At 41.0% G+C, this 57,671-nt stretch carries 49 protein-coding genes and 3 pseudogenes (1 of these 52 only partly in view); 3 read left to right on the top strand and 49 right to left on the bottom strand.

Annotated elements, in window-relative coordinates; translation table 11 throughout:
- Positions 1–201: 201 nt before the first annotated feature.
- From CVD28_RS28860 to CVD28_RS17065, 4 genes are all read right to left on the bottom strand, one after another.
- Positions 202–330, bottom strand: coding sequence for a hypothetical protein (locus CVD28_RS28860; protein ID WP_257985898.1), 129 nt, complete (start codon positions 328–330; stop codon positions 202–204).
- Between the two features lie 844 nt (positions 331–1,174).
- Positions 1,175–2,410 carry an MFS transporter gene (locus CVD28_RS17075; protein ID WP_101594080.1) on the bottom strand — a complete coding sequence of 412 codons (1,236 nt, stop codon included), beginning with the start codon at positions 2,408–2,410 and terminating at the stop codon, positions 1,175–1,177.
- Between the two features lie 19 nt (positions 2,411–2,429).
- Positions 2,430–3,320 carry a polysaccharide deacetylase family protein gene (locus CVD28_RS17070; protein ID WP_101594077.1) on the bottom strand — a complete coding sequence of 297 codons (891 nt, stop codon included), beginning with the start codon at positions 3,318–3,320 and terminating at the stop codon, positions 2,430–2,432.
- A 42-nt stretch (positions 3,321–3,362) separates the two neighbouring features.
- On the bottom strand, positions 3,363–4,028 hold the full coding sequence (locus tag CVD28_RS17065; protein ID WP_257985897.1) for an isochorismatase family protein: 666 nt from the start codon (positions 4,026–4,028) through the stop codon (positions 3,363–3,365).
- A 255-nt stretch (positions 4,029–4,283) separates the two neighbouring features.
- Between CVD28_RS17065 and CVD28_RS17060 the strand changes: the two genes are divergently transcribed.
- Positions 4,284–5,051, top strand: a complete 768-nt coding sequence (locus CVD28_RS17060) for an isochorismatase family protein (protein WP_257985896.1) — start codon at positions 4,284–4,286, stop codon at positions 5,049–5,051.
- 433 nt (positions 5,052–5,484) lie between these two features.
- Here the strand turns inward: CVD28_RS17060 and CVD28_RS17055 are convergent.
- The 7 genes and pseudogenes from CVD28_RS17055 to yneA form a co-directional block, all read right to left on the bottom strand.
- A pseudogene (locus CVD28_RS17055) lies at positions 5,485–6,293 on the bottom strand (tyrosine-type recombinase/integrase).
- Between the two features lie 262 nt (positions 6,294–6,555).
- Complete coding sequence (locus CVD28_RS17050) at positions 6,556–6,768, bottom strand: YneF family protein (RefSeq protein ID WP_101594075.1); 213 nt, start codon at positions 6,766–6,768, stop codon at positions 6,556–6,558.
- Between the two features lie 84 nt (positions 6,769–6,852).
- Positions 6,853–7,293, bottom strand: a complete 441-nt coding sequence (sirA, locus tag CVD28_RS17045; protein WP_101594074.1) for a sporulation inhibitor of replication protein SirA — start codon at positions 7,291–7,293, stop codon at positions 6,853–6,855.
- Between the two features lie 265 nt (positions 7,294–7,558).
- Complete coding sequence (gene tkt / locus CVD28_RS17040) at positions 7,559–9,565, bottom strand: transketolase (protein ID WP_101594073.1); 2,007 nt, start codon at positions 9,563–9,565, stop codon at positions 7,559–7,561.
- Between the two features lie 219 nt (positions 9,566–9,784).
- On the bottom strand, positions 9,785–10,021 hold the full coding sequence (locus tag CVD28_RS17035) for a DUF896 domain-containing protein (RefSeq protein ID WP_101594066.1): 237 nt from the start codon (positions 10,019–10,021) through the stop codon (positions 9,785–9,787).
- A gap of 65 nt (positions 10,022–10,086) precedes the next feature.
- A complete protein-coding gene (locus CVD28_RS17030) occupies positions 10,087–10,740 on the bottom strand; it encodes a YneB family resolvase-like protein (RefSeq protein ID WP_101594063.1) in 654 nt (217 codons plus the stop codon).
- Positions 10,741–10,754: 14 nt separating this feature from the next.
- A complete protein-coding gene (gene yneA / locus CVD28_RS17025) occupies positions 10,755–11,066 on the bottom strand; it encodes a cell division suppressor protein YneA (RefSeq protein WP_101594060.1) in 312 nt (103 codons plus the stop codon).
- Positions 11,067–11,230: 164 nt separating this feature from the next.
- On the opposite strand from yneA, the gene lexA reads away from it, so the two are divergent.
- The gene (lexA, locus tag CVD28_RS17020) at positions 11,231–11,854 is read left to right on the top strand and encodes a transcriptional repressor LexA (protein WP_101594057.1); all 624 of its coding nucleotides are present in this window, start codon (positions 11,231–11,233) and stop codon (positions 11,852–11,854) included.
- A gap of 376 nt (positions 11,855–12,230) precedes the next feature.
- Here lexA and CVD28_RS28850 read toward each other — a convergent pair whose 3' ends face one another.
- The 17 genes and pseudogenes from CVD28_RS28850 to miaA all read right to left on the bottom strand — a co-directional run bounded on the left by CVD28_RS28850 (position 12,231) and on the right by miaA (position 29,735).
- Positions 12,231–12,362 carry a hypothetical protein gene (locus CVD28_RS28850; protein ID WP_257985894.1) on the bottom strand — a complete coding sequence of 44 codons (132 nt, stop codon included), beginning with the start codon at positions 12,360–12,362 and terminating at the stop codon, positions 12,231–12,233.
- A 279-nt stretch (positions 12,363–12,641) separates the two neighbouring features.
- Positions 12,642–13,274, bottom strand: coding sequence for an arylformamidase (gene kynB / locus CVD28_RS17015; RefSeq protein ID WP_101594055.1), 633 nt, complete (start codon positions 13,272–13,274; stop codon positions 12,642–12,644).
- A gap of 81 nt (positions 13,275–13,355) precedes the next feature.
- Positions 13,356–14,222, bottom strand: a complete 867-nt coding sequence (kynA, locus tag CVD28_RS17010; RefSeq protein ID WP_374702542.1) for a tryptophan 2,3-dioxygenase — start codon at positions 14,220–14,222, stop codon at positions 13,356–13,358.
- Positions 14,197–15,616, bottom strand: a pseudogene (locus tag CVD28_RS17005) (amino acid permease). The gene kynA and the pseudogene CVD28_RS17005 overlap by 26 nt, the downstream one beginning before the upstream one ends.
- Positions 15,617–15,637: 21 nt before the next feature.
- A complete protein-coding gene (gene kynU / locus CVD28_RS17000) occupies positions 15,638–16,879 on the bottom strand; it encodes a kynureninase (protein ID WP_374702541.1) in 1,242 nt (413 codons plus the stop codon).
- Positions 16,880–17,255: 376 nt separating this feature from the next.
- Entirely contained in the window at positions 17,256–18,476 is a 1,221-nt protein-coding gene (locus tag CVD28_RS16995) for a TerD family protein (RefSeq protein ID WP_101594049.1), read from the bottom strand.
- A 368-nt stretch (positions 18,477–18,844) separates the two neighbouring features.
- Entirely contained in the window at positions 18,845–19,519 is a 675-nt protein-coding gene (locus CVD28_RS16990) for a serine/threonine protein kinase (RefSeq protein ID WP_101594047.1), read from the bottom strand.
- A 67-nt stretch (positions 19,520–19,586) separates the two neighbouring features.
- Positions 19,587–19,928 (bottom strand): phage holin family protein, encoded by a 342-nt coding sequence (locus CVD28_RS16985; protein ID WP_101594045.1) that lies wholly within the window; start codon positions 19,926–19,928, stop codon positions 19,587–19,589.
- Between the two features lie 184 nt (positions 19,929–20,112).
- Entirely contained in the window at positions 20,113–20,856 is a 744-nt protein-coding gene (locus CVD28_RS16980) for a DUF421 domain-containing protein (RefSeq protein WP_180954194.1), read from the bottom strand.
- A 131-nt stretch (positions 20,857–20,987) separates the two neighbouring features.
- Positions 20,988–21,587, bottom strand: a complete 600-nt coding sequence (locus tag CVD28_RS16975; protein WP_101594041.1) for a tail fiber protein — start codon at positions 21,585–21,587, stop codon at positions 20,988–20,990.
- 772 nt (positions 21,588–22,359) lie between these two features.
- Positions 22,360–23,694, bottom strand: coding sequence for a type I glutamate--ammonia ligase (gene glnA / locus CVD28_RS16970; protein ID WP_101594038.1), 1,335 nt, complete (start codon positions 23,692–23,694; stop codon positions 22,360–22,362).
- 40 nt (positions 23,695–23,734) lie between these two features.
- The gene (locus tag CVD28_RS16965; protein WP_101594035.1) at positions 23,735–24,145 is read right to left on the bottom strand and encodes a MerR family transcriptional regulator; all 411 of its coding nucleotides are present in this window, start codon (positions 24,143–24,145) and stop codon (positions 23,735–23,737) included.
- A gap of 124 nt (positions 24,146–24,269) precedes the next feature.
- Positions 24,270–25,541, bottom strand: a complete 1,272-nt coding sequence (locus CVD28_RS16960; protein WP_101594034.1) for a methionine gamma-lyase family protein — start codon at positions 25,539–25,541, stop codon at positions 24,270–24,272.
- A gap of 16 nt (positions 25,542–25,557) precedes the next feature.
- Positions 25,558–26,814 carry a GTPase HflX gene (hflX, locus tag CVD28_RS16955; protein WP_101594032.1) on the bottom strand — a complete coding sequence of 419 codons (1,257 nt, stop codon included), beginning with the start codon at positions 26,812–26,814 and terminating at the stop codon, positions 25,558–25,560.
- 235 nt (positions 26,815–27,049) lie between these two features.
- Positions 27,050–27,985 (bottom strand): stage V sporulation protein K, encoded by a 936-nt coding sequence (spoVK, locus tag CVD28_RS16950; RefSeq protein WP_374702539.1) that lies wholly within the window; start codon positions 27,983–27,985, stop codon positions 27,050–27,052.
- A gap of 528 nt (positions 27,986–28,513) precedes the next feature.
- Positions 28,514–28,747 (bottom strand): RNA chaperone Hfq, encoded by a 234-nt coding sequence (hfq, locus tag CVD28_RS16945; RefSeq protein ID WP_101594028.1) that lies wholly within the window; start codon positions 28,745–28,747, stop codon positions 28,514–28,516.
- Between the two features lie 31 nt (positions 28,748–28,778).
- Positions 28,779–29,735 carry a tRNA (adenosine(37)-N6)-dimethylallyltransferase MiaA gene (gene miaA / locus CVD28_RS16940; RefSeq protein ID WP_101594026.1) on the bottom strand — a complete coding sequence of 319 codons (957 nt, stop codon included), beginning with the start codon at positions 29,733–29,735 and terminating at the stop codon, positions 28,779–28,781.
- 724 nt (positions 29,736–30,459) lie between these two features.
- Between miaA and CVD28_RS16935 the strand changes: the two are divergent.
- A pseudogene (locus tag CVD28_RS16935) lies at positions 30,460–30,688 on the top strand (transposase); the annotation flags it as partial.
- 226 nt (positions 30,689–30,914) lie between these two features.
- Here the strand turns inward: CVD28_RS16935 and mutL are convergent.
- From mutL to yfmH, 21 genes are all read right to left on the bottom strand, one after another.
- On the bottom strand, positions 30,915–32,864 hold the full coding sequence (gene mutL / locus CVD28_RS16930; RefSeq protein WP_101594023.1) for a DNA mismatch repair endonuclease MutL: 1,950 nt from the start codon (positions 32,862–32,864) through the stop codon (positions 30,915–30,917).
- A gap of 29 nt (positions 32,865–32,893) precedes the next feature.
- A complete protein-coding gene (mutS, locus tag CVD28_RS16925) occupies positions 32,894–35,506 on the bottom strand; it encodes a DNA mismatch repair protein MutS (RefSeq protein WP_101594021.1) in 2,613 nt (870 codons plus the stop codon).
- Positions 35,507–35,689: 183 nt separating this feature from the next.
- Complete coding sequence (locus CVD28_RS16920) at positions 35,690–36,226, bottom strand: outer spore coat protein CotE (protein WP_101594018.1); 537 nt, start codon at positions 36,224–36,226, stop codon at positions 35,690–35,692.
- 220 nt (positions 36,227–36,446) lie between these two features.
- On the bottom strand, positions 36,447–36,929 hold the full coding sequence (locus CVD28_RS16915) for a spore coat protein (protein WP_101594016.1): 483 nt from the start codon (positions 36,927–36,929) through the stop codon (positions 36,447–36,449).
- Between the two features lie 331 nt (positions 36,930–37,260).
- A complete protein-coding gene (locus tag CVD28_RS16910; RefSeq protein ID WP_101594013.1) occupies positions 37,261–37,695 on the bottom strand; it encodes a RicAFT regulatory complex protein RicA family protein in 435 nt (144 codons plus the stop codon).
- Between the two features lies 1 nt (position 37,696).
- The gene (gene miaB / locus CVD28_RS16905) at positions 37,697–39,241 is read right to left on the bottom strand and encodes a tRNA (N6-isopentenyl adenosine(37)-C2)-methylthiotransferase MiaB (RefSeq protein ID WP_101594011.1); all 1,545 of its coding nucleotides are present in this window, start codon (positions 39,239–39,241) and stop codon (positions 37,697–37,699) included.
- A 1,064-nt stretch (positions 39,242–40,305) separates the two neighbouring features.
- Positions 40,306–41,481 carry a glycine C-acetyltransferase gene (locus tag CVD28_RS16900; protein WP_101594008.1) on the bottom strand — a complete coding sequence of 392 codons (1,176 nt, stop codon included), beginning with the start codon at positions 41,479–41,481 and terminating at the stop codon, positions 40,306–40,308.
- A gap of 127 nt (positions 41,482–41,608) precedes the next feature.
- Positions 41,609–42,649 carry an L-threonine 3-dehydrogenase gene (gene tdh / locus CVD28_RS16895; RefSeq protein WP_180954199.1) on the bottom strand — a complete coding sequence of 347 codons (1,041 nt, stop codon included), beginning with the start codon at positions 42,647–42,649 and terminating at the stop codon, positions 41,609–41,611.
- A gap of 685 nt (positions 42,650–43,334) precedes the next feature.
- Positions 43,335–44,201 carry a 2-oxoacid:ferredoxin oxidoreductase subunit beta gene (locus CVD28_RS16890; RefSeq protein ID WP_101594003.1) on the bottom strand — a complete coding sequence of 289 codons (867 nt, stop codon included), beginning with the start codon at positions 44,199–44,201 and terminating at the stop codon, positions 43,335–43,337.
- On the bottom strand, positions 44,188–45,939 hold the full coding sequence (locus tag CVD28_RS16885; RefSeq protein WP_101594000.1) for a 2-oxoacid:acceptor oxidoreductase subunit alpha: 1,752 nt from the start codon (positions 45,937–45,939) through the stop codon (positions 44,188–44,190). Before CVD28_RS16885 ends, CVD28_RS16890 begins: the two co-directional genes overlap by 14 nt.
- A gap of 334 nt (positions 45,940–46,273) precedes the next feature.
- A complete protein-coding gene (spoVS, locus tag CVD28_RS16880) occupies positions 46,274–46,534 on the bottom strand; it encodes a stage V sporulation protein SpoVS (protein WP_101593997.1) in 261 nt (86 codons plus the stop codon).
- A 391-nt stretch (positions 46,535–46,925) separates the two neighbouring features.
- Complete coding sequence (locus CVD28_RS16875) at positions 46,926–47,723, bottom strand: TIGR00282 family metallophosphoesterase (protein ID WP_101593995.1); 798 nt, start codon at positions 47,721–47,723, stop codon at positions 46,926–46,928.
- Between the two features lie 200 nt (positions 47,724–47,923).
- Positions 47,924–49,483: a ribonuclease Y gene (gene rny, locus CVD28_RS16870; protein WP_101593992.1), complete on the bottom strand. Its 1,560-nt coding sequence runs from the start codon at positions 49,481–49,483 to the stop codon at positions 47,924–47,926.
- A 491-nt stretch (positions 49,484–49,974) separates the two neighbouring features.
- Entirely contained in the window at positions 49,975–51,018 is a 1,044-nt protein-coding gene (gene recA / locus CVD28_RS16865; protein WP_101593990.1) for a recombinase RecA, read from the bottom strand.
- 491 nt (positions 51,019–51,509) lie between these two features.
- Positions 51,510–52,754 carry a competence/damage-inducible protein A gene (locus CVD28_RS16860; RefSeq protein WP_101593988.1) on the bottom strand — a complete coding sequence of 415 codons (1,245 nt, stop codon included), beginning with the start codon at positions 52,752–52,754 and terminating at the stop codon, positions 51,510–51,512.
- Positions 52,755–52,774: 20 nt separating this feature from the next.
- Entirely contained in the window at positions 52,775–53,353 is a 579-nt protein-coding gene (gene pgsA, locus CVD28_RS16855; protein WP_101593987.1) for a CDP-diacylglycerol--glycerol-3-phosphate 3-phosphatidyltransferase, read from the bottom strand.
- 109 nt (positions 53,354–53,462) lie between these two features.
- On the bottom strand, positions 53,463–54,371 hold the full coding sequence (locus tag CVD28_RS16850) for a helix-turn-helix domain-containing protein (RefSeq protein ID WP_308315095.1): 909 nt from the start codon (positions 54,369–54,371) through the stop codon (positions 53,463–53,465).
- A gap of 9 nt (positions 54,372–54,380) precedes the next feature.
- Positions 54,381–55,172 carry a DUF3388 domain-containing protein gene (locus CVD28_RS16845; protein ID WP_101593982.1) on the bottom strand — a complete coding sequence of 264 codons (792 nt, stop codon included), beginning with the start codon at positions 55,170–55,172 and terminating at the stop codon, positions 54,381–54,383.
- Between the two features lie 269 nt (positions 55,173–55,441).
- Complete coding sequence (locus CVD28_RS16840; protein WP_101593980.1) at positions 55,442–55,699, bottom strand: DUF3243 domain-containing protein; 258 nt, start codon at positions 55,697–55,699, stop codon at positions 55,442–55,444.
- 90 nt (positions 55,700–55,789) lie between these two features.
- The gene (ymfI, locus tag CVD28_RS16835) at positions 55,790–56,515 is read right to left on the bottom strand and encodes an elongation factor P 5-aminopentanone reductase (RefSeq protein ID WP_101593976.1); all 726 of its coding nucleotides are present in this window, start codon (positions 56,513–56,515) and stop codon (positions 55,790–55,792) included.
- A 101-nt stretch (positions 56,516–56,616) separates the two neighbouring features.
- Positions 56,617–57,671, bottom strand: the 3' portion of a protein-coding gene (gene yfmH / locus CVD28_RS16830) for an EF-P 5-aminopentanol modification-associated protein YfmH (RefSeq protein ID WP_101593975.1). The gene runs 235 nt beyond the window's last position; only the last 1,055 of its 1,290 coding nucleotides appear in the window; the start codon falls outside the window, past its right edge; it ends in the stop codon at positions 56,617–56,619.

The raw sequence follows: 57,671 nt of genomic DNA, 5'->3' as shown, positions 1-57,671 counted from the left end.
AAAAATCATCCATAAAAGCTTTTGCTGTAGGGTAAATTCTAAAATTACTTTTGCAGCCAAATTTCCTCGTGATTAATAAAACATTTTTCATAATGAAATCTGCTTCCTCTTTAGTACCCCAAATCACGCCCAAGCTATTGATGATGCAATTTCTGCGTGGACAAAGAAGCCCTTCACTCCTATAAAATGAACTATTATGGTTCACCCAGCAAAATCCCCATTTGGCATTTTACTATTAAAACCTGAACGGAAATCCAATTGCAAAAACTGAATAGTTTCTGCAGGCGATTCAGGCAAATAAATCATTTGATGATAATTGTTCTGAAGCATTTCTCTATCCTGCTTGGTTGCGAATTGATTGGTTGTTAACAGAAAAGAAAAGTCCTACAGCCAGTCTCCAACCTCTATTTTATTAATTATCCCTTTTATCGTATGGTCTCCTTTTTCTTTTATGACCTCATAAAAATACAACCATTGTCGAAGAATTGAATATCAAATTCATGTTCCTTTATCAGGATGTACCTCTTTTCTAAGATCTTTCTTGCCGTCAATAAGTGAACTGCATTTGGCACCCAATACAGGTGTGCCAGCTATTTTTCCTTGCCTGAGGAACTAACGTCTGTAAAAGAGTATCAATATTGTTAATTCAGCTCACGTCCATTGAATTATGTTATTAAGCAAACATGCAATTTGATTATAGGGAAATATTCAGTGCCGGTCTACCTCTACGCTGACAGTAAGAATAGAATAGGAATAACTTGCAAGTTTAAACTTCCAACAAAAAACCACCTTTCAATGAGTGAGGACCCAATTGAAAAGTGGTTTCGGATTAGTTTATAGAAGACATTGATTTTAATGATGTTGTTTACTATTAAATGTAGTTTTATATCTCCCCTTGTTAAGAATCATTCACTTTATTACTCTCAAAAAAATGAATGACTCCTTGTCCCTTTTTTCTTCAACATCCCTAGTACGAAAGAAAACATAGGTTCATATACCATCAGTTTTTTTTGTTTTCCTGCCCCCAGTTTTCAAACAATTACAAAAGGATACAGCAAGTCAAACTGTATCCTACAATTCCCCTCACCGACAAGATGAGAAAAAAATGCATATTTTTCTTAGAAGTACATGCCTCTTCTTGAGCTAAAAAGGGCATTTTCCCAAGAAATCTGCTTTAATGATGGGTAATTGTATTTTGTGATGTGTCTGCATGAACTGAAATTGTTTCTTTAATTCCAAATGCAATGAAGGCACATACAATTACAGCAATACCTGAAAGGATGCCGATGAATGACAGGCCAAAACCATAATTGAACGCAATAGTGGCTATTATTGCTGGGAAGAAACCACCACCAATAATCTCACCGACCGCAAGCGGAACACCGATCGCAGCTCCTTTCACATGCTCCGGTACAGATTCAGCAGGAATAAGAGCGGTGAATATCGGATAAACTCCCTGACCGAATCCCCCGGCAAGTAACATCAATATAAATAACGCCCAGAAATTTGTTGGAGAGAAAAAGAACAATAAAGTAAATACTCCGCATAAAATCATGCCGGTTATCAATACTTTCTTTCGGCCTACCCGATCAGAAAGCGACGACAAAATCGGCATTCCTAAAAAGGCTCCAATTCCCCAAGCCGACATAATACCATTGGCGACTCCCAAGCTTAGACCCCTTTCTTGGGTCAAATAAGTTGCACCAAAAACGATAAACAGAATCGTCCAAGACATAAAAAATATCATAATAATAGTTGTAAGAATGACGTTCCTTGATTTAAATGGTTCTGTCCAGTTGACTTTCACACTCGTACTTGCAGCATGCTCTATTGTGACTTTCGGGGATTCGTTAACAAATTTCCAATGTACGATGGCTAAAATGATTCCCGGAATGAGTGTGAGATAGAAAACCATTCTCCAGTCGTGGAAAAAACCTATTACCGCTGTTACATACAACGGTCCAAGTAATCCACCCATTAAAGGGAAAGCAGATTGATGAATACCAATTACCATACCCCTTTTTTCTTTATCAGCTACATCAGTCAATAACGCTGTCGCCGAAGGGTAATAAGCGCCTTCCGCTGCTCCCATCAATGCCCGAACGCCAAGCATGGCACCGAAAGATTTTACAAAACCAGTTCCCCATGAAAGCAGCGTAAAGATAAATGTTGCAGGTACAATCACCCTTTTTCTGCCAATCTGGTCGGAGACCCCCCCACCGATATAAGCAAAAAATCCCCAGCTAATGGAAAGTACAGCAAAAATCCAGGAAATTTGAGCCTGATTCAAATGCAATTCAGGAGCTATGGCTGGCATTGCATAGCCGATAATCAGCCTATCCAGCGCCACAAAACCCCAAATTAGCCAATGAATTGTTAGCACTTTGGTCAAATAAGTATTTCTCCCCAAATTCAGCCCCCCTCAACAATTAGGATTTAATTAAACTCTCCATCGTTAAGTAATTTCGTTTATAGTGATCTGAAATCTCCGCTCCCGTGGTTATCCAAACATCTTTATGACTGGTAATATGATTTAGAGCCTTTTCAAGATATTTACTTCGATGCGGATGGCTAATAAGGAATGGATGGAGGGAAATAGCCATGACCCGAGGACTGTTTCCTCCTTCTTCATATAAGACATCAAATGTATCCACCATCATCTGATAGAATTCTTCACCTGTCCTGCCCAAGTCCAAAAATGCAGGGATATCATTAATCTCGATAGAGTACGGAACAGAGATCAAAGAATTTTTCCTCACCTTTAAAGGATATGGCTGCTCATCATTAACCCAATTGGCTACATATTCAATGCCCTCTTCCGCCAAGAGATCCGGTGTATTAAAGGTTTCGGTCAATGCAGGGCTAAGCCATCCCTTCGGTCTTACGCCAGTCGACCTTTCAATGGTGCTGATTACATCCTTGATGACGATCCTCTCTTCTTCTTCAGTCATATTAGCCATAAAACGCGAATTTGTTTGTCCATGACCCATCCATTCCCAACCTAACTTATTTCCTTCCTCAATGATTCTAGGATAATGTTCACAAACCTCAGAATTTAATGCTACAGTCCCTCGCACTCCGTATTTCTCCATAATTTCCATCAATCTCCATATCCCGACGCGTACTCCGTAGTCACGCCAAGAATAATTAAGGATATCTGGTACCAGGCCTACCGTCACAGGAACAATCGACGTGGAAGGACGGTCGATATGAAAGTGTTCAATATTTGGAATGACCCATAGGGCGACTCTTGCATTATTTGGCAACTTAAATGGTTTCCGATCAATAATTGGTGAGTAGTCAAAACGTGTATTGTTCATATTTTTTCTCCTCCAATTTGTTAATGATTGAGAGAATCTCAATTAGATTGGATTATCTAATTCTTCCAGATAAGATATTACATCCTGTGTCCCTGTCACATCGGCATACTTGGCTTGTAAATCTAACAAACTCTGCTCATGGGCACTTTGTAACCTATCGCCAACAGCGTCACTCACCACAATCGGCCGGTATCCACTCGAGATAGCATCTACTGCAGTTGCACGTACGCAGCCGCTAGTGGTGCACCCGGTAATGATTAATGTATCTACCTGTTGTGAAACCAAGCGAGGAATCAAATCGGTTCCAAAAAATGCAGAAGCATACTTTTTAACTAAAAGCATCTCATTATTTTGGTACTCCAGGGCAGGATTTACTTGTACCTCTGGCGTGTGGTTGCGTAGAGTAATTACCCCCTTTTGCTTCCTGGCCCATACCCCTGCATCCTTTAAATCTCCATCATCATATGCAACAGTTGTAAAGATAATTGGAATTTGTTTTCGGCGGGCAACATCCAGAATCTGTTTAATCTCGACTATTTGCTTGTCTAGATTGGCGGCCAATAACATTTCCGGATTTTTGTAATCCGTAAAAGCATTTACCATATCGATTACAAGGATTGCAGGGCGTACTCCAAACCCAATCGTTAAACCAAACCCCCTTTCTTTTAAAAATTGTTCTTCCTCCATATTAAAGCCATTTTGAGACAACTCACGTCCCCCTTTCCATAAAAACTTATCCAAACTTAATCAAACTATTACAATTGTGATTATACAGGCACGGACTAAATACAGTCAATTATAAATATTCTGAAAATTTTCAACAAAATTCGACTTAAAGTTAGCCCGTAATTCTTGTCATAAATATTCTCATTTATTTTGTTACTTATTTTGTTATACTTGGAATAACTGCATACTCAATTGGTTCTACTTTGTTTAATTATCTTGTGCAGGGGGAGATTATTATTGTTTATATCTATAAATGAAGCATCAAAACTTTTAGGTATATCTCCGACTACAATACGACGTTTAGAAGAGAATGGACAAGTGAAAGGTTATGGAATCCGAGTCCATTACACACCTGGCGGGCAAAGGCGTTATTCCGTTGCGGAGATTGAACAATATTTTATCAGCCGGGGTTTTTTTGGAAAAATTGGATTTGGTAAAAGCCCTGTTTTATTAGTAGTTGATTGTATTAATGCGTTTACAAGCAAAGAGTCACCAATGCATGGCGATTGGAACAAAGAAGTAGAAAATATTAATGATCTTGTGTATGCAGCCCATAAAACAGACTGTCCGGTAATCTTCTCACATTCGTATTATGAGGACGGGGACCCAGGGCTAACAATATGGGCCAAGAAAATAGAAGGAATGAAAGCCCTTACTCCTGATTCAAGCTGGGTTCAACTAGATAATAGAATTAAGCAGAAAAAAAACGATATTCATATCTACTCTAAATATGTTTCAATATACTATCAGTCAACTCTGTTAAACGAATTGAGAAAGCATAATTGCGATACTTTAATTATTTGTGGCTTTTCAACAAGTGGTGCTATTCGGGCTGTATCAGCGGAAACCATTCAGTACGGGATACGACCTATCGTCCCAATGGAAGCTGTAGGTGACCGAGATGAACATGTACACAGGAACAATCTATCAGACCTAGATAGAAAGTTTGCCGACGTGCTTTCAGTTGCTGAGGTAATTCAGTATTTATTCGGCCGAACGAAGTAACTATTTTCACAATGTTTGTCCGCGATACCTCTTCCCAGACAGAAAAATATTGAAGCAGCTAAATAATTGGGCATTTATATTAAAATTGTCGTACATACTAAGTTGGTTACTTTACACCCAGTGCCTATGAACATCAACTTGTGAAACGGTCAATAAGAGTGGAAAAAGTAATGATTTGCTATTAGAAACTGACTTATCCATTCCATCTATAGAATCGAATGATTGGTACTGTTGTATATGAGTATTTCAATTTCTCCATTATTCTCTGTCCCGAGAGAGACGCTTGCCCTAAAAAATTGCATGACAAATAGAATTGTCACAAGCTAAATTTTATTTATCAGATAAAGTTTTAGCGAGGCGTACCAATTGCCGTGGGTGCGTCTTTTTTTATTTTAATACTGATTTTGATGAATTATTTTTTATCTTCCTATATTCATTCATGGGCTTGATGATATGATTGATCGTTACTCAAAGATTGTAAGTACCTCTGTGTGACGGATATGTCAGCGTGTCCGAGAAGCCTCGAAAGGCTATACACATCAATCCCTGCAGTAAGGCATGGGACCGAAAAGAAGTGGCGAAAACTGTGAGGGCTAACCCTTTTCCCCGTGATTTTTGCCCTTTTCCCAGCTTCTTTTATAACATTGTCTAATCCGACATGTGATATTCCGTTTCCTGTATAGGTTAAAAAATAATTTTTTTGAGTGATTTTTCTTTGAAATACTGCTTTTTGATTCGCTCATACTTGATTAAGATCCGTTTCAATGCCGGACTAATAAAAACAATCCGTTCTTTATTACCTTTTCCATTTACTAAAATCGTAGTATCCTTCACATTTACGGACTGTAACCCTCTGATTTCCATTGCTCTTAGACCACAGTCAGCTAACATTGTGATAATTGCCTTATTTCTTGTCTCGATATAGTTTTTATAGGTGAATACTTCAATCATTTCATGTACTTCCTCACCCGTGAGTCCTTCCAAAACCTTCTTTGGAACTTTGGGTATATCGACTTTCTTAATAATACTCTCTTTAAGATAACCCACCCTTTCACACCAATTGAAGAATGCAGCAACCATTTTCCACATTGAGACAATACTTTGTGGTTGTAATCCAGATTTCTGCTTTTCTCTTATGTAAGCTTTCAAATCGTAAGCTGTAACACTTTCTAATTCGGTGATTGCTAATTTTTCTTGCAGGAATTGCTTAATCTGCTTGTATTCTTGTCGTTTGTTAATCATGGTCTTATTGGTAAAGCCACGAGCTAAGCAATGGTATAAATACTCTTCAAAAACGTCTTCTAAGTCCATAAAAAAATGCCACCTCCCTGAATTTTTTATCAGAAAAGATAGCATTTTTTAAGAAAAAGAAAAATTAAGCAAAATTCATTGAAATTACTGAGAAAAATTCACTCTAAGTAATTTTCAAACCAGTAACTTTGCTTTCAACAAATGAGTGAAATCTATATAAAAGCCTATTATATCAAGCTTTCAAGGGCTTGCCTTATTTTTGGGCCTTTTGCATCTGGCTCATCATTTGGTTGATTTTCTTCTGAGATGGTTTCATACCCATTTGCATCATCATCATTTTCAGCATTTGTTCATTAATTGGCGGATTTTTCTTCAAGTAGCTCATCATATAGCGGCGAGCAATGAAAAACCCTAGCGCAATTCCGACAACTAGAGCCAGAATACTAGCTAGAATGATTTCCCACATATTACTTCCTCCTTCGTGTTGTCTATCATACAGTGTACTAGACCAATGTTTATTATACAATATACACCGCATGATTTCCTCTGTTTACACAAATTTTCTTTCTTTTATAGGCTTCAGCCAGCCATATCGCCGATTTTCAAGATCCAATGCCAAAAAGCAAGGTTCACACTTCCGTATGCTTTCAAAGAAAGAAGTCTCTGCTTCAAAGTTGCCTTCTGCTTTAATAGCAAGATGTTTTTGGTGTAAAGTTAATGTTGCTTTGCTTCTGCCATTTTTCTTTTCTATATAATATACCCCTTTTTGGAAAGAAAAATCCTTTCTTCCAACGGAAAGCTGTTCGAATAAGTTCTGAATATGCAAGGTAGGTATTGGCTTGGTTACAAATTCAATTTGCTTCTGCAAAATATCTTTTTTTATTCCGGTGGCAACATTATGCTCTAAAAACAGATTAAAGAATAGTTTTTCTCTGCCATAATAATGACGGGCAAATTCTTCTTCTATTAAGTAAATAAGATAGTTTCGCATATAACCGCCTCCTTGCCAAGCTTTTCTATTATTATATAGACGAAAACCGGAAAGATATGTTGGTTCGTGAAAAAAATATTTTCTTATTTTGTCGAATTGGAAATTTTCTGATAGTTACTTTCTTTTACTATAACGCTTTTCACGAAAACTGTAAATTTACATCTTTTTTGTTTTTTTATGGAGGATCGTTCCCCACTAAAAAAACCGGGCTGACGCCTGCCACCTTATTAAGGTACAGGCTATCAGCGCCGGCTGCTTGTGAAGTCTAATTATTAAGTAAGGCTTTTACACGGCTAACAACGTTTTGTACGGTAAAACCGTATTCTTCCATAATTTTTTCACCAGGTGCAGAAGCGCCGAACGTATTGATGGCTAATATATCTCCTTCATCTCCAGTGTAACGGTCCCATCCTAGGGGAGCCGCCATCTCGATGGCCAGGCGTTTTTTGACAGCAGGAGAAATTACACTTTGCTTATATTCCTTTGACTGTTCCTCAAAACGATCCCAAGCTGGCATACTGATAACAGATACGTCAATCCCTTCAGCTGAAAGAGCCTTTTGAGCATCGACCGCGAGATTAACTTCTGAACCACTAGCCAGAAGAAGTGCATCTGGTTGTTCTTTTCCTGAAGCGGAAACAATATATGCCCCTTTGGAAACACCTTCATATGCTTTTTCAGCTGTAGAAGCCAGTGTCGGCAGGTTTTGGCGTGTAAGCACCAACGCTGTCGGACGGTCTTTAGATTCCAAGGCGGCCTTCCATGCTGCGGCAGTCTCATTGCCATCTGCCGGGCGAATCACACTGAGATTCGGCATCGCCCTTAAGGCTGGAAGCTGCTCAACTGGCTCATGTGTCGGACCATCTTCACCAACAGCAATGCTGTCATGTGTAAATACATATGTTACCGGCAGGTTCATAAGCGCTGCAAGGCGGATCGCTGGACGAAGATAATCCGAAAATACGAAGAATGTTCCGGCAAACACGTTTAGGCCTCCATGTAGAGCCATTCCGTTAAGCGCTGCTCCCATCGCAAATTCACGGACACCGAACCAGATATTCCGTCCGCTATAATCACCCGGAAGAAAATCCCCAGCCCCCTTGATATCAGTTTTATTTGATCCAGCCAAATCTGCAGATCCACCAAAGAACGATGGAAGATTCTTTGCAATAGCATTAAGGACTTCGCCGCTTGAAGCACGGGATGCGACACTTTTCCCTTCTTCATAAACAGGAATGTCTTTATCCCAGCCCTCTGGGAGCTGTCCATTGATGGCGGCCTCCAGCTGCTCTCCCAGCTTTGGATTGGCTTCTTTGTACTGATTGAATAAACTATTCCACTCTTCTTCTTTCTTGCTGCCAGACTCTGCAACTGTCTCTTTAAAATGTGCATAAACTTCCTCAGGAACGTGGAAATCCTGGTCAAATGTCCAGTTGTAAAATTCCTTAGTCAGTTTCATTTCATCTTCACCAAGCGGTGCCCCGTGAACCGAAGATGTGCCTGAACGGTTAGGTGATCCATAGCCAATAATAGTTTTCACTTCAATCAGCGTAGGCCTTGATGTGTCAGATTTTGCTTTCTCAATCGCATTTGCTACTTCAGAAATATCATTTCCATTTTCGACTCTAATATAATTCCAGCCATAAGCCTTGAACCGTTCTGCTACGCTTTCACTAAATGATTTGTTTAGCTCCCCATCAAGGGTTATATCATTTGAATCATAAAGGACAATCAATTTGCCGAGCTTGAGGTGTCCTGCCAGGGAAGCTGCTTCAGCAGAAACACCTTCCTGCAGATCTCCATCTCCGCAAATACTGTATGTAAAATGGTCGACTACATTGTAGTCATTTGTGTTGTATGTTGCAGCTAAATGGCGTTCTGCCATCGCCATCCCAACCGCCATTGCGATACCTTGTCCAAGCGGCCCGGTAGTTGCATCAACACCTGGAGTATGTCCGTACTCAGGATGTCCCGGCGTTTTGCTGCCCCATTGGCGGAAGTTTTTAATATCATCCATTCCAACACCGTAACCTGATAGATGCAAAAGGCTGTAAAGCAGCATGGAACCATGTCCCGCTGATAAAACAAAACGGTCCCTGTTAAACCAGGCAGGATTTTGAGGGTTATGGTTCAAGAACCTTGTCCAAAGGGTATATGCCATTGGCGCAGCACCCATTGGTAAACCGGGATGGCCGGAATTAGCCTTCTCTATCGCGTCTATTGATAGTGTTCTGATTGTTGCAATTGAAAGATCATCAATTTTATTTAACATGAACAACATCCTTTCCTAAGTTAGCCTCTCCTTTTTAATATTATAGTTCTTATACTATATTGACAACTAAAATACATGCGGCTTTTTGTAAAGACGGTAATACATTCCAACTTGATGACACAATAAAAACTTGTTAAAGTATCCGTCTAAATCTTCCTTAGGATAAACAAAAAAAGAGAATACATTCAATGTATAATCTCTTTTTTGGTGACATTAAGTTTAATGCAAATTCTTTTTATCCCGCTTAATCTGTTTTATCTTTTCCGGAGTTACATCGTTTCCTTCCGGGTCAATTATAGTGACATTTTCAAGCGTATTAGACATAGACTGCCTGAACGTCTGTAAATACTCACTTCTTAATTGTGTTTGTTCCTTCGCCTCTTCTTTCGTCAATCCAATGTCTTTAGATTTGCGAGAGAGTTCATTGATGCGGGCGATTTTTTCCTTTGACAGCATGGCAATCGCTCCTTTTGGATTTTTCATATTGCCATGTTATATAAAAATAATGAAAAAAACAAGTTCTATGACTTACGGTTTTCTTTCATTGCATATTCAAGATACCGCCTATTAACAGTAGCTTTGGAGATATTAAAACCAAACCCTCTTAAGGTTGCGGCGATTTCAGCGAAGGTCAATCCATTTCCGCGCAGGCGGACAATTTCTTCAACTGGTATTTCCTTGCGCTCACGCCCTCCGGGATTGCCCCGGTTTTTTAAATTTTTCAGGGGCTGATATCCCTTGTCAATTGCCCTAAGCATTCCTCGCTTAATTTTGATATTATGTAATTTCCTCTGATATTCCTCAACAATCCCTACTATTTGAAGGACCATTGTGTCTGAATCCGAAAGTTCCATCTCGCCTTCATGAGCAAGCGAATAGAGTTTTGCACCCTCTTTTAAAATGACATGAAACAGGGCGATCTTTGCATTCCCTCTTCCCAGCCTCGTTTCATCCTGAACCAGAACGGCTACTGCTTTTTCTTCCCTGATTACTTCAAGCAGTTCAAAGATTCCGTCTCTGTCAAGTTCAAACCCGCTCGCCTGTTCTTTGATTACACCTGTTACAGCAAATCCCAGCCTTGCTGCTAGCTCAAGAAGCTCTTCCTGCTGACGCTCCAGGGAAGACTCCTGGGATTCCTTTTCTGTACTGACCCTGCAGTAAATAATCGCCTTCATAATTATCCATCCTTCTAAAAGTCTCCTGCCAAGTTTCCGATCTGCTTATCGTTAATTGCCGGTACCTTTAACTCCTGCCCTTGTCGAATTTGCCCGCCCTCGACTTGGTTATGTTTTTCAATCCATTTGATAATTTCATCTCTTGTATTAGCGGATGATTCATACTGGCCTGCAATATCCCACAATGTATCTCCGGATGATACTTTCACTGTTTGATAGCTATCCTTATCTTCCTTCGAAAAATTAATAGTCAGTAAAATTGAGAAAACTAAAGACAGGCAAATTAAGATTAAAGTATTTGAATGATTTCTGCATAATTGTTTCATGTTCCATGCCCCTTTCAGAATAACCGAATATTTGTTCGTTTTTATATTTGAAGTATATACCGAACATTTGTTTTGTGTCAACGAAAATTCGAACTTATGTTTGTATCCCTTGTTTTTCCATGCTATACTAAAAGTAAGATTTCGGAGATTGGGGTGCGTTAAAAATGACTAAATTATCCAAGAGGCAGCAAGATATACTTGCTTTTATAAAAGAAGAGGTCAGAAAGAAAGGCTATCCGCCTTCTGTTAGGGAAATAGGCGAGGCTGTAGGGCTGGCTTCCAGTTCAACCGTCCACGGTCATTTAGCCCGGCTTGAGAGCAAGGGGTTAATCAGAAGAGATCCGACAAAACCCCGCGCGATTGAAGTACTGGATCTTGATGAAGCGAGTACTATACCAAGAAGCAATGTAATAAACGTTCCGCTGCTCGGAAAAGTAACCGCAGGACTGCCAATTACAGCGATTGAGAATATTGAAGAATACTTCCCTCTTCCGGAGCATTTGGCCCCTCATGACGAACATGTGTTCATGCTGGAAATTATGGGAGACAGCATGATTGAAGCAGGCATCCTTGACGGAGACTTTGTCATCGTACGCCAGCAGAAAACAGCCAACAACGGGGATATAGTAGTGGCCATGACAGAAGAAGACGAAGCAACTGTAAAGAGATTCTTCAAAGAGAAAGATTATTTCCGCCTTCAGCCGGAAAATTCAAGCATGGATCCTATTATTCTACGAAATGTATCCATTCTCGGCAGAGTTATCGGCCTTTACCGTCAAATTCAATAACGTAGATTTTCTAAAGCGCATTCTGCGCTTTTTTTGTTTATGAAATATAGACTAGTTTCTAAAAATTAACTAAGTACAGTAACCTTAAATATATGACACCCGCTTAAGTAATGCCGCTTCAGGTTATTTTGTAATAGTTAATTTGTATAAACCGTATTTAGTGGTATCACAGTGTTTTTCTGCTAATGAGATAAAAAGACGCTCACACGATTACTGTATATATGACAAAAAAATGTCAAAAGAATAATGGAAAGTGGACGTTTATCAATTAATGTTAAGCAGCAAAGTAACTGCCTCTTCCCTGTTGAAATAGGTGTTTCTTTATACTTTAACCAAACTAAAAACACCCCCTTTATGCAGAGAGTGTTAATCCTACTTATAAATCGACTTTTGGCGTTTTATTTACCTTCTTTTTTTCTTCTTTATTTTCATAATTTCGGTCTATGCCTTTTACTCCTTTTGGTGATTTTCCACCAAGGCTAACATTTGTATACTCTTTTTCAGACACGTCATTCACCTCCGTATAGCTTAATTTGTCCATAAATATTTGGTTTATATGTAGATAAAAAAAGAGAAGTAAATAATTACTCCTCCTGTTCATCCTGTTCTTCAAAATGTTGGTCGCCATCAATTAATTGTTCCCAGTTGTTTTTGGTCATGTTCTCCCAAATTTGATCTATAAATTTCATTAGTTATCACCTCAGAAGTAGTATCAGTACTCCTTTACCCGTTTTAAGGCTGGTATAACCTCTGGTATGCAGTTTGGATCTAACCCAAGGGAAATGTATTAACCTTCATCCAGCTCTCTAATTACAGCACGCACCGGGCTGCCATCCGCTTCTGTTAATGGTAATGGCAAAGCGGCTATTTCATAATCACCCGGCTGGATTTCTTCCAGGACAAGACCTTCTAAAATATGGATTCCATTTGCGAAAAGCTGATGATGCGCTGGTAAACCCTTGCTATCTAGAGGGTCTACTGAAGGCAGGTCAAGGCCAAGCAGCTGAACTCCCTGATTCGCAAGATATTCGGCCAAGTCGGGTTCAATAAACGGAATCTTTTCTGGAAAACTCATCCTGCCTTGCCAGGCACCTGTATAAATGATCAGTCTGATAACCCCTTTAATATCAATACCGGAGAAATGGTGAACGGCAATGCTTTCTACATTAAGTAAATGAATTACCCTGGCTTTTCCGATATACAAATTCAGGTCTAGATCAATCACTTTTTTTCCATGGTTATCAAAATGGAATGGTGCATCAATATGCGTACCAGTATGGGTACTCATTGTTATTTGTCCTACATTAACCGACCCACTTTCTTCTTTCGACCAGTTAATTTTGTAGGAAAACGCTGTATCTCCTGGCCAAACAGGGACATTTTCATTCAATTGCTGTGATATATCCTTCCAAGGTTTCACTGCATTCACCCCATAATCGGATATGGACGGCCCTTTAAATAGCTGTTGATCTTCTAATCGATGCCGTCTACTTCTATGAAATTATAACCTTGTGCGTACACTCCATAGTTCAGGGAAGAAGTGCTGATCCATCGCCTTTTTTAAATAGGTTACACCTGAAGAACCACCTGTACCCTGTTTATGCCCGATGATCCTCTCCACCGTAGTCATATGGTTAAATCGCCAAATTTGCTGTTGGCTGCCAATATCAACAAGTTTCTCTGCCAATTCATATAAATCCCAATATCGGTCAACATTTTGATATACAGTAAGCCATGCCTTTTCTACACTCTCATTGTGCTGATAATTTTTGGACCAGTCACGATTAAGCGCATTTTCATCCACTGGAAGCCCTTTAATGGATAGCGCTTGAATCGCGGCATCATAGATTCCAGGCTCCTGCAGGGCAGTGAGCATTTTGTTATAAAGAACTTCCTCATGCTGATAGACATCGAGTTTATGAGCGTTTTTGTTTCCCAGCAGGAATTCTATTAAACGATTTTGGTAAGATTGAAAGCCAGATGATTGGCCAAGTTTATCCCTGAATTGCATGTAATCAGCAGGAGTTAAGGTTGAAAGAACGTTCCAGGATTGGATTAATTGCTGCTGGATTCTTGAAACGCGCGATAGCATCTTGAAAGAAGGTTCCAAATCGTTGTTCCGTATACATTGTCTTGCCGCAGTCAGCTCATGTATGGCCAACTTCATCCATAATTCACTTGCCTGATGTATCACGATAAACAGCATCTCATCATGATGCCCGGATAACCGGTGCTGACTTGAAAGAATTTTATCAAGATGAAGATAATCCCCATACGACATTGCTTTTTTAAAGTCAGTGCGAATTTCTTTTTCCATCGTTCCCCCCCCCAAACATGTCCCGTTAATCGATTTTGGTTTGTTTTGCAGTACTGCTGTCGTCAAAGTCTGTCCGCTGTCTGTTTTCCTGTCCTTTTTTCCATAGAAAATATGCGATTGTAAGGAATATTAACCAGGGAATGCCAAACTGCAGGACGATCTTAAAATTTGTAAACCATGTTGAAACAACTAAAGCAAATAAGAGTGCAGCACCTAAAATCGTCATGAAAGGATATCCAGCCATCCTTACCGGCAATTTACGACCTCCTGTTTCTTCCCATTTTTTCCGGAAGAACAAGTGTGATACAAAGACCATAAACCAGGTGAAAATGGCTCCGAACATCGATATTCCCATCAAGAAGGCATAGGAGGTATCAGGCGTCAGTGCAGTAACGGCAGCCGCGAGTAAGATTCCCATGGTTGAAAGCATCAGTGCATTTGCAGGAACACCATTCTTGCTAACTTTTCCTAAAAAGGCAGGTGCAAAAGTTCCTCGTGATAAGGAGTACATCATACGTGTGGAAGAATAAAGCTGGCTATTCATTGCAGATAACGCTGCCGTTAGGACAATAAAGTTTATGACTCCGGCGGGTGCAGCCGGGATGTTCAGGATTTCCATCACCTTCACAAATGGACTTTTATCAACACCAGCTGATTGCCACGGAACGATCATCAGCATGATGCCTATTGTCAAAACATAGAACGTCGACAAACGGAATACAGTAGCTTTTAGTGCTTTCGGGACCGCTACATCAGGGTTTTTCGCTTCTCCAGCAGTAACAGCTATCAATTCCGTCCCCAAAAAGCTGAACAATGAAATGAAAATTGCAACCCACATACCCCACCAACCGAACGGGAAAAACCCTCCTTCTTTTACAAAGTTGGCTGGACCCATTTCGCTTGATTGGGATCCGCCCAAAAGGACATATGCTCATAAAATGATAAACATGACAATTGCGCTGACTTTAATCATCGAAAACCAATACTCAAAAGTAGCAAAAGTGTTTACACTTCTCATATTGACGTAAATCAATACCGCGGCAAAAAAGGCAATCGAAATGATGCCAGGCACATCGGGAAACCAGTACTTCATATAAACAGCAATTGCGCTGACCTCTACCCCGACTGCCAAAACATTTGCAATCCAGTAAGAATACCTGACTAGAAAACCCGCAAGCTGGCTGATATACTTTTCAGCAATAGTGCCAAAAGAACCCGATGTTGGATAAGCGACCGTCATTTCTGACAAACAGCCCATTAGCAGCAAAACTGATGAAAGCTCCCATCACATAACTCATCAAAACGCTCGGCCCTGCTGTTTGTATCGCAAGTCCGCTTCCTAAAAACAATCCAGTCCCTATCGCACAGCCCATGGCGATCATCGTTAGCTGCTTTGTGCTTAATTCACTTTTTAACCCAGGTCCCTCATTGGCAGCCTGTTTCATCTTCTTCCCCCTAACTTGGGTCTACGCTACAACTTCGCGCTCATTTTGAAACTTTTCATATTGCTTATCATTCATTATTTTCTTTAGGATTTGAACGACTTCCCATACTTCCGTGAATGACGTATAAAGCGCAATTGGGGCGAGACGAATGATGTTTGGTGAACGGAAATCAGGGATTATGCCACTTACTTTTAAAGCTTTGCAGATTCTTGCTGCTTCTTTATGTTCAAGACTGATATGTCCTCCACGGCTGTTTTCATTTCTGGGGCTGCCTATGAAAAAACCAAGGCCGGTTAATTCATGGTCGATTAATCCAATTAAATATTCAGTGAGCTGCAGTGACTTTCGGCGAATATTTTCAATGCCGGCCTCCTGAAAAATCGCAAGTGAGCCGAGCAATGGTGCCAGACTTAAAATATGGGGAGTACCTATTTGGTAAGCACCAGCATTATCTGCTGGTATAAATGCATGTTCCATGTCAAATTGTTTATCTTTTCTGGAACCAAACCATCCGGCAAGACCAGGCCTTGTGCCAAAATGCCTTTGATTTACAAACAGCCCCCCAACGCTCCCGGGTCCACCGTTTAGATGCTTATAATTGCACCAAAATGCAAAATCAACATCCCATTCGCTAAATGAATGAGGGATGGCTCCAACAGAGTGGCAAGCATCGAATCCTATTAAAATGCCTCTTTTGTGTGCTTCGTCGGTTAGTTTTTTGACATTAAGGATTTGTCCGCTGCGGTATAAGACGGTTGGCAAAACGATCAAGGCTACTTCATCAGTCATTTGGTTAATGATATCGTCCTCTTCTAAATACCTTCCATCCCTGCTTTTTACTTGAATCAGATGTGAATCAGCGTCATTGCCATGCAGCTGAAGCTGGCTTTGGATGGCATATATATCAGAAGGAAATGTAAGCTCATCGGCTAATATTTTTGTTCGAATGCCATCAGGCGTATAAAACGTTGAAAGCAATTGATGCAGATTCACCGTTGTTGAAGCGCTTACAATAACCTCGTTAACAGAGGCGCCTACAAACGGTGCAACAAGCTGGCCAGCAGTTTCTGACATGTAAAACCACGGCTGGTTCCCTTTTGTCCAACCGTCTATTCCAAGCTGTTTCCAATCTTCCAGTGATTGTAATAATGTTTGTTCAGCTCTTTTTGAAAGTAGCCCTAAAGAGTTTCCATCCATATAAATAATGTTTGGCTGCAAATAGAATTCATAACGAAAATGGGACAGAGAATCATTTTCGTCCATTCTTTTTGCATAGTCCAAAGAGTTTTGATAAATTGATTTATCCAATCCATCACCCCCATAAAATGGTAATATCTATACAGTGGAAATCGTATCAAAGAAATTGAGCGGAAGTCAATCCTTCAGCAAATAATTCAGTGAAATCTGACAAATTCTCAAATAGGTTTTTTGTCCAAATAAAGCGAATGAGGAGGTTTAAAAAACACCAAAGTAAAATATCAATCGAATAGGAGCTCTTCGACCTTTTACCTTAGTAAAAAACCGATGCTCTTCGCTATATCTCCAACTTACTGCTATCCGGGGTATTCAACTATTCTTTATTACCTATTTGCGACATAAAAACCCCCCTTTAGGGAGGCTTAATTTAATTATTCATTCTTTACTGACCAAAGTAATTCAGGTAGTCTTCTTCATCTTTAAACTCGATTGGACCGACATCCATTCTAAAACTACCATCATTATAAAGCATAGGGGAGGCTTCGGAATTGTCACGTGAATAGCGCTCCACATGTGACACTTTCATTGCTTGACCATCAGTGAAGTCGATATGTGCCAGTGCTACCCAATACGCACGATCATTATATTCTAGAAGTGGAGCTATAACTACATTACCCATGTGGTTATCTACGACAGCTTTCGCCCGCATCGAATAAAAGCTTCCTACACCGTTACTTACTGCGCTATAAGCAGCAAATAAAACATATGCTAGTTCATCCGTTTTATAAATTTCAATTGTTTCTTTTCCAAACTCTTGAGAATCCCCATCAAGACGAATAAAAGGAGAATGGTTACTGCTTCCTAAATCTCTATAATAAACTTTTCCGGATTGACCGTTTTTTAATACATAAAAACAATATAGATCAAGATCTTTAGCTGTTTCCCATTCGAGAGTAGCTGTTATTCGCTGAGATTTTTTAATGTTAACAGATTGCTTTTTCTTTAACTCTATTTTAGAAATATTCACAATAGAAACAGCAGGGTTTCCCGATGGTTCATTTGATTCAGGCTTCTGTGTAGCCTGGTGAGTTTGCTGAGGTTGGATTGAAGTTTGTTGTGGTTCTTCCACATCTACCCCATACGATTTACATAAGGCTGCCAATCCCCCGAAATAACCCGCTCCTACAGAATTGAATTTCCAATGACCGGAATTTCTATATACTTCTCCAACTACAATAGCTGTTTCTTCAGTAAAAGAAATTGGAACTGGAAAACATAATAATTCTTGGTTGGTTTGTTCATGAATTACTCGAATGTTTATATCGGATATTTGTCGAAAAGATTCATTTGATTTGTATATGGTTAACGAAAAAACGATTTTTTGGACTTCGGCAGGTATTTTATGTAAAGACACTTGGAAGTTCTGTTTTGTTGAAAGGCCTGTATTGATTTTTGTTACTGATTTGCAAGATGAAGAGGGCTGGCCGTAAAATACAAAATCAGAATCGTCCTTTACCTTCCCATTTAGACCTATAAGAAATGCAGAAGCATCAAGCTCTATATCATCAGTTGATCTCCAATCAAGTTCAATTCGTATGGTTCGTATGTTAGGGTTTAGCTTTGTAATATCTGATTTTTGTCCTTTAACTAACACTACTGACATTTACTTTCTTCCTTTCATGTTTTCTCCATCTTTAATAACAAATTATACTGTAAAAATAGCAGGATTACGTTTGTTTATAAATTCCAATTCTATAATAATAGAATTCTAGCCGCCTTTAGATTTTTTTAACGGGATTAAATATGTATTCTTATCAATCCTCAAATAATTCCCTTGAGCTAGTTCTTGTACCAAGGCTCAAGGGAATTTCTGGTAATATTTCTTACTAATCCCATTTGTTGTAAAAGCAATAGGATGGGCTTGTTGACAGAATTTTAAAACATTACTATGGAACGTTCGGAATTGAGTATATACAGCTCATTGTCTCTATTCGGAACTAAATAAGTTTGTGATAGTCAAAAAAATCCTGTTTAAATCAAGCTTCTTTTTGTTCTTACTCGTTTTTTTACATTTTTATATTTACGATAGCCGTAACGAACTAAATCTAAAATAAAATAAGGGATTTTAATAGGAAACAGGTATAATGTATGTTTGTATATTTTATTATAGGCCGTTTCTAAATCATCCCATTTTTTGTCTATACCTTCTTTGTAAAAGTCTGAAATATCAACAACATAGCCTCTGCCGTCTTTCATCATGACGTTTTTGCCGTGAACATCATAGGGATTGAGTCCTTGTGTCCTTGCATAATCAAGTGCTTTGTTAACATCTTTAATAACACCTTGAGGAATTCTCTTTCCTTTATGGACGGCATCATACAATGTGATTCCCTTTAGTCTTTTCAGAATTAAATACCTATCACCAAAGCCTATTAATTCAGAATAAGCTGGATGTGAACCCAACTTTTGATATACATGCACTTCCTTTTTCAATGCTTTCACATCACGACTATATACCTTCACCACCCACTCCTCATAATTCAAGTGTAAAAACACAGCAGCATAGTTCCCAGCTCCAATACACTTCCATTGTTCCGGAACATTATCTACTTTTATGGGGTCAAAATCATGCTCGCTTGTTAGGTGCACTTTATATAACAATTCTCGTTCAATCAAATTTTTAAAATCAGAAATTTTATTTCTCATTCGACAACTCCTGCTTCTAATACATATCTTATTATATCTCTTGTATCCCCACTCCCCTATTTTTTTGTTATATGTTGATGAAAAAACTAAACCTGTCTTTGATAAAGCTAGGCACTTTAACGCCTAACTGAGACAAGTTTTCTAAGATTGATACACCTTCATTGCCCAAATAAAAAAGCACTGTCATAAGTGCAAGTGCTCCATTTATGCCCAATATAATATCAATAACATTTGTCAGAATAATTGCAGAAAGTACTCCAATCTTCCTTGCATATCCCCACCACGCTGTACGACTTCTTAAGCGTTTTTCTTTAACGGCCCCCAACACACCTGTTACGATATCAACCGCCATAGCAAGCAACAATAGATCAAGGTATTTTACATCACCGAATAGGTATGAATGTACAATTTGTAAATGTTCCGTGTTTTCCCTCCAATCCTAAAAGGATGAGCATATAGCCTACCCTGAAATTAAGCATAAAAAATACACCCTATCAGGTGTTTACTTTATTGCACATAATGTTCCGGAAACGGCAAAAAAACCAACACTTAGCTGTTGGCTCTCTCATTCACCATTGGATATTTAACCTAAACTAATTATCTTCACCTGGTTTATAGAAATTTGGATCATTTTTATGTCCCAAAATTTCATTGTCATCTATTTTTAATTTTCCGTCTCGAGAATAGGTAGCCAGCATTATTTCATCTACCCTTAATCCAACTTTTTTTAGTTCTATATACAGCCACTCTCTATCAAGTTTTAGAAACTTTAAATTATGACCAATGATTTCTCCATCCATAATTAATGGAATAGGAATAAAAGTCTCGTTAACCTTTTTACTCAGATCTGCAGGTTGGACAGGACGAAAATCAGATTTCGGAATCACGCTGATATTCCCAGTATCCTCCATTAGGGCTATAGAAATCTTAGAAGTATCTGTGAAGCCTTTAATACGTAGTTGTGCCAATAATTCATCCAAAGGCATACGAACTTTCTTCAACCCATCCCTATCGATATCACCGTTCCGAATTAAGACTGTCGGACTTTCATAAAGAACCCATCGTAATTTATTATTTAAAGCTATCTTGGCAAATATTTTATATAAAATCACTAGCATAATCGAGTAGATAACCGATTTTACTAAGTTAGCGTCCTCTAACGGTTCACTTATCACATTACCTAGTATAAGGATGTACAATAAGTCAAAACTGTGCATCTGCGCAACAGCTTTCTTTCCGGTTACTCTCAAAAGAAGATATCCCACTATAAAAATCAGTATTGACTTATATATAATCACCATAAAGAATAATACTCCTTTAAAGACGTCTTCTTTCATTAACCGCTCCATGAATATTAGGATTCTCAAAGAGTTCGCTGACTATTCCAATTATTTATGTCTGGTGTACTTTCAAAAAATTATACACACTGTTCCGCATAATGGTCCGTATGTGACATAAAAAAAGACCTTTACGCTTCGTAAGGTTCTCCTGTCATTTCTTCGTATTGTGCTGGTGTAATCTTACCGTAGCTCAGCAAGCCCTTGTTCTGCGTTATCGGCTTTGGAATACTCATAAACGAAACCGTTGCATGTGTACTGGCTAACGTTTGACTAGCGATTAGTGTCATGCCACCAGTATTCGGTAAAGGTTGCCAGGAAATACTTCCATCTGTCGATCCAGCCATAAGCACCTTACCGTCATTTGTGGTGCCTGTGGCAGGAACGTGCATATTTCCATCGCCTGTGGGATGCGAATAAACCACTGTTTCGGCATTGTTAACCTTAATGTTTCCGTTAGTCGTCGATGAAGCTACTGTCGATTTACCATTCACCAGATCATACGCCTTCTTCACCGCATTAGCTGTCGCCGCTTGGGTTATTAATGTGCTCTTGATATTATCATTTAGTTGAACATGACCAGCTATGGTTGTTGACGCAGTTTCCGCCTTATGCGCAGTAAGTTCCGATTGAGTAGCAGCATTTTTATCAATGGCCCCTAAATTAGCTGTGTTAAAATAATCTGTATCTGTAAGTTTAGGAATCTTTAAATTTGGCGTTTCTATAGTCATTCTTTCACTTCTTACTGTTTATAAGTTGACCATTCTGCCATAGTTAGTTAAGTTTTTAGTACTAATATCACTCATTGTTAACTGGTAGTTGTTAAATTCGCCCTTTGTAAGATAAGCGTAAAGATAAGCTATTTCTAAATGAGCAGGTTTAATCTCATTAATCCTTTTCTTTAGTCTTCAATATTCGGAGGTATGCCCCTTATTGATTAACTAACATTGACTGTACCCACCACCGCATCTTGTGTACCTCCAATAGTTACATTTGTAGTACCAGCATTAATGTAAGATTTCTATAGTCACTTATCTCGTGAAATACTAGGTCTATCCTGGAAGAGTGTAGACTTTGATGAGAACTCAAACTTTCCACACAGGAAATTTCATGGCTGGCGACATTTGCATCCAGTCTATTGTTACAAAGTGGAGTGAACGTAAAGATGATAGCTACCAGGTTAGGACATTCATCTCCTATTAACACTCTCCAAATATACAGCCATGATACTGCTGAAATGAAAAGACAAATGATTGAAAAGCCCACTAATTTATGTTGGCTAATTTTTTGGTGGTCATTTAATGGTCAAAACAAATATTAATTAGGTGGTCAAATGTACAGAACATGGTGATAAAAGGGTAACAAAAGAGGTAACGGATTACCTATAATCCATTACCTCTTTATAGTATCAAATATAACTGAAACGTTGATAAATCAATATATATAGTATGCAGCAACAAAAATATTACATTTGAACACCCATAGTGTCAAGGGTTCTCCATCTTAGTACATTGTCATATACTGCTCGCGTTCCCAAGGATGAACTTGTGTACGGAACATATCCCACTCAATTTCTTTTGCTTCAATAAAGTGCTCAAGCAAGTGGCTTCCCAAAGCCGAAGTGATGACTTCGTCAGCCTTCAGTTTGTCTAGGGCAGCCGCTAGAGTAGCCGGAAGATCGATGATTCCTGCTTCTTCACGCTCTTCTTTATTCATTACATAGATGTTGCGGTCAACTGCTGGAGGCGGAGTCAATTTGTTCTTGATTCCATCAAGTCCTGCTTGCAAAATAACAGCCACTGCAAGGTATGGGTTGGCAGCCGGGTCAACACTGCGTACTTCAACGCGTGTACTTACGCCACGGGAAGCCGGAATACGAATTAGCGGACTGCGGTTACGTGCAGACCATGCAACATAACATGGTGCTTCATAGCCAGGAACCAGACGTTTGTAAGAGTTTACAGTCGGGTTTGTTACAGCAGTGAAGCTTGGTGCATGCTTAAGGATCCCTGCGATAAACTGGTGTGCTGTTTCGCTAAGCTCTAGGTCACCTTCTGTGTCATAAAATGCGTTTTCATTGCCTTTGAAAAGAGATACGTTGCAGTGCATTCCGGAACCATTAACACCAAACAATGGTTTTGGCATAAAGGTTGCGTGAAGGCCGTGCTTACGTGCAATTGTTTTTACCACAAGTTTGAACGTCTGAATATGGTCACAAGCCGTAACTGCATCAGCATACTTGAAATCAATTTCATGCTGTCCAGGTGCTACTTCGTGGTGGGAAGCTTCAATTTCAAAGCCCATTTCTTCCAGTTCAAGTACGATATCGCGGCGGCAGTTTTCGCCCAAGTCAGTCGGAGCCAGGTCAAAGTATCCGCCTTTGTCATTTAGCTCAAGAGTTGGTTCACCTTTTTCATCAAGCTTGAAAAGGAAAAATTCAGGCTCAGGCCCCAAGTTGAAGTCCGTGAAGCCAAGCTCCTTCATTTCATTTAAGATACGCTTTAGGTTTGTGCGAGGGTCACCTTCAAAAGGAGTACCATCTGTATTATAAATATCGCAGATCAGGCGGGCTACCTTACCTTTTTCGGAAGTCCAAGGGAAAACCACCCATGTATCTAAATCTGGATACAGGTACATATCAGATTCCTCAATGCGGACGAAGCCTTCGATGGAAGAACCGTCAAACATCATTTTGTTGTCCAATGCTTTGCCTAGCTGGCTGACTGGAATTTCAACGTTTTTGATAGTTCCAAGAATATCCGTGAATTGAAGACGGATATACTTTACATTTTCTTCCTTCGCCAACCGTGTAATATCTTCGCGTGTGTACTTTGCCATGGTTCGAGTCCTCCCTAACATTTCAATAAATCTTTTATTTTTAATGGAAAAAGCGTGACATGTCTCCCTGCCGAAGCGAGGTGCGATTTTTGCCGCTGTGCATCATTTCTGCACGGAGAAGCTTTCGAAGCTCACTATCGCTTAATACAGGTCTGGATGCTTTTTCTTCTTGCTCACCAGTGATAGTATTTACTTTATCTTGCTCTTTTTTTACCTCAAGTATTTTCTTGATGCCTGCGAGGTTCACACCTTGTTCAAGCAGGTCTTTAATTTCCAGAAGCCGGTCGATATCTATCAGTGAAAACATTCGGCGATTTCCTTCGGTTCTGGCAGGATGTATTAATTGATGCTCTTCGTAATACCGGATCTGGCGGGCAGATAGCTCTGTTAGCTGCATGACAATTCCGATAGGAAACAGTGGCATCGAGCGTCTTATATTGCTGCCGCTCATCCTTGCATCCTCCTCTTTTGTTTGAACTTAATGCTATTATATTCAATGTTAGTTTTCTTGTCAAACTAATGTTAGAAAATCTAACGTGTTTTTTATATAAAAAATAAAAGGCCAGATACGGCCTTTATTTAATGGTGATTAATCCCTTCTCGATCAAGGAATCAACAGCTGTCAAAATAGCAATTTTAACATGGGAATAAGTTAGACCACCTTGGACGTAAGCCACATAAGGCGGCCTTGTCGGTCCATCAGCAGTGAGTTCGATGCTAGCACCTTGAATAAAGGTCCCTGCAGCCATAATGACATCATCCTCATAGCCAGGCATATAGCTTGCATACGGCGTTACGTGGGAATTGACCGGAGAAGCAAATTGAATAGCCTGGCAAAAGGCAATCATCTTGTCCCGGTCATCAAATTGCACTGACTGAATCAGATCAGTCCTTTTTGCATCCCAAACAGGATTAGTATTCATGCCGAGCTCCGTCAAAAAGGCAGAGGTAAACATCGCTCCTTTTAAAGCCTGTCCCACCATATGGGGAGCAAGAAAAAAGCCTTGATACATTTCCTGCAGGCTGTATAGGGAGGCACCTGCTTCAGCTCCGATACCTGGTGAAGTCAAGCGAAAGGAGCAAGCTTCAACATATTCTTTTTTACCAACAATATATCCGCCTGTTTTCGCAAGGCCCCCACCCGGATTCTTGATGAGCGATCCCGCGATTAAGTCGGCGCCAATGTGGCATGGCTCAAGCTCTTCTACAAACTCCCCATAGCAATTGTCGACGAAAACAACCACATCAGGTTTTATTCCTTTTACCAATTCGATCATTTCCTTTATTTCTGCAATTGTATAAGAGGGACGTGTAGCATAGCCCTTAGATCTTTGGATTCCAATCATTTTAGTGTTTTCTTTTATCGAACTTCTAACTTTTTCAAAATCGACACGTCCCTCATCAGTCAGAGAAACTGCGCGGTAGCTAATATTGAACTCCTTCAAAGAGCCAATACCGCTGCCTCGGATCCCGACGATTTCCTCAAGCGTGTCGTATGGTTTGCCTGTTATGTATAATAATTCGTCACCCGGCCGCAAAATCCCAAATAATGATATCGAAATGGCATGCGTTCCCGAGATAATCTGCGGCCTTACAAGTCCCGCCTCACCGCCAAATACATCCGCATAAATGGATTCAAGGGTGTCACGGCCGCTATCATCGTAACCATACCCAGTAGTAGGGATAAAGTGGGAATCACTCACTTGATGGCGCTGGAAGCTTTTGAGCACCCTGAATTGATTTGTTTCTATTCTTTCATCAACTTCACGGTGCAAATCGGCAAGCTTTGTTTCTATTTTATTAGCGAGGCTTTTTAATGCTTCGCCATTTTTTAATTGCTGATACATTACTTATTTCTCCTCTTTACTTTGAAAATTTCTCCAGCTGTCCTGTTATCGGATGGTCCTGCATGGCATATCCTTTACATTCGTACTGTTCTTTTTCCTCATCAAATACAAGCGTCCTTAAAATTGTTTCATTTTTCAATTGGGAAAGAAGCTTCCCCTCACTTGAAGGAAGGAGCACATGATATGCTTCCATTTCCGCAATAACTTTATCTTCTATTTGAGTAAGAACCTTTTCGATATCATCCACAGAACGGGCACTGATTAATATAGATGCTTCCTTTGAAGAAGGGACAAACTCCGGATGCTTTAAATCACTTTTATTATAGATAACCAATTGTGGAATATCGTTCACTTTCAAGTCCTCCAACAGCCGGTTAACAGTTTTTTCATGGTTAAAATAATCCGGATTGGAAGAATCAACAACATGAAGAAGCAGGTCAGCTTCCTTAACCTCTTCAAGAGTAGACCGAAAGGCTGCAATCAGCGTAGTGGGCAGATCCTGGATAAACCCTACCGTATCCGTAAGTAAAGCTGTAAACCCGCTCGGCAGTACCGCTTTCCTCGTCATTGGGTCAAGCGTTGCAAACAACAAGTTTTCCTCGAAAGACCCTGCCTCAGTCAGCCTGTTAAATAATGTTGATTTTCCGGCATTTGTATAACCTACCAAAGCAGCCTGGAACGTTTTATTGCGCTTGCGTCTTTCCCGATATCGTTCCCGGTGCTTAACCACTACGTCAAGCTGGGTTTTGATTTCATCGATCCTTCTGCGGATATGGCGGCGGTCGCTTTCCAGCTTTGTCTCACCCGGACCTCTTGTACCAATTCCTGCACCAAGCCGGGACATTGAGGTACCCTGCCCGGCAAGCCTGGGCAATAAATATTGGAGCTGCGCCAGTTCCACCTGTAATTTCCCTTCCTTGGAACGGGCACGTCCCGCAAATATATCTAGTATCAATTGTGTCCGGTCGATAACCCTTGCTTTTAAACCTTGAGAAAGATTACGGATTTGGCTTGGTGACAGTTCATCATTAAAGATCATGATGTCCGGTTCCAATTCCTCCTCCAGCGCCTGCAATTCCTCTACTTTGCCTTTCCCTATATATGTAGATGGATGGATTCGGTCACGTTTTTGGGTTAAGGTGACTAAAACCTCGCCATTAGCTGTGTTTGTTAAAGAAGCCAGTTCATCCAATGAGTATTGGAACCGCTGATCATCCTCGTTTGTCTGGCAGCCAACCAGGACTACTTTTTCTTTTTCATCTTTTTTATCCATATTGCAGCCCCTCCTACAATGGAAATGCCCCTAAAAATTATTTATTAACTGGATTTTTATCCTTCCCATTAATTTAAATTCATTTTATTGGTTTCATTACCCATTGGTTTTCATTTTTACACTGGCCATTCTGGTTATTTTACCATATTAACTGCAGTTCCACTAATCCAGTCTGCCAGAAAAAAGCAAACAAGGTACCGCACTTTTACACGGCACCCTGCTTCTTAATAATAATTTAATCCTCGTCTTCATCGAACATTAAATCCTGACTCCGCAGTGTCATTAAGTCGCTTTTTTCATACGTATCCTCCATCAGCAGCCTCATGGCCTGAGTCCGTATGGATTTTTCAATCAGGTTGCGTATATAGCGGCCATTTGAAAATGACAATGGGCTTAACACCGTTTTTAAATACACGAGATGTTCACGCAACTTTCGCTCAGCGTCCCGGCTTAAGGAATATTCACGTTCATTCAGCATCCGCTGTGCTATTTCCAGGAGCTGCTGAATAGTGTAATCAGGGAAATCCACGACTATCGGGAACCTAGAATGCAGACCAGGGTTCAGCGTTAAAAAATAATCCATTTCTCTGGAATACCCTGCCAGAATCAATATAAATTCATGCTGGCGGTCTTCCATATGTTTGACTAGTGTATCAATTGCCTCCTTGCCGAAATCCTTTTCCCCTCCCCTGCCGAGTGAATATGCTTCATCAATAAACAGAATGCCGCCAATCGCTTTTTTGATTAAGTCTCTTGTTTTCTGAGCGGTATGCCCAATGTATTCCCCAACCAGGTCCGCGCGCTCTGCTTCTATCAGATGCCCCTTTGAGAGCACATTCATTTTTAGAAACAATTTCCCAATGAGCCGGGCTACAGTCGTTTTGCCGGTGCCGGGATTACCCTTAAACATCATGTGAAGCGCCTGTCTTCCTGCTTTTAAGCCTTTTTCTTCCCTTTTCTTGTTCACATAAATCCAGGCATAAATTTCTTTTATCATTTTTTTCATTTCATCCATCCCGACCAGCGTGCCAAGCTCTTCTTCAATTTCTTTTAAGGCCATATGCTGGGCGGGAATTTCTCTTACAATAATATCTTTTACCGGCGGGTCTTTTTTGATTGTTTTCCGCTTCTGGCCATTCAGTACAATATTAATCTGCCCATTATTCTTCATGCGGAAAGGCTCTTCCAAAGCTTTCACCTCTCAATTTCAAACGGTATGCTTTTGATCGGCGGTTTCGTAATAAGGATACCTGCTAAAGGCAGGTGGACAGATTCAATTCTGGGTCAATTATATACACGATTCGATATTTTTTAAGCAAGTATGACACGATTTGAATTGTTTCAACAAATTATTTTTTAAGGATGTCATTTCCTGCGCTTTCCCAAGAAATATTCCTCTTCTTAAATGTATTCAAGTTATCCGTCATTCATTATTCTAATTTGCTAAAAATTAAAATCTCCTGCTGAGAGGCGGCTTTTTGTGCAAAAACAATATGGGTTTTCCTTCCTGCCCATGTATGAAAAAATAAAAAGTAATCAGCCGGCTTCCACAATACGGTGTGAAGAAAGCTAAACGAAACAACTTCTTAGAGTTTTTACTTTTCATCTAATTAGTTTTTTGGATGCTGAATGATCGGCCAGCTCCATCTCTTTTCCGCAGAAAAAAACAGGCAGTGATTCTGCCTGTTACCTTGAATTTCTATTCTTTTGCTTCAAAATCAATCTGCACATTCCGCTGCGGGGCGAAAGTAGAGATTGCATGCTTGAATACCAATTGCTGCTTGCCTTCTGATTCAAATAAAACCGTGAAATTGTCAAAACCTTTTATCTGCCCTCTTATTTGAAAGCCGTTTAATAAAAATACGGTTACATAGGTAGAGTCTTTTCTTAATTGGTTTAAAAATTGATCCTGGATGTTTACAGATTGTTTCATTTGTTCGTTTCCTCCTCTATTATCTCTAAATTTATCTATTCGCCTTTATTGCTAGCTTTCCTGCAATATAAGCGGATATTTCATCAAGTTTTTTTTCAAAATTTGCCAGGTCGCTCATATCAAACCATGCCACATCCATTTTGTTACGGAACCATGTCAGCTGGCGCTTTGCATAGCGGCGCGAATTCTGCTTAAGAATCTCCACCGCTTCCTCCAGCATCGTTTTTCCTTCGAGATAAGCGTAGATTTCCTTGTAGCCGATTGCCTGGATAGATTGGCATTCCTTGAGACCCGATTCAAAAAGTGATTGAACTTCTTGAAGAAGGCCCTGCTGAATCATTAAGTCAACCCTTTGATTTATTCTTGAATATAAAAGGTCCCGTTCCATAGTAAGCCCGACAATCAGGGAATCGTAGTTACTTTCCTTCGGCTGGTCTTCCAGCTGTTCACTCATTGTTTTATTGGTACAATGAAAGATTTCAAGGGCTCTGATAACCCGCCTAATATTATTGGGATGTATGCGGCCTGCACTTTCGGGATCTACTTCACGCAAAAGATTATGTACTGCCTCATTCCCTTGCTCGGCGGCAAGCTGCTCGAGCTTTACGCGGTACTCTGGATCACCCGGAGCTTCTGAAAATTGATAATCATGAAGTACAGACTGAATGTATAACCCCGTGCCTCCAGCTATAATAGGAAGTTTTCCTCGCTTATGTATGTCTTTGATGATCTCTTTCGCCAGCTCCTGGAATTCATTAGCATTAAAGGGTTCATCCGGCTCCTTGATATCAATCATAAAATGAGGGATACCCTCCATTTCAGACGCGGATATTTTCGCAGTTCCAATATCCATCCGCTTGTATACCTGCATGGAATCCCCGCTGATGATTTCGCCGTTAAACCGCTTCGCCAGTTCTACACTAAGCTTCGTTTTACCGACCGCGGTAGGCCCGATAATTACCAACAGTTTTTCTTTTTCATGATTCAAGCCACTCACTGCCTAACTTTTTTTCCTATCTTACCATACTTTTGTTTTAATACAGCAAACTTCTATCCATTTTAGGCTAAAAGCTTGGATTCTATTCAAAGCGCAACTATCTTTTTATTCATTATCGCCGACAGTTTTTGGGCTTCTTTTTCAAATGAGGCGTTCTTAAAAATGTCTGTTTTGTCAGCCTCGCCTTTTTTGCCTTACTTATGGTTCTATCAGAAATGAATCTGGATTACAAAGTTTTTGCATTAATTTTATACTTTTATTTAGTATACATCTGGCTAATTCGATAAAAAGAGCCAAAAGATTTGTTGTCTACAGTTATTTTTTATTTGGCCTGTTAATGGGGTCCGTTGATTTCCGTTCCATGCGCCTCGCTTTCCGCGGGGCGGGCGGTGAGCCTCCTCGTCGCATGCTCCTGCGGGGTCTCACCTGTCCCGCTGCTCCCGCAGGAGTCTTCGCGCCTTCCACTCCAATCAACTGGCTTTCAAACGTTACTAGGGAACATTCCTAAAATCTATCTTAAAATGGATACATAAAGTGTTTGAAGTGACGGAGATGCTTTCAAAAACAATCCTATCCAGCGAGATCAATTAGAGATGGGTTCTTCAGACCAACTTGTCCCACAGGATCATATGGTCCGTAAGATGGAAACAGCCCTTGACTTCTAATTTATCTATGACTTGATGAAGAATGTCTATTCGCAAATGGGCCGCCCAAAAAGGATTATGTAGAGGAAACAGATCATTTGCGACATCACAAGATTGTAAAACCAATCTATTCGAAACGCAAAGAAACGATAGAACTCGTATTCGTAGATGCAAAAGAAAAGCATGGCATGCGTTCAACAACGTTAAGGGGACTTGGAAAATTGGCGATGCAGGCGATGCTTACGTTCGGCTGCCATGAATTTGGCAAACTGGATATGGCATGGTCCAAAAGTGGCCTAATAAATAAGGCTAAGTGAGGCCATTCACACTCAAAATAAGCAAAAATAGAAATAATCACAAAAAAGGGGTTCGGAATAAGACCATTCCAAACCCCTTTTGTCGACAATCTGAGCCAACAGATTTGTTGGCTTTAAACAGTTCATATTTAACTTAATTTATGCAAAAAATTTGTTTCGCCATTTATAGATTTAACATGAAGGGGTCTGAATTTTTACTGCAAAAACCTCTACATCACCCGTTTAAACATCTTCTCCATATCATAGGTTGAGTAGTGAATAATAATCGGTCTTCCATGCGGGCATGTGAACGGATCAGACGTATGACGAAGCTCGTCGAGAAGGGATTGTATTTCATCATTCCGGAGGTGACGGTTCGCTTTAATAGAGCCTTTACAGCTCATTAAAATAGCCGCTTCTTCCCGCAGCCTTCTAATATCCACTTTCTTCATAGAGAGCAGCTGTTCGATCATTTCCTCGAGCACTTCCTGTTCTTCGCCTTTTGGGAACCATTGCGGATGGGACCTGACGATGTAGGTAAGGTGGCCAAACTCCTCAAGGAATACCCCAACTCGTTCCAATTCATAGCGATTCTCTTCAATTTTCAGGCATTCATCCTGGGAAAATTCAAGAGTAATAGGGACAAGCATTTCTTGTAATTCGTTTTCAACCTTGCCTAGTTTATCTGCAAAAAACTCGTACTTAATCCGTTCCTGGGCGGCATGCTGGTCAATGATATAAAGACCATCCGCGTTCTGGGCAAGAATATACGTTCCATGCATCTGGCCAATTGGATATAAAACGGGAACCCGAGAGGAAGCTGCAGGTGCTTCAGTAATGATCGGCTTTGCTTCGTGAATAACGGAAGAACTATCAGGTTTGGCAGATTCTATCCTGCTGTAATTCTCCTCCAGTGAAGAACCAAGATCCAGTTCCTCCGGTTTGGCTTGCAATGGCTGCTCTGCTGTTAAAGCATAGGAACCATTTGACCAGCTTGTTCCTGCAGAGCCTTCGAATGCAAATCGCTCTGAATCGGAACCCGCAGTATCAGGAGAGTGTGTTTCCGAAGCACTCCTGCCAGTTTTGTTATAGCTATTGTCTTTTTCTAAAATTGGCAGATGGTCTAATTCAAAAGCGGTTTGTTCCGATTTAGGCTTTTCTGCCCTTGGTGCGGCAATTCCGCTGGGAATAAGCTGAATTGTTTTAAAGGCTTGTTTTATCGCCGAAGTAATAAGCTGCGAGCATTCTGCCTCTTTACTGAGCCTTACCTCCATTTTGGAGGGGTGCACATTTACATCCACTAATACCGGATCCATTTCAATAGAAATAAGTGCGATCGGATATCTACCCACAGGAAGCAGTGTGTGAAAGCCTTCCATTATTGCCCCAGCAAGCGAGTAGCTTTTTATGAACCGGCCGTTTACCATTAGCGAAATATAATTACGGGATGCCCTTGTCATTTCAGGAAGTGTCACATAGCCGCTAATTCTATAATCAAGCGACTCACCCTGAATTGGAATCATTTTCTTAGCCATGCTATATCCATAAATGGCAGCGAGCACCTGAAGAACGTCACCGTTTCCATTTGTTTTAAGCAGCCTTTTTCCGTTATGGATAAGTGTCATGGAAACGCCTGGGTTTGCAAGTGCAAGCCTGTTTACAACATCGGTAATATTCCCCAGTTCTGTATGAATGGTTTTCATGTATTTCAGCCTGGCAGGCGTATTATAGAATAAATCTGATACTATAATATCTGTTCCCCTTCTGCTTGGGCCTGGCTCGTGAACCTTTATTGTTCCCCCCTCAACGATCATCCTTGTGCCGGCTTCCTCACCGGTACAAGTTTTTATTTCGAGGCGGGAAACGGAGGCGATACTCGGGAGGGCTTCACCCCTGAAACCTAGCGTACGGATCCGGAACAGGTCGTTTTCATCTTTAATTTTACTGGTTGCATGCCGTTTAAAAGCAGTAGGAACATCTTCTGCAGCAATGCCGTTCCCATTATCAAGAATACGGATCATTGCAAGTCCGGCTTCCTCCACTTGTATTTCTACTACTGAGCTGCCTGCATCAATAGCGTTCTCAGCAAGCTCTTTAACGACAGAAGCAGGGCGCTCAACCACTTCACCGGCTGCAATTTTGTTTGCGAGCATCTCATCAAGCTGGATAATCTTCGCCATACGATCACCTCTCAAAAAATCGGGAAGAATTATTTTAATAGCTTTTGCAGTTTATATAAAGAATTAATGGCCTCTAATGGAGTCATCTCCAATATCTCCATAGATTTAATCTGCTCTATCAGTTTTTTCTCTTTTGATGTTAACTCAGATTTCTGAGGCTTCTCCTGAACTCCGAAAAAGGATAGCTGCGCTTCCTCTGGAGTTTCGTTCAGGTTATTTTGAACTGGCTCATCTTCAGTTTGTTTCTCGGCTGAAACAATAGGAGCTTCCGTACCTTTTTCAAGGCTTGTAAGAATTTGATTTGCCCGCTTAATCAGTTCATCTGGCAGTTCAGCCAGCTGGGCAACATGAATTCCATAGCTTTTGTCGGCGGAGCCTTCTTTGATTTTATGCAAAAAGACGACTTTTCCATTTTGCTCAACCGCGCTAACATGAACATTTTCCAACGAAACAAGCTGTTCGGACAGCGAAGTCAATTCATGATAATGAGTTGAAAATAACGTCTTGGACCCGATATTGTCATGGATATACTCAATGATCGCCTGAGCGAGCGCCATACCATCATAGGTAGATGTACCTCTCCCAATTTCATCAAATAAAATCAGGCTGTTTTCTGTTGCATTGGCAATGGCGTTTCTTGCCTCAAGCATTTCGACCATGAACGTACTTTGTCCGGAAATCAGATCATCGGCAGCACCAATCCGGGTGAATACCTTATCAAAAATCGGCAAAACAGCTTTGGTTGCAGGAACAAAGCAGCCAATTTGAGCTAGGATGGCAGTTAGAGCAACCTGGCGCATGAAGGTGCTTTTTCCTGACATATTAGGACCAGTTATAAGCAGCAGTTCCCGTTCAGCATCCATATAGCAGTCATTAGGCACATATTCCTGTGTTTGCAGGACTTTTTCCACAACTGGATGGCGCCCTTCTTTAATCACAAGCTTTCTTTCTTCAGAAAAAACAGGTTTCACATAATGGCGCTCTTCACTGACAGCAGCAAAGCATTGGAGAACGTCCAGCTCACTTACAGCCTTGGCCAGTTTCTGAAGCCGCGGGATATAGTCCTTCACTGTTTCCCGGACCTGTATAAAAAGGTCATACTCCAATCCTGCTATCTTTTCTTCGGCCTGAAGGATCAGCGTTTCTTTCTCCTTGAGCTCCGGTGTGATAAACCGCTCAGCATTTGTCAGTGTTTGTTTCCGCTCATACCTGCCCTCTTCAAGAAGGTGCAGATTTGCCCGGCTCACCTCGATATAGTAGCCAAACACCCGGTTATATCCAATTTTAAGCGATTTAATTCCGGTCCTTTCCCGTTCCTGACGCTCCAGGTTTGCAATCCATGTTTTTCCGTTCCGGCTTGCATCCCGGTACTGGTCAAGCTCCTCATTATAGCCATCACGAATGAGGTTGCCCTCTTTTATCGATAATGGAGGATTGTCCTGCAAAGCTAATTCCAGCAAGTCAGTAATTTCTTCACAAGGGTCAAGGCGGTCAGAAATGTTTTGGGCCTGTTCGTGGCCCATAGAGGATACCGTATGCTTAATGCCTGGAACCTGTTGCAGTGAGAATTTCAGCTGCATTAGGTCTCTGGCGTTCACATTGCCAAAAGCAACCCTTCCTGCCAGCCGTTCGAGGTCATAAACATTTTTTAGCTGTTCCCGCAGATCCTGCCTTTCGAAAAAGTGCTGGATCATAGTCTCAACAAGTTCCTGCCTGCGTTTAATTTGCTTTTTATCGATCAGAGGCCTGTCGATCCATTGCTTGAGAAGCCTTCCTCCCATCGCTGTTTTCGTTTCATCCATCAGCCAGAGCAGGGACCCTTTTTTCCCTTTTGCCCTTATCGTTTCTGTCAATTCAAGATTCCGTTTTGAGTAGAAATCGATTTTCATAAACTGATTATTTTCATAGATAGTAACAGGCTGTAAATGATCAAGGTTCCGCTTCTGGGTCCTGAACAAATAGTGCAGCAGCCTGGACATGGAAATCCGGTGTTTCTTTTCGACTGCATCCAGCAGTGCTGAGAAAACAGGAATTTCTTCTTCAGAATCTTCCAATGAAACGGCCAATCCCCGCTCTTTAAGGTCCTTTTGCCAGGAGACAGAAAAGCTGCCGGCAACAACGATTTCCTTTGCTCCTATAATGGCCAGTTCGTTGTAAAGGTCAGAAAACTCGCCTTTAAGCAAGGTCGCCTTATTTTCACCGGTAGACAGGTCTGTATAGGCAAATCCGAAGCTGCCGTCGCTGAAATCTGTTACAGAAGCAATGAAATTATTTTCCTTTTCATCTAGTGCTCTTCCCTCCATTTTTGTACCTGGAGTGATTAGCTGGACTACTTCTCTTCTGACAACGCCCTTTGCCTGCTTCGGGTCTTCGGTCTGCTCGCAAATTGCTACTTTATAACCTCTTTCAATAAGCGTATCTATATAATTAGCGGCTGAATGATATGGTACGCCGCACATTGGTATTTTCTCTTCACCGCCGCCTTCTCGGCTAGTTAAAGTTATTTCGAGTTCCTGTGATGCCTTCAGTGCATCATCAAAAAACATTTCATAAAAATCGCCTAGCCTGAAAAATAAAAAGGCATCCTGGTACTCTGCCTTAATCCGTAAGTATTGCTGTATCATTGGCGTGTATGTAGCCATGCAACCCAAAACCTTTCTTAGCAAAAATAGTATTCTATTTCTATTTTGAGATATTCAGATTCCATTATAACATAAGAAAAAAATGACTGAATAAGCTTAAATCTATTGTTTGTTGGTAAAAGAAGATATGGATGTTAAAAAAAATCAAAAAACTAGGAAGAAAATCTCCCTAGTTCACATTTGTTAATGATTGTCAGCTGATTCCATAAAGTCAGGATTTAAGTCTTCAAGCTCATCATCTAAATCATAGCCCCAATCGTCATTGTCGCAGCCGCCCGGCTTAATAGAAACACAGATCTTTGTTTCTCCGATTACTTCGACAAAGAACTCTCTCTCCACTTGGACATCAATCTTTTTACCGCATGGCGAGATGCTGGCTTCAATACAATTTGGCTGCTGAATGACTCTGGCGAAAACCTCATTGTCGTCAAAGCAGTCAGGGTCACGGTAGTGAAGCTTAATTACATCTTTGTAATTAACTTTTTCTGTTACGACTTCCGTTCTTGTATTGTTGTTATGTGAATACCAAACGTTGATATCGTAACTGCCGCTAACCTCAACTTTCCTATCGACTTTTTTCGCCTCGTACTTGTGGTTGATGATCCAACAGCCAAGTATACTGGAAGGATGATGAGCCGGGGTAATGGTATGCGTGGACTTTGTGTATTTGCGCCCCTTCGCAACCACCGCTTTACTGATTATTTCTCTATACTGTGACATCTAGCGAACCCTCCTCATTCAGTTTCAATTCATCCTATGCGTGTGAAATGTCTAGTGTGCGTATATTTCAGCTTGGTCTTTCACTGGTTTCAAATCTATTTTCTGTATTCCAATTCATTAGATAATGCGTAAACGCCCTGCGGCTGTAAGAGTAAAGGCAATTGCTGCAGTTCCTCTAAAGTACTGCGAAAATATTATAAATGGGCTGTTAACAGGATGATTAATACTCTTCAGCTAATGCGGCATTTGCCAATTTCAAATCATTCATCAGGAGCTGCTGTAGATCATAGGACGGATATATTCCTTTTTTGTAAGTATAAAGAAATACTTGTTCGTGCCATTTAATTGCAGCGACAAGATGTCTTGTCAATACTTCCCGAAGCATGGGTGTTGCTGTTTCGGTTATGGCGATTGCATAATTTCTTACTGCAACTTTTGCAGTTCCTAACAAATCACTAGCTAAAAACACTTCTTCTTCAGATATGCGCAATTCTTCCATTCCGGGAGCAGCCGGATAAAACATGATTAATTCCTTGATATTTTTTTCGAGCGCTTGAATCGAAATTACATAGAGTGCCCTTAACTCTTCCTCTCTTATCATTTTCACATTCTTTTTCAGCTTGTATAAAAAAGTAGATTGCAGTGCAACCAATTCATGAAGTTCCATAGTTTCATGCCATGCCAGTGTTTTAGGTTGATTCATCTTTGTATCCTCCTCGATTTCACTAATCCACACAGCTTACATTATTCAATGGGCACTAAATAGTGCATGGTCTTTTTGATACCGTCTTGGACTGCTCGGTAAAGCACTTGGATTTAAATAAAGGTTTAGGAGGCAGATAAAAGGGGTTAAAGCTTAGGGAGAAGTAGATTATTAGCGCAGGCTCGCTGAAAAAAAGGAAGTAATGGGAATATCCTAATAAATTATGCTGATTATTTTAATCCTTTCGGAGAAGAGAGCCCCAAATACGAAATGGTTTTTCTGGATAAAAGTAAAACCCTTGCCAGCGGGCAAGGGTTTTAGTCTTTATCTATTATGAACAGCTGCTTGAGCCTGCTGATGCACGGACCTTTGATCCAGTTTCACCTTGAAGGACATCACCCTCTGTTGCTTCAATAATTAAGTCTGTTACTGTGTTTGAAACCTGTGAAGCCACCATTTGCAGCAAATCGTTAACATCCACCTGTGATTGTTTAAACTCCTGAACAACAGGAATTTCATCAATTTCTTTTTCAATTGCTTCAATTTTCCCCTGAACCTGAGCATACGCTTTTTCTTTACCGTAATGCTGGAAGTTTATGGCCTGTTTTTGCAGGCTTTTCAGGCTTGCTATCATTTCACGTACCTTTTGGTTTTCATTGATTTGCTCTTCCGCACGCTTGAAGAACTCGACTTCCTCTGTTTCTGCGATCATTTTCGCCAGGTCAGCCGCCTTTGCCAAAATATCATCTTTAGTATACTTTGCCATCCTATATCACCTCTACGCTCTCTGCTTCAGTAACCATTTCCCCGTTTAATGACCAAGTTTTTGCATCGGTGATTTTTACCTTAATAATTTGGCCAATCGAGGATTTAGGCCCCCTAAAGTTTACAAGCTTATTTTTTGTAGTATAACCTGCTAACACATCAGGATTTTTCTTGCTTTCACCCTCAACAAGCACTTCGACGATTTGGCCCTGCAATGCAAGCATTTTTTGAGCGGACAGTTCATTGACCAATGCATTCAGACGCTGTAAACGCTCTTTTTTCACTTCCATTGGGACATTGTCCTCCATTTTGGCAGCTGGAGTGCCTTCCCTTGGTGAATAAATATAAGTGTAAGCCGTATCAAAGCCTACTTCCCGATAAAGGGACATTGTGTCTTCGAATTGCTCATCCGTTTCGTTTGGATAGCCCACGATAATATCTGTAGTCAATGAGGCATTCGGAATAGCAGCTTTTATTTTTCTGACCAGCTCAAGATACTGTTCACGCGAATATTTTCGGGCCATGATTTTTAATACATCCGTACTTCCGGATTGGACAGGAAGGTGGATATGATCCATCAGGTTTCCGCCTTTTGCAAGGACCTCAATTAAATGGTCATCAAAATCGCGTGGATGGCTTGTCGTAAAGCGAATGCGAGGGATATCAATTTTGCTTATTTCCTCCATTAAATCGCCAAGCCTGTACTGTGTATCCTCCAGGTCTTTTCCATATGCATTTACATTCTGGCCGAGCAATGTTACTTCCTTATAACCTTGAGCAGCCAAATGGCGGACTTCCTGAATAATATCTTCAGGACGGCGGCTCCGTTCCTTTCCGCGTGTATAAGGAACAATACAGTACGTACAAAACTTGTCACAGCCATACATAATGTTAACCCACGCCTTTGTATTGCCTTTTCGCACCTTTGGAAGGTTTTCAATTACATCCCCTTCCTTTGACCAAACCTCAATTACCATTTCCTTAGAAAGATAAGCTTCATTTAATAGGTTTGGCAAACGGTGGATATTGTGAGTTCCGAAGATCATGTCAACAAATGGATGCTTTTGCAAGATCCTGTTTACAACTGATTCTTCCTGTGACATACAGCCGCAAACTCCAAGAAGTAAATCAGGCTTTTCTCTCTTAAGAGCCTTTAAGTGTCCAAGTTCCCCAAAAACCTTGTTTTCAGCATTCTCCCTGATCGCGCATGTATTTAGAAGGATTACATTCGCATCTTCGGCATTATCGGTATGGGTGTACCCTAATGCCATAAAGATACCCGCCATTACTTCCGTATCATGCTCGTTCATTTGGCAGCCATATGTGCGGATAAGGAATTTGCGTCCTTCTCCCATCCCGCGGAATTCCTCTGAAATCGCGAAATCTTTATGATATTGAACTTCTTCTTTTCCGCGTTTCTTGGCATCCTGCAAGGAAGGTGGCACATACACACCCTGAAAGTACTTGCTGTAATCCTTTTCGGATTTTTTGTCCGCTGGATTTTCAGTTTGTACATTTTGAGACTCTAACCTTTGTTTTTCGTTCATGGTTATCCCCTTTCATGTATGATAGGAATATTGATTTTTTTACAGATCAGAAGTATATATATTTTCCTTGTGTAAATTCATGCAGCCAGTTCAAATTCTTCACCAAGATATGGTCGATAATCTGCCGGTTTTTCTGCTAAAAAATGCGCCCTTTATAAGCTTACATAGCACGCAACATCGAGATATACACATTATCATAGTATAAAGGTTTTAGAGTTATAGTACAATACTTCCCAATCCCCATTGGCAATTGTAATAAAAAGTTCATAATATTTTATAGACAATTTTTTTGTATTCGGCTTTTTTGAAAAATTTATTTTGGGCAGTTCCATAATTTGGCGAGTAATATTAGTATTTCTGCGAGTATTTTGGTCTTTTCTGCGAGTAAATGCTTTTTAGACATGTGGAGGTTTTGAGGAAGAAGGATTTTTACTGTTGGTTATCTTAGGCTTTCCTTTTTTTGTGAAAAAGGGTGAGCTGCGCCGATTAGAAAAACTAATTAAAATAAAGTGAAAATTATCACTTAGGAATTTGTCTCGTTTAGCTTCGCTCACACCACCATTAATGTGTTAGCATGGTGCGAACTGCTTAGTTTCGTATTTCCATGCATAGCTGGGAGTATTAACACATGATTGTTTTTCTGTATGCTATTTCAAAGTTTTTTAAGCGAAGCCTTGCCTATTACCAGCAAGACTTCGCTTTTAAAATTAAACTCTGTTAAACTTGCCTGTTGATTTCCGCTTTAGTGGCGGTCCTGGAGCCTCCTCGGCGTTACCGCCTGCGGGGTCTCCCTTGGTCCGCTTCTCCCGCTGGACATTGAATTAGCTGCTTGAAAAAACACCGCACGAAGGAAATGCCAAGCATTGCCGAGGAGTATCGCGCCTTCCGCTCCAATATAGAAAAGCGAAAGCGCCCTGTTCAGCCCCGACAAGCATAAGACAAGCGCTGACAGAAGGCGCTTTTTGCCTTCCGAAGTGATTGGCTTATGACCTCGAGGGGCTGGGCGCTGCAGCTAGACATCAACATAGTGTCAAAATCAACAACGAACTTTATCTTAGCTAAAATTATATAATCCCCAGTTCTTTTCCTGCCTTTTCAAATGCATTCAATGCTTCTTGAAGTTCTTCCTCGGAATGCTGGGCCGTAACAATGGTTCTTACCCTGGCAAGCCCTTTTGCTACCGTTGGAAATGCGATCCCCTGTGCAAAAACACCGTGCTCTAACAATTTATCTGAGAATTGATGGGACAATGCCTCATCACCTACCAATACAGGAGTGATTGGTGTTTCACTGCTTCCCGTCTTAAAACCAAGCTGTTTCAGGCCATTTTTAAAGAACTTGGTGTTTTCCCAAAGTCTTTTAATTAATTCCGGCTCTTCCAGCAATACATTAATTGCTTCGATGCATGCCATTGTTACAGCCGGAGGATGGGAAGTACTGAATAAGAAAGGACGGCCTTTGTGAATCAGGTAATCTATCAGTGTTTTTGAGCTGGCAACGTAACCGCCCAGGACCCCGATTGCCTTGCTGAGCGTCCCCACCTGAATATGAACCCGCCCATCCAGGCCGAAGTGGTTTACTGTCCCGCGCCCGTTAGCACCTAGGACTCCTGAGGCATGCGCATCATCTACCATGATAAGCGCATCGTATTTTTCTGCGAGTTCCACGATTTCAGGCAGAGGTGAAATATTGCCATCCATAGAGAATACTCCATCTGTAACAATTAAGCGCTTTCTAAAGCTCTGCGTTTCAATCAGTGCTTTTTCCAGATCGGCCATATCAATATGTTTATACACCTTTCTTGCCGCCTTTGTAAGCCTGATTCCATCGATGATTGAAGCATGATTCAGCTCATCAGAAATGACCACATCTTCAGGTGAAAGTATGGCTGAAAGAACACCCTGGTTTGTAGTAAAACCGGACTGGAATACCAGAGCCGCTTCTGTGTGTTTAAATGCAGCCAATTTGCGTTCCAGTTCATTATGCATAGTAAAGGTTCCTGCAATCGTTCTGACAGAACCGGTACCTGCACCATATTTATCCACCGCATCAAGTGCAGCTTGTCTTAGCCGGGGATGAGAGGTAAGTCCGAGGTAATTATTGGATGAAAGCTGGATTACTTCCTTTCCTTTTACAACAACCTTTGATCCCTGTTCTGATTCTAGCGGAACAAGCTGGCGGAAAGTTCCTTCCTTTCTCATAGAATCCAATTCTAACTGAAGATATTCGAAGCCCTTCATTCAAAAACCTCCTATATGCTGATTGATTAATAGATTTTATACAGCCATTCGAGTGGCGTAATCCGCAATGTATAGTGCGAACCCTTACCTCTCACCAGTTTACCAGAATAATCTGTTAGACTGATAATTATGGGTGTAAGACTACTTTTCCGCATTCGCCCTTTAACATAAGCTCAAAGCCTTTTTCAAACTCTGTTAATGGAAAATGGTGTGTAATCATTGGTGCAACGTTTACCTGTCCGGAAGCAAGCAAACTGGAAACCTGCTGCCATGTTTTAAACATAAGACGGCCTGTAATTCCCTGGACAGTAATTCCTTTAAAAACGATATCATTTGTCACATCTATTTGAACTGGGCGTACAGGCAAGCTCAATATAGAAACACGCCCCCCATTTGTAACCATTTTAAAACCTTGATCCATTGCGATTGGATGGCCGCTCATTTCACAAACGACATCTGCACCATTTCCATTCGTCAGGGTGCTGACAGTCTCCAGCGGGTCTTGATTCTTGGAATTAATAATTGTTGTCGCCCCCATCTTCTTTGCCAAACCAAGGCGATAATCATTTAAATCCAAAGCAATTATCTGCGCTGCCCCGGCTGCCTTCGCAACCCCTACTGCCATGATCCCAATTGGGCCGCAGCCAATGATAGCCACTGTTTTCCCGGCCACTTCTCCCGCCAGAACTGTATGAACAGCATTTCCCATCGGTTCCTGAACTGACGCCACATCAAAAGGCATGTCTTTCGGATTTTTCCACAGGTTGCCTGCCGGGAGTGCAATGTATTCGGCGAAACAGCCATTTGTATCCACACCAATAATCTTCGTGTTTTTACAAATATGGAATTGACCCGTTAAGCATTGCGGGCATGTTCCGCACACCAGATGTGTTTCTGCAGAAACATAATCGCCGCATTGAAACGAACACACCTTTGAGCCTACTTCTACTACCTCGCCTGAAAATTCATGGCCAAATACATACGGAGGAATTACTCTGCTCTGTGACCATTCATCCCATGAATAAATATGGACATCTGTGCCGCAAATGGAAGTGGCTTTCACCTTAATCAGGACCTCATCTTCTTTTATCTGCGGTATATCAACCATCTGCATTTCTGCACCAAACCCTCGGTGATGCTTAACAATGGCTTTCATTTTTCCATTCAACATGTACACTCCCCTTAATAGGATATATCTAACAACTCTGGTATACTCACATTTTAGCATCATGATAGTTTATGAGTAAACACCACTGTCCTCTCTATATGAACAATTGAATTTGCACTGGAAATTTTTTTTAGCTTTCTTTTAGCATATTGGCGAATATAGAAAGATACTATACTTTTTTAACCTTTTTTAAGAAAAGCTTTGTTAACCTTGGCTGTTTATTTCCGCTCTATTGGCGGTTCCGGAGCCTCCTCGGCGCTTTGCGCCTGCTGGGTCTCCCCTGACTCGAGGAGTCTCGCGCATTCCGCTCGAATATAGAAAAGCGAAAGCGACCAAAGACCGTCGACTAAGTTCTGGCACGACCTGTGCCAAACGTCGACGCCAGTACATCCTCAAAAAGCTGTCGCTTTGTTTCGTGCGATGTGTCGCTGCCGAGGCTTTCCTTGTCCTGTGCGTCGCTGGGCGATGCAGCTAGAAATCAACCAGCAGCAAAATCAACAATGAGCTTTAACAAAGCCTTAAGAAACTGTTGGTGAGATTGGGTCATTTACCGGAGAGAAAATTAGGGGAAAAATAAATGATAGAAATTATTCGCAACCCTGAATCTAATAATTTTCTTAACAACAAAAAAACCCCGCTGCTAGTTTATTCTTTTCCTAGCAGGCAGGGTCATTTTAATTGATTATTACATAAATTCAGCTACTAGCTTATCAAAGCTTTCCTGGCCAAGGCTTAAATCTGCTTTAGAAAGAGCTTCCGGTGCGTAACCCGGGATAAGCTCTTGATATGATTTTCTTTCAGTATTTTGATAAATAATACCAGTAACGAGACCGTTATGCTTCATTAATGTTTGCATTGCATCTTCGCGGTTCGTATGATCATATCCTTCAATATCACTAAGCTTTGTCAGATTTTCTTTAAACCAATCATATGTGTTGATCTTATTGTAAGTTACACATGGGCTGAACACGTTGATTAAAGAAAAGCCCTTATGATTGATTCCAGCTTCAATAATAGCCGTTAAATCTTTTAAGTCAGTAGAAAAGCTTTGGGCAACAAATGTTGCGCCAGCTGATAAAGCCATTTCCATCGGGGAAAGAGCCGGCTCAATTGAACCCTGTGGCGTCGACTTTGTCTTAAAACCTGCAGCTGACCTTGGTGATGTCTGTCCTTTTGTCAAACCATAGATTTGGTTATCCATAACGATATAAGTAATATCTATATTTCGGCGGATGGCATGGATTGTATGACCCATCCCAATCGCAAAACCGTCTCCATCACCTCCGGAAGCAATGACAGTCAGTTCACGGTTAGCCATTTTAACTCCTTGTGCTATCGGAAGTGAACGTCCATGAATTCCATGGAAGCCGTAGGAATTGATATAACCGGAAATTCTTCCTGAACAGCCGATTCCGGAAACGACGGCCAAACCTTCAGGCTCAAGTCCCACATTTGCAGCTGCCCGCTGAATAGCCGCCTGGACAGAGAAATCTCCGCATCCAGGGCACCAGTTAGGTTTTACATTATTGCGAAACTCTTTAAATGTGGCCATATGAGAACAACTCCTTGCATTGTGTGTGAATTTCTTGCGGCAAGAAAGGATTTCCGTCATATTTTAAGACCTTTTGGATCTTATCAACATGACCGACATTCATTTTCATAATGTTTGCCAGTTGTCCTGTCGCATTATTTTCAATAACAACCACTTTCTTTGCCGATTGGATCAATGGCAGCATTTCATCTGTCGGGAACGGATGAATCAGGCGGATATGTGCATGATTTACTTTTATTCCGTCTGCTTCCAAACGCTCCATTGCTTCTTCAATGACACCACGTGTGGAATTGAAGCCCACAATCAGCAAATCAGCCTGTTCATGTTTGATATTTTTATGTACAGGTGTATTAAAGCGAAGGTTCTGTACTTTTCGCATCCTTTTATCCATTTGTGCAATACGGTTTGCAGCAGACTCTGAAGGTTTTCCTGTTTCGTCATGCTCAACACCGGTAACATGGTGGATACCATTTTTCATTCCTGGTATAACACGAGGCGATACTCCGTCTCCCGTTACTTCATAGCGCTTGAAATATGTTTTGTTCTCAGCTTCCGGAATTTCACCCGCTAACAGTTTTCCGCGGCGGATTTCCACTTTGCTGTAATCAAGCGGCTCCACGGTCTGTTTTCCTAAAGAAAGCTGCAAGTCTGTAAGCAAGATAACAGGGCATTGATATTCTTCCGCTAGGTTAAAAGCTTCCGCTGAATCATAGAACGCTTCTTCAACCGTACTAGGAGCCATGACAATTTTCGGGATCTCGCCATGTGTTCCATAAATCATCGCCATTAAATCTGACTGTTCTTGTTTAGTCGGAAGGCCTGTTGAAGGGCCGCCGCGCTGCGTGTCTACGATTACTAATGGTGTTTCTGTAATCCCGGATAGACCAATTGCCTCCATTTTTAGTGAAAGGCCAGGACCAGCAGAAGCGGTCATTGTACGAACACCGCCGTAGTTAGCACCGATTGCCATTGTGACTGCAGCAATCTCATCTTCTGTTTGGATTACTGTTCCGCCAACTGCAGGAAGCTTTTTGATTAAATATTCCATAATTTCGGAAGCTGGCGTAATGGGATAAGCTGCCATAAAACGGCATCCTCCCGCAAGCGCTCCCAATGCTATAGCATCGTTTCCGATCATGAACAGACGCTTTTTGCCGTCTGCCTTTTCAAGTTCCATCGTACCAACCTTGTCCCCTAAAAGACCGGTCATATATTCATAGCCAGCCTTGATGGCTTCCAAGTTCTTTTGTACTATTTGCTCGCCTTTACGGCCAAAAATTTCTTGAACCACTTCATCATATACACTAATATCAAGTCCTAGAACAGCACATGATGCACCAACCGCGACCATATTCTTCATCAAGGACGTACCAAGCTCAGTTGCAAGATCAGTAAATGGAACCGCATACAATGCAGCTTGCGTATTTTCAGGACGAACCGGATTGAACTTTGCATCAGCAATCATAATCCCTTGACCATGAAGTTCATGACAGTTTACATCCAGTGTTTCCTGGTCAAATGCAACAAGAATGTCCAGATCATCAGAAATTGAACGGGTTTGTTCGGTACTTACGCGTATTTTGTTGTTGGTATGGCCGCCTTTAATCCGAGAAGAAAAATGACGATACCCATATAAGTAGTAACCAAGTCTATTTAGGGCAATACAAAAGATTTCCCCTGTACTTTCAATACCTTCCCCTTGCTGTCCGCCAACTTTCCATGAAAGTTGATTGATCATGTTTTACACCCCTTTAGATACGTTCAAATGAAAAACTTAAATCTATTAACAAATGCAGACCCTTCACTATAAATAAACAGAATGTCCCCGAATATGTAAACGCTGTTTTTCAAGTTGTCCTTTATCGCGGTGAAAGGTGTACTAAACGCTTTCAATTCTAGACCTATAAGATAAAAAAAGCAACCCTTTCTCTGGAAATACTGGGTTTAAAATCTGATATTTTTAAAATTTTTTTTATATTCTAATATAATGAGTTTTTCATAGTGGAAATCTCCTTTGTTTTCCTGAAATTGTGAACAGAAAAACCTGTTTGCGTAGGCAAACAGGCCGGATTTCATCTTGGCTCAATAATCAGTTTTATTGCTGTCCGTTCTTCCCCGTCAATCATAATATCTGTAAAGGCAGGAATACAAATCAAGTCCACTCCACTAGGTGCTACAAACCCTCTCGCGATTGCTACTGCCTTTACGGCTTGATTTAACGCACCGGCTCCTATGGCCTGGATTTCTGCGGCTCCTCTTTCCCTTAATACTCCCGCAAGTGCGCCTGCTACAGAATTAGGATTAGATTTTGCTGAAACCTTTAATATTTCCATTCCTAGTCCTCCTTGTATTATCCCTTACCTATTGTGGCTTTGTTCAGGCAGGTAAAACTCTTTCCACTGCTACTATATTCATAGAGATTCAGCCATATACCTATAACAGGAAGTTTCTTGTCCATCGAAACGCAGAAGGGCTCTTTTCAGAGGAAAAACGGCTAAAGTCGCCGCATCCTCACAAAGCTGTCTCTTTGTTTCGTGCGATGTATCGCTGCAGAAGCATTCCTTGTCCTGCGGCGGCGTCGGCACTAGCACGTCCTGTGCGTCAGGCCAGGGCGCTGGAGCTAGACATCAGTACTTTTAAAAACGTTAGATTATTTATTTAACAAGAAAAAACTCTATTCCTCCTATGGGAACAGAGTTTCTTCGGACACTCCGCATTAAATTATCATTGAAAAAAGGGATTATCATCATTAATTAAGATGCGATTAATTTTTTTACAGCTGCCGCTCTTTTCGTCAATTTCCAATAATACTGCACTCAGTACTGTACGCCCCTCTTTCGGTACTTCAAAGCGCGTTGGCAGACTAGTCAGGAACCGATGGATAACCGCTTCTCTTTCCATACCCAATATACCGTCGTAAGGTCCTGTCATGCCGACATCAGATAAGTACCCTGTACCTCCTGGTAGAATTCTGTTGTCTGCCGTTTGGACATGGGTATGGGTGCCAATGACTGCCGACACCCTGCCATCCAAAAACCACGACATAGCTTGTTTTTCACTGGTTGCCTCAGCATGAAAATCAACAAAAATAATTGGAGTGCGCTTACGGGCTTCTTTCACCAGCACCTCAGCTTTTTCAAACGGATCGTCAAGGGGTGGCATAAAGGTCCGTCCCTGAATGTTTATTATTGCAACTTCAAGCTGATTAAAGCGGATAAATTTAAGTCCTTCGCCAGGAGTGCCCTTCGGGAAATTTGCTGGACGAACTAAATATTTTGCAGACTCGATAAATTCAAAAATATCCCTGTTGTCCCATGCATGGTTCCCCAGTGTAACAGCCTGTGCGCCCCATTCCAAAAAATCACGATAAATTTTCTCAGTAATGCCCCTTCCCCCTGCAGAATTTTCTCCGTTAACTATTGTTATATGCGGTTTGTATTTCTCCTTCATTCTGGGCAAATATTCCTTTACCATATCCCGGCCCGGTGAACCTACGACATCCCCTACAAAAAGCAGCTTCATCATAAAATCCCTTTCTGTGAAACGTTATTATTTATAATATGTGTATTGTATCATATTCCATATTCTAGACATCCTATGGAACGGTTAAGCAAAAAACGAGAAAATTGCCAATTGCCACTATAAAAAACCCCGCCGTAAATAACTGGCGGGGTTCCTTTATGCTCGTATTCAGCTGGCATTAAGTTGCCTGATGGCTGATCTTATTTCGCATACTCCACAGCCCTCGTTTCACGGATAACCGTTACTTTAATATGGCCTGGGTAATCAAGTTCTTCTTCAATGCGCTTCCTGATATCCCTCGCAAGTCGATGGGCTTCCAGATCGCCTATCTGTTCAGGTTTAACCATGATTCTTACTTCACGGCCTGCCTGAATGGCGAACGATTTTTCAACGCCATCATAGGATTCAGAAATTTCCTCAAGCTTTTCAAGCCTTCTGATATAGTTTTCGAGAGTCTCACTGCGAGCACCTGGCCTTGCAGCCGAAAGTGCATCCGCAGCCGCAACTAGCACGGCAATGATAGAAGTTGGCTCAAAATCGCCATGATGTGAAGCAATGCTGTTGATGACAACTGGATGTTCCTTGTACTTTGTTGCCAGTTCAACACCAATTTCCACATGGCTGCCTTCTACTTCATGGTCGATCGCTTTTCCGATATCATGCAGCAGTCCAGCACGTCTTGCCAGTGTTTCGTCTTCACCCAGTTCAGCTGCAAGCAGTCCGGATAGCTGGGCAACCTCCATCGAATGCTTTAAAACATTTTGGCCATAGCTAGTACGGAACTTTAAGCGGCCAAGAATTTTAATGAGATCCGGATGGAGCCCGTGAACACCCACCTCAAAGGTAGTTTGTTCACCAATTTCACGGATATGTTCATCCACTTCACGTCTTGCCTTGTCCACCATTTCTTCAATACGGGCAGGATGTATCCGTCCGTCCTGAACAAGCTTATCAAGAGCCAGGCGTGCAGTTTCGCGTCTAATCGGATCAAATCCTGACAGAATTACCGCTTCAGGTGTATCATCAATAATTAAATCAATACCTGTAAGGGTTTCAAGCGTCCGGATATTTCGGCCCTCACGACCGATAATTCGGCCTTTCATCTCGTCATTCGGCAAATTAACAACAGAAACGGTTGTCTCTGCAACATGGTCTGCCGCACAACGCTGGATGGCAAGTGAAAGCACTTCCTTCGCCTTTTTGTCGGCTTCTTCCTTCGCGCGGTTTTCGATTTCTTTAATCATTACTGCAGTATCATGAGCCAATTCCTTTTCTACCCGATCAATAATAATTGCTTTTGCCTCTTCACGAGTAAGTCCGGATATGCGTTCAAGCTCAGTCTGCTGTTTTCGCACCATTTCTTCTACTTTGCTTTCCATCTCTTCAATATGCTGTTGTCTTTGGTTAAGAGAATCCTCCTTTTTCTCCAAAAGTGTTTCACGTTTATCTAACGTTTCATCTTTCCGGTCAAGGTTCTCTTCTTTTTGCAATAATCGATTTTCTTGTTTTTGTAATTCACTTCTTCGTTCACGGATATCTCTTTCCGCATCCGTACGCTGTTTGTGAATTTCGTCCTTTGCTTCCAATAGGGCTTCTTTTTTAACTGCTTCTGCTTCCCGTTTTGCATCCTCAAGGATTTGTTCAGCAGAGCTTTTAGCCCCTGCTATTTTGTTACTGGATATAGATTTTTGAACAAAATAGCCAACAACTGCACCGACGATTAGGCCAAGCAAAGCGAAGATGATTGTCATGGGTTCCATCGTTTCACCTCCCCTTGCTATGAACTTGTTTTCTTACTAATTTGAAATGTCGGCATGTACATTGTTACATACTTCAATATACAGCACTTAGGCTTTTCAAAATCGTTGTTTGAAAAATGTAAAATATACATTTTAATTGTATAGGTGTGAATTTTTATTGTCAAGGGGTTGTACTTTCGCACCCATCCTTAAGTTGCATTATGCCACAAAGAAAAACGGAAGCGCCTGTTAAAGGATGAACGGCTAAAGTCACCAGTGTTGGACATTAAATTGTGTTACAACCTTCGTCCTGTGGCAACGTCCGCACTGGCACGTCCTCACAAAGCTGACGATTTGTGCAATGTATCGCTTGCCGCAGCTTCCTTGTCCTGTGCATCGGACTGGACGCTGAAGCTATACATCTGTTCTTGCTAAAAAAGGAATGCCCTTTCTTATCTTATAAAGAAAGACTCAGCATCAATTTCTTTCTGCTGAGTCTTTGTCGTCTGGTATTAGTCAATCAACTCGAACTGATCTCCGTCTTGGTCGTCCTCAGGAGCAATGTGGTCTCCATCCAGGTTATAGTGGTCCCTGATTTTTTTGGCAATTTCATTGCGAAGTTCCTTATTTTCTTTTAGGAATAGCTTCGCATTTTCACGACCCTGTCCAAGACGATCATCATTATAGGAATACCATGAACCGCTCTTCTGGACAATATCCAGATCGGAACCCATATCGATGATTTCACCTTCACGGGAAATACCTTCTCCGTACATGATGTCAACTTCTGCCGTACGGAAAGGAGGGGCTACCTTGTTCTTAACGACTTTAATTTTCGTCTTGTTTCCGACTACGTCATTGCCTTGCTTTAGCTGTTCAGCACGGCGTACTTCAAGGCGGACAGATGAATAGAATTTAAGGGCGCGTCCACCCGGAGTTGTTTCCGGATTACCGAACATTACACCGATCTTTTCACGAATCTGGTTAATGAAGATAGCAATAGTGTTGGACTTATTAATGGCCCCTGACAGCTTCCGGAGCGCCTGGGACATTAAGCGGGCCTGCAACCCTACATGGGAATCTCCCATTTCGCCTTCTATTTCTGCCTTTGGTACCAATGCAGCAACAGAGTCTATGACAATGATATCCACGGCACCGCTTCGGACTAGTGCTTCTGCGATTTCGAGCGCTTGCTCGCCTGTATCCGGCTGTGAGAGGAGAAGCTCGTCAATGTTTACTCCCAGCTTTTGGGCGTATGAGGGATCAAGAGCGTGTTCAACATCGATAAAAGCCGCCTGTCCTCCAGTTGCCTGAACCTCCGCAATTGCATGCAGGGAAACTGTTGTTTTACCTGAACTTTCAGGTCCGTATATTTCGATAATTCTTCCGCGCGGATAACCGCCCACACCTAGCGCAACATCGAGTGCCACAGAACCGCTCGGTACAGTTGAAACCCTGCGGTCCGTTTGTTCCCCTAGCTTCATAATAGAACCTTTTCCAAATTGCTTTTCTATTTGCTTTAATGCCATTTCTAACGCAGCTTGACGATCACTCACTGGCGTTCCTCCTCTATATTTCAATAATCGAAAATCGATTAAAAATCTTTTAACTTATGTCTGAATTTGTGTGTTAGGTTTATCTCATCTCAAAACCTATCTCTACTATATACCTTTTAATACCGTTTGCCAAGCAAAAAATCGAACATTCATTCGTTTTTTTTAGCGGCTGTATTTCCCCAAAAATGCCTTTTTCACTTAGGAGATAATCCTCTATTATGACCCAGTCACCTCAAAAAAGTTAATTTCCACAAATTAAAAGAATATATAAGAAAAATGATCATTCAGGGTAATAACGCTAATTGCATCAGAATAGGACCTGCAAGAACTGTAACTTTTTGAAGGCAGGCTCAATTAGTTGTATGCTGCCACCGTTCGCTCTTAATTCAGGCTACTGCTTTAGCTTTCTATAATGCTGGTACAAATAAAAACAAAGACCCTGCTGTCTATCATAGAAGCAGGGCCTTTGTTAACTTGAAAGAAAGAAAGGCTTATTTTTTTAAAGCTAGCTCACGAAGCAAATAATGGCATCCGTATTTTACGGAGCGGACACGGTTTTGCTCTCGGCTTCCTGAAAAATTCAGCTTGAAAGATTTTGGTTCGCTATTCCTGAATGAAATGCCAATAAAGACCGTCCCTACCGGATTCCCTTCCAGCTCTTCAGGACCCGCAACGCCAGTAAAGCTGATTCCAATATCTGCATCCAGCATGCTGCGCACATTTTCAGCCATCTCGGTCGCGCATTGTTCACTTACAACACCATGGTTTTCAATAGTTTCTTCTTTAACTTTAAGCAGCTTTGCCTTTGCCTCATTGGTATAACTGACAATACCGCTCATAAATATCTTCCCGGAGCCGGGAATTGCTGTCAATTTTTCCTGGAACATACCGCCGGTAAGGCTCTCGGCGCTTGCTATCGTGGTATTCCTTGATGTCAGCTCCCTGACCAGTTCCTTCATCAAAGAGGTTTGGTCATTCCCATAATGGTATTGGCCAACCCGGGCAAGAATTTCCTTCTCTGTGTCTGCAATCATTTTTTCACACGTTTCCCTTGAAGTATGCTTGGCCGTAATCCGAAGCGTGACTTCCCCATCTGAAGCAAGCGGTGCTATAGTAGGGTTATGCTGTTTTTCAAGCAAATCTTCTATTTCTGTTTCCAGCGCAGCTTCGCCAATTCCAAAGAAGCGAAGTACCTTTGATTCAATACGCTCATGTTTATCCAGCTTAGCAAGTAAATTCTTAATAGCATACTCCAGAAACATCGGTTCCATTTCTTTTGGCGGGCCCGGAAGCAGAATATAGCTAATACCCTGAACTGTAATCACCATGCCAGGAGCCATGCCATGATCGTTGGGGAGGACACTGGACCCTTCGATAACCAGAGCCTGTTTTTTATTATTTTCTGTCATATCCCGTCCTGTACGAGCGAAATATTGTTCTATGGACGTTAGGGCATTCTCATCATAAACAAGCTTTTTCCCAAGATGGCGGGAGATGGTTTCTTTCGTCAAGTCATCTTTCGTAGGACCAAGCCCGCCGGTAAATATAATCAGATTAGACCGTTGTTCTGCTATCTCGATAACAGAGTTTAGCCTGCTGGCATTATCTCCTACAACCGTATGGTAATACACATTTATTCCGTGTTCAGCGAGCTGCTGTGAAAGAAACCGGGCATTCGTATTAACGATTTGCCCAAGGAGCAGCTCTGAGCCAACCGCAATTATTTCTGCATTCATTAGACTTCTCCCCCAGACAGTTAATTTGAATTCGTGAAAACTGCTTTATTTTTACTGAAATAATCCCAGCCTGACCAGACGGTAAAAAACAGTGCGATCCATAAAGCAATATCAGCAAAAGGAAATGAAATATACTTAAATGGAAGGTTATGAAGCAAAAGCGCTGAGATAGCGACAATTTGCGTCCATGTCTTTACCTTCCCAAGCATATTGGCAGCAACAACTTCGCCGGTACCCGCCAGAATTGCCCGTAATCCGGTTACAGCAAATTCTCGGCTGAGTATCACAATCACTATCCACGCCGGCGCCAGACTTAAGTCCACTAATAAAATAAGTGCAGCAGCAACTAGCAGTTTATCGGCAAGCGGATCTAAAAACTTTCCCAGATTGGTTACCAGATTCAATTTTCTGGCGTAATAACCGTCCACCCAATCTGTTGCTGAAGCGAAAATAAAAATGAGAGCTCCATACACATGTGCAGCCGGAATACTTTCTCCCTTAAGGTCCCATTCTCCCCAGGAAAAGGGATCCATCATGATAATTAAAAATAACGGTATTAATAAAACTCTTGATACTGTAATTTTATTAGGCAAATTCACAAAAAAACCTCCAACATATCTCTTTCTGAACAAAAACCTTAAACCGGGCCGTACATTACATTATTCTGAAATCAGGCATGTAAGAGAAAAATAGCCATCTATCAGATGACTATTCAGCCTTTACAAAATCTATCGTAATATCCTGCGTCACAATTTCCTGAGGTGAAACAGAATATACTAGTTTCTCGCCATTAACATAAATTTCAGTATCAGCAGCATTTCCAATAACAAGCACTGCCTGGGATTCATTAGATAAGTCGACTTCCTGGCTGGCATTATTCTGGAGAGTTCCCTGGTAAAATGAATGGCCCTTTCCATTTTTGATATTTACCCAGGATGTACCTTTTGCTAACAGCTTTACTTTAAAAGTATCAGCATTTTTCAGCTGGTAGCTGCTGTCACGTCCGCTGCTGCTTACAGAAGCAAGCTCTTGTTTGGCCACTTCTTCCACAGGTGCTGATGGCTGTTTCTCCTGCTGTTTGTCAATCTCTTTTGGCTTTGCAGCTTTTTCTGCTTTTTCTTCCTTATTATTTTCCTTCTTCAGAGGAGAATCTTCCTTTTCTCCCATTACAACACTCTCATCATTATTGCCGCCGGCAGTATCCCCCGGTTTATCTGCATTTTGAGAAAAAAGAACCCAAACAAGAACAACCGCTCCAACTATAAATACCCCTACTAGAGCTTTAGGAAGGATTTCTGCAATTTTTGAATTTCCAGGATCGATGGTTTTACGGCTTTTTACACGTGAAAGCTGTGGCATTTCATCACTGTGAACCAGCGGGATGTCATTTTTATATGTTTCAAAAATCTCTTCAGGCTCCAAGCCCAATGCTTCACAGTATTGTTTTATAAAGGCCCGGACATAGAATTTCCCCGGCATCATCCCATAATTTCCTTCTTCAATTCCAAGTAAATACCGCTTTTGAATCTTAGTTATGCTCTGCAGATCATCAAGTGTTAAGCCTCGAGCTTCTCTGACCTCTTTGAGCCGATTTCCTAATTCTGTCAAAATAACCACCTGCCATTTTTAAAAATCAAATGATCCAAAGTCAGAACCTTCAAAAACATGATTCTGGTCGACTACCTCATATGTAATTTCTTCGTCTGGGTCGTTCCGAAGTTCTATTATATAGTCAAAATCATCAAGGGTATATTCAGTGTTTTGCACAAAAACATCCGGATGTTCAATAACCTTTACAGCATTCAATCTCATAATTTCACGCACAAGCTGCCAGTGGCGTTCATTTGCCCTGCGGGTCGAAACAATACCATCTAGAATAAAGAGATTATTATTGTTATACTCATCCTCAATAAGCTGACTTCTGATTGTTTGTTTTAAAAGTGTTGAAGAAACAAAAAGCCATCTTTTGTTAGCACAAACGCTAGATGCTACAATTGATTCGGTTTTGCCTACTCTTGGCATGCCCCTGATTCCGATTAATTTATGGCCCTCTTGTTTAAAAAGCTCAGCCATAAAGTCTACAAGCAGCCCTAATTCATCCCGAACAAATCGGAAGGTTTTCTTGTCATCCGCATCACGCTGGATGTATCTTCCATGCCGGACGGCAAGGCGGTCTCGAAGCTTTGGCTCCCTTAGTTTAATCACTTTTATCGTGTCCATTGTACGAAGAATTGATTCAAGCCGCTCAATGTTTTTTGAATCCTTTGCCAGCAGAAGAAGGCCTCGGCGTCCCTCGTCTACTCCATTTATCGTAACTATATTAATAGAAAGCATTCCAAGTAAGGAGGAGATATCTCCCAGTAAGCCCGGACGGTTTTTTTGTATCTCATATTCAAAATACCATTCTTTTCTGTCCAATTAAACCACTCCTCGAACTCCCATATATAGCAGTCCCTTTATCTAGATTCTATCATATAGTATTTTGTTTTAAGATAAAAGGAAAAACAATCTTTCTGTCTGATTTTCCTGAATGGGCTGTAAAAAAAAGAAGATTCAGTAAATTATTTACAGCAAGATGGAGTAAGAAATAAAATCACGAGCGCTGTGATTTTCCGAGATATAACAGAAAAACCCTGCCGGATTGGCAAGGTTCTGAGGAACAAAAAGCGGTGTTTAATGAGACAGTATTAACGTGTTCCGTTATTCTCCACAAGTTTAACCATGATGTTTGCCATTGCATGCTTCTCTTCATCAGAAGCAACTGACCATAGGTCAGAAAGGACTCGTTCCTGCTCGTTTTGAGGATCAACCTGTTTAGCAAGGTAGTCACCGATTTCGTATGCAAGATTAGAGATAGTCCCTTGGTCCACACCTTCGTTCTCAGCACGGTTTAATCTGTCGCCAAGGAAATTTTTCCATTGTTCCCAGTTATCTAATACTGACATCCTAATCATCCTTTCCTTTGTAGTACAAGGTTATTTTGTGATGGATGAAGGTTATTTATTCATGTTTTTTTGATTAAACGTTGAAGAAAGTCAGGTATACCATCCTCCGTTTACAGCAAGAATTTGTCCGGTAATATAGGAAGACTCGGGAGAAAGTAAAAAAGATACCGCATTCGCTGTTTCGTCAGGAGTTCCGATTCTCCCCATTGGAATATCTTCCTTTATGTATTTCAAGTCATCTTCATTAAAGCTTTCAAGCATTCCGGTAGCAATCGCTCCTGGAGCAACAGCGTTTACGCGGATCCCGCTTAATGCCAATTCCTTGCTCAGTGACTTAATAAAAGCATTTTGACCCCCCTTTAACATGGAATAAAGCACCTCACAGGAGGCTCCGGTTTGACCCCAAATAGAGGTTACAGCCACTATTCCGGCATTCTTTTGGCCATAAAGCTTGGGAAGCAAGGCCTGTGTCAGCAAAAAAGGGCTAGAAGCATGAAGCAGGATCATCTGTTCGATTGTTTCTTCTTTCATATCAGAAATCAATCCAAAGTAGCTATTACCGCTATTTAAGACAATTGCATGCAGAGAAAATATTCCGTTAACCAGTTTTTTATAGCCCTCTTTTTCACCTAGATCCGCTTGGAGCGGAATCAATTCAATACCGGGTTGTTCCAGTTCAGCCATCAGTTCGTTAATTGCTTTAGAATTTTGGTTATAATGCAGGTAAAGTGAATATCCCTGTTTTGCCAATTTCCTTGCAATTGCCCTTCCAATCCCCCCACTTGCTCCAGTAATAAGGGCAAAGCGTTTTTCCATTTTAGCCTGCCACTCCTTTATCTTTATTTGTTTTTCGTCTCATATAAAAGACCCTGCCTAAAGCTGGCAAGGCCTATAATAAACAATTAGCGGGCAGTTACTTATTTTTTGGGTGTGACCTGAAAGACGGTTATCCTGCTTTCCTCAATCAAGCTGTCAGACACTGTACGAAGGTCATCTATAGTTAGTTTTTCCATTGTACTTACTACATCGAACAAATTCATTTCGTTAAAAGCATACCTGGTGAACTGGTTCGCAATATACTCCGGAGAATTTAAAGCCCTTAAAAAACCGCCTATTTTTTTCTTTTTTGTCCGGTTTAAGCTGGTTTCGGTAAACCCGCCTCCGCTTTTGGAGTTCAGCAGAATAGCTGTAAGTTTCTCTGCAAGGATATCAGGCTGAGTTGTGTCTCCGCCAACCATCGCGAACCCAAAGCCGTATTCCTGTGTATAATCATAGGAAAAGGTTTGATCTATAAGCCCATCTGAATATAACTCGTCAAAGTGTTTAGAGCTTTTGCTGAATAGAATGTCCAGCAGTACATTGGCAGCCAGTTCATATTTCAGCAGATCTTTTCCTTGTATGTCGGTTTTAGCCGCTTTAATCCCTACCATTACCTTTGAAGATTGAACATTCATTTCCAAAACCCGTTTTTTCTGTGCAACTTCCTCTGGTTCATTCTCAAAATGGCGCTTTATTTCCGGGAGATTTACAAAAGGCTTGCTCTCTTGGTTTTGACGAATAAATGTCATCGTTTCCTTAACGTCCACAGGACCAACAATAAAAATAAGCATATTGCTTGGATGATAAAACGTTTCATAGCATTGATATAGCATATCTTTTGTAATATCTGCAATAGATTCTACCGTCCCGGCGATATCTATTTTCACTGGATGGTTATGGTACATATTCTCAATGCAGCCAAAATATAAACGCCAGTCGGGATTATCATCGTACATCCTAATTTCCTGTCCAATGATTCCCTTTTCCTTTTCCACCGTTTTTTCAGTGAAATAAGGTTCCTGGACAAAATCAATCAATGTTTCTAGATTCTTGTCAAAATCAGATGTGCTGGAAAATAGGTATGACGTCCGTGTAAATGAAGTAAAGGCGTTAGCTGATGCACCTTGTTTACTGAATTGCTGGAATACATCAC

It is taken from the genome of Bacillus sp. M6-12 (genome assembly GCF_002860285.1).
Taxonomy (GTDB): Bacteria; Bacillota; Bacilli; order Bacillales; family DSM-1321; genus Peribacillus.
The sequence above is the reverse complement of the archived record's forward strand: the minus strand, read 5'-3'. Positions and strand labels throughout refer to the sequence as shown.

Excerpts from the sequence above, each read along its gene's own strand:
- CVD28_RS28860 (WP_257985898.1), bottom strand. The coding sequence starts at position 330 with ATGCTTCAGAACAATTATCATCAAATGATTTATTTGCCTGAATCGCCT.
- CVD28_RS17070 (WP_101594077.1), bottom strand. The coding sequence starts at position 3,320 with ATGAACAATACACGTTTTGACTACTCACCAATTATTGATCGGAAACCA.
- CVD28_RS17050 (WP_101594075.1), bottom strand. The coding sequence starts at position 6,768 with ATGTGGGAAATCATTCTAGCTAGTATTCTGGCTCTAGTTGTCGGAATT.
- sirA (WP_101594074.1), bottom strand. The coding sequence starts at position 7,293 with ATGCGAAACTATCTTATTTACTTAATAGAAGAAGAATTTGCCCGTCAT.
- tkt (WP_101594073.1), bottom strand. The coding sequence starts at position 9,565 with ATGTTAAATAAAATTGATGATCTTTCAATTGCAACAATCAGAACACTA.
- CVD28_RS17035 (WP_101594066.1), bottom strand. The coding sequence starts at position 10,021 with ATGCTGTCAAAGGAAAAAATCGCCCGCATCAATGAACTCTCTCGCAAA.
- CVD28_RS17030 (WP_101594063.1), bottom strand. The coding sequence starts at position 10,740 with ATGAAGGCGATTATTTACTGCAGGGTCAGTACAGAAAAGGAATCCCAG.
- yneA (WP_101594060.1), bottom strand. The coding sequence starts at position 11,066 with ATGAAACAATTATGCAGAAATCATTCAAATACTTTAATCTTAATTTGC.
- lexA (WP_101594057.1), top strand. The coding sequence starts at position 11,231 with ATGACTAAATTATCCAAGAGGCAGCAAGATATACTTGCTTTTATAAAA.
- kynU (WP_374702541.1), bottom strand. The coding sequence starts at position 16,879 with ATGGACGAAAATGATTCTCTGTCCCATTTTCGTTATGAATTCTATTTG.
- CVD28_RS16995 (WP_101594049.1), bottom strand. The coding sequence starts at position 18,476 with ATGTCAGTAGTGTTAGTTAAAGGACAAAAATCAGATATTACAAAGCTA.
- CVD28_RS16990 (WP_101594047.1), bottom strand. The coding sequence starts at position 19,519 with ATGAGAAATAAAATTTCTGATTTTAAAAATTTGATTGAACGAGAATTG.
- CVD28_RS16980 (WP_180954194.1), bottom strand. The coding sequence starts at position 20,856 with ATGAAAGAAGACGTCTTTAAAGGAGTATTATTCTTTATGGTGATTATA.
- CVD28_RS16975 (WP_101594041.1), bottom strand. The coding sequence starts at position 21,587 with ATGACTATAGAAACGCCAAATTTAAAGATTCCTAAACTTACAGATACA.
- glnA (WP_101594038.1), bottom strand. The coding sequence starts at position 23,694 with ATGGCAAAGTACACACGCGAAGATATTACACGGTTGGCGAAGGAAGAA.
- CVD28_RS16965 (WP_101594035.1), bottom strand. The coding sequence starts at position 24,145 with ATGAGCGGCAGCAATATAAGACGCTCGATGCCACTGTTTCCTATCGGA.
- CVD28_RS16960 (WP_101594034.1), bottom strand. The coding sequence starts at position 25,541 with ATGTATCAGCAATTAAAAAATGGCGAAGCATTAAAAAGCCTCGCTAAT.
- hflX (WP_101594032.1), bottom strand. The coding sequence starts at position 26,814 with ATGGATAAAAAAGATGAAAAAGAAAAAGTAGTCCTGGTTGGCTGCCAG.
- spoVK (WP_374702539.1), bottom strand. The coding sequence starts at position 27,985 with ATGAAGAATAATGGGCAGATTAATATTGTACTGAATGGCCAGAAGCGG.
- hfq (WP_101594028.1), bottom strand. The coding sequence starts at position 28,747 with ATGAAACAATCTGTAAACATCCAGGATCAATTTTTAAACCAATTAAGA.
- mutL (WP_101594023.1), bottom strand. The coding sequence starts at position 32,864 with ATGGCGAAGATTATCCAGCTTGATGAGATGCTCGCAAACAAAATTGCA.
- mutS (WP_101594021.1), bottom strand. The coding sequence starts at position 35,506 with ATGGCTACATACACGCCAATGATACAGCAATACTTACGGATTAAGGCA.
- CVD28_RS16920 (WP_101594018.1), bottom strand. The coding sequence starts at position 36,226 with ATGTCACAGTATAGAGAAATAATCAGTAAAGCGGTGGTTGCGAAGGGG.
- CVD28_RS16915 (WP_101594016.1), bottom strand. The coding sequence starts at position 36,929 with ATGAATCAACCTAAAACACTGGCATGGCATGAAACTATGGAACTTCAT.
- CVD28_RS16910 (WP_101594013.1), bottom strand. The coding sequence starts at position 37,695 with ATGGCAAAGTATACTAAAGATGATATTTTGGCAAAGGCGGCTGACCTG.
- miaB (WP_101594011.1), bottom strand. The coding sequence starts at position 39,241 with ATGAACGAAAAACAAAGGTTAGAGTCTCAAAATGTACAAACTGAAAAT.
- CVD28_RS16900 (WP_101594008.1), bottom strand. The coding sequence starts at position 41,481 with ATGAAGGGCTTCGAATATCTTCAGTTAGAATTGGATTCTATGAGAAAG.
- CVD28_RS16890 (WP_101594003.1), bottom strand. The coding sequence starts at position 44,201 with ATGGCCACATTTAAAGAGTTTCGCAATAATGTAAAACCTAACTGGTGC.
- CVD28_RS16885 (WP_101594000.1), bottom strand. The coding sequence starts at position 45,939 with ATGATCAATCAACTTTCATGGAAAGTTGGCGGACAGCAAGGGGAAGGT.
- spoVS (WP_101593997.1), bottom strand. The coding sequence starts at position 46,534 with ATGGAAATATTAAAGGTTTCAGCAAAATCTAATCCTAATTCTGTAGCA.
- CVD28_RS16875 (WP_101593995.1), bottom strand. The coding sequence starts at position 47,723 with ATGAAGCTGCTTTTTGTAGGGGATGTCGTAGGTTCACCGGGCCGGGAT.
- rny (WP_101593992.1), bottom strand. The coding sequence starts at position 49,483 with ATGGAACCCATGACAATCATCTTCGCTTTGCTTGGCCTAATCGTCGGT.
- CVD28_RS16860 (WP_101593988.1), bottom strand. The coding sequence starts at position 52,754 with ATGAATGCAGAAATAATTGCGGTTGGCTCAGAGCTGCTCCTTGGGCAA.
- CVD28_RS16840 (WP_101593980.1), bottom strand. The coding sequence starts at position 55,699 with ATGTCAGTATTAGATAACTGGGAACAATGGAAAAATTTCCTTGGCGAC.
- ymfI (WP_101593976.1), bottom strand. The coding sequence starts at position 56,515 with ATGGAAAAACGCTTTGCCCTTATTACTGGAGCAAGTGGGGGGATTGGA.